This window comes from Verrucomicrobiota bacterium (genome assembly GCA_037139415.1).
Taxonomy (GTDB): Bacteria; Verrucomicrobiota; Verrucomicrobiia; order Limisphaerales; family Fontisphaeraceae; genus JBAXGN01.
The window spans coordinates 1-54,263 of the sequence record JBAXGN010000021.1 but is presented as its reverse complement, the minus strand read 5'-3'; the positions used below and the strand labels follow the sequence as shown (position 1 = coordinate 54,263).

Annotated in this window: 39 protein-coding genes; 20 read left to right on the top strand and 19 right to left on the bottom strand. The window is 57.6% G+C overall.

The features are described 5' to 3' along the window. Positions 1 to 209: 209 nt before the first annotated feature. Positions 210 to 1,613 carry a DUF6055 domain-containing protein gene (locus tag WCO56_05775; protein MEI7729056.1) on the top strand — a complete coding sequence of 468 codons (1,404 nt, stop codon included), beginning with the start codon at positions 210 to 212 and terminating at the stop codon, positions 1,611 to 1,613. 26 nt (positions 1,614 to 1,639) lie between these two features. Beyond that, positions 1,640 to 2,092 carry a pyridoxamine 5'-phosphate oxidase family protein gene (locus WCO56_05770; protein MEI7729055.1) on the top strand — a complete coding sequence of 151 codons (453 nt, stop codon included), beginning with the start codon at positions 1,640 to 1,642 and terminating at the stop codon, positions 2,090 to 2,092. A 141-nt stretch (positions 2,093 to 2,233) separates the two neighbouring features. Here WCO56_05770 and WCO56_05765 read toward each other — a convergent pair whose 3' ends face one another. Beyond that, positions 2,234 to 3,850 carry a PQQ-binding-like beta-propeller repeat protein gene (locus WCO56_05765; GenBank protein MEI7729054.1) on the bottom strand — a complete coding sequence of 539 codons (1,617 nt, stop codon included), beginning with the start codon at positions 3,848 to 3,850 and terminating at the stop codon, positions 2,234 to 2,236. Positions 3,851 to 4,266: 416 nt separating this feature from the next. Here WCO56_05765 and WCO56_05760 point away from each other — a divergent pair, with 416 nt between their 5' ends. After that, entirely contained in the window at positions 4,267 to 5,385 is a 1,119-nt protein-coding gene (locus WCO56_05760; protein MEI7729053.1) for a metallophosphoesterase, read from the top strand. A gap of 118 nt (positions 5,386 to 5,503) precedes the next feature. Then, entirely contained in the window at positions 5,504 to 7,159 is a 1,656-nt protein-coding gene (locus WCO56_05755) for a putative manganese-dependent inorganic diphosphatase (GenBank protein ID MEI7729052.1), read from the top strand. Positions 7,160 to 7,172: 13 nt separating this feature from the next. Here the strand turns inward: WCO56_05755 and WCO56_05750 are convergent, their stop codons facing one another. The 5 genes from WCO56_05750 to WCO56_05730 form a co-directional block, all read right to left on the bottom strand. After that, the gene (locus tag WCO56_05750) at positions 7,173 to 7,628 is read right to left on the bottom strand and encodes a hypothetical protein (GenBank protein ID MEI7729051.1); all 456 of its coding nucleotides are present in this window, start codon (positions 7,626 to 7,628) and stop codon (positions 7,173 to 7,175) included. Between the two features lie 261 nt (positions 7,629 to 7,889). Next, on the bottom strand, positions 7,890 to 8,930 hold the full coding sequence (locus tag WCO56_05745; protein MEI7729050.1) for an Mrp/NBP35 family ATP-binding protein: 1,041 nt from the start codon (positions 8,928 to 8,930) through the stop codon (positions 7,890 to 7,892). A gap of 62 nt (positions 8,931 to 8,992) precedes the next feature. Beyond that, positions 8,993 to 10,261, bottom strand: coding sequence for a cysteine desulfurase family protein (locus WCO56_05740; protein MEI7729049.1), 1,269 nt, complete (start codon positions 10,259 to 10,261; stop codon positions 8,993 to 8,995). 95 nt (positions 10,262 to 10,356) lie between these two features. Then, entirely contained in the window at positions 10,357 to 10,791 is a 435-nt protein-coding gene (gene nifU, locus WCO56_05735; GenBank protein MEI7729048.1) for a Fe-S cluster assembly scaffold protein NifU, read from the bottom strand. 29 nt (positions 10,792 to 10,820) lie between these two features. Continuing rightward, positions 10,821 to 11,282 (bottom strand): Rrf2 family transcriptional regulator, encoded by a 462-nt coding sequence (locus WCO56_05730; GenBank protein MEI7729047.1) that lies wholly within the window; start codon positions 11,280 to 11,282, stop codon positions 10,821 to 10,823. A 185-nt stretch (positions 11,283 to 11,467) separates the two neighbouring features. On the opposite strand from WCO56_05730, the gene WCO56_05725 reads away from it, so the two are divergent. From WCO56_05725 to WCO56_05700, 6 genes are all read left to right on the top strand, one after another. After that, positions 11,468 to 14,071, top strand: a complete 2,604-nt coding sequence (locus tag WCO56_05725) for a DUF1549 domain-containing protein (GenBank protein MEI7729046.1) — start codon at positions 11,468 to 11,470, stop codon at positions 14,069 to 14,071. Positions 14,072 to 14,107: 36 nt separating this feature from the next. After that, positions 14,108 to 15,502: a DUF1501 domain-containing protein gene (locus tag WCO56_05720; protein MEI7729045.1), complete on the top strand. Its 1,395-nt coding sequence runs from the start codon at positions 14,108 to 14,110 to the stop codon at positions 15,500 to 15,502. A gap of 11 nt (positions 15,503 to 15,513) precedes the next feature. Then, the gene (locus tag WCO56_05715; GenBank protein MEI7729044.1) at positions 15,514 to 17,214 is read left to right on the top strand and encodes a hypothetical protein; all 1,701 of its coding nucleotides are present in this window, start codon (positions 15,514 to 15,516) and stop codon (positions 17,212 to 17,214) included. Beyond that, entirely contained in the window at positions 17,211 to 19,517 is a 2,307-nt protein-coding gene (locus tag WCO56_05710) for a PPC domain-containing protein (GenBank protein ID MEI7729043.1), read from the top strand. The genes WCO56_05715 and WCO56_05710 overlap by 4 nt, the downstream gene beginning before the upstream one ends. Positions 19,518 to 19,578: 61 nt before the next feature. Beyond that, positions 19,579 to 22,977 carry a DUF5696 domain-containing protein gene (locus WCO56_05705; GenBank protein MEI7729042.1) on the top strand — a complete coding sequence of 1,133 codons (3,399 nt, stop codon included), beginning with the start codon at positions 19,579 to 19,581 and terminating at the stop codon, positions 22,975 to 22,977. Positions 22,978 to 22,984: 7 nt separating this feature from the next. Next, on the top strand, positions 22,985 to 24,907 hold the full coding sequence (locus WCO56_05700; protein MEI7729041.1) for a hypothetical protein: 1,923 nt from the start codon (positions 22,985 to 22,987) through the stop codon (positions 24,905 to 24,907). Between the two features lie 274 nt (positions 24,908 to 25,181). Here WCO56_05700 and WCO56_05695 read toward each other — a convergent pair whose 3' ends face one another. Both WCO56_05695 and WCO56_05690 read right to left on the bottom strand, forming a co-directional pair. Beyond that, the gene (locus WCO56_05695) at positions 25,182 to 25,844 is read right to left on the bottom strand and encodes a hypothetical protein (protein MEI7729040.1); all 663 of its coding nucleotides are present in this window, start codon (positions 25,842 to 25,844) and stop codon (positions 25,182 to 25,184) included. A gap of 41 nt (positions 25,845 to 25,885) precedes the next feature. Further along, positions 25,886 to 30,481: a PA14 domain-containing protein gene (locus WCO56_05690; GenBank protein ID MEI7729039.1), complete on the bottom strand. Its 4,596-nt coding sequence runs from the start codon at positions 30,479 to 30,481 to the stop codon at positions 25,886 to 25,888. Positions 30,482 to 30,901: 420 nt separating this feature from the next. Between WCO56_05690 and rph the strand changes: the two genes are divergently transcribed. From rph to secA, 6 genes are all read left to right on the top strand, one after another. After that, positions 30,902 to 31,648, top strand: coding sequence for a ribonuclease PH (rph, locus tag WCO56_05685; GenBank protein ID MEI7729038.1), 747 nt, complete (start codon positions 30,902 to 30,904; stop codon positions 31,646 to 31,648). Between the two features lie 18 nt (positions 31,649 to 31,666). After that, a complete protein-coding gene (locus WCO56_05680; GenBank protein MEI7729037.1) occupies positions 31,667 to 32,287 on the top strand; it encodes a histidine phosphatase family protein in 621 nt (206 codons plus the stop codon). A 5-nt stretch (positions 32,288 to 32,292) separates the two neighbouring features. Further along, entirely contained in the window at positions 32,293 to 33,201 is a 909-nt protein-coding gene (locus WCO56_05675) for a 50S ribosomal protein L11 methyltransferase (protein ID MEI7729036.1), read from the top strand. Then, a complete protein-coding gene (locus tag WCO56_05670) occupies positions 33,198 to 34,091 on the top strand; it encodes a diacylglycerol kinase family protein (GenBank protein MEI7729035.1) in 894 nt (297 codons plus the stop codon). The genes WCO56_05675 and WCO56_05670 overlap by 4 nt, the downstream gene beginning before the upstream one ends. Positions 34,092 to 34,163: 72 nt before the next feature. Beyond that, a complete protein-coding gene (locus tag WCO56_05665; protein ID MEI7729034.1) occupies positions 34,164 to 34,886 on the top strand; it encodes a YebC/PmpR family DNA-binding transcriptional regulator in 723 nt (240 codons plus the stop codon). 137 nt (positions 34,887 to 35,023) lie between these two features. Beyond that, positions 35,024 to 38,107 carry a preprotein translocase subunit SecA gene (gene secA / locus WCO56_05660; protein ID MEI7729033.1) on the top strand — a complete coding sequence of 1,028 codons (3,084 nt, stop codon included), beginning with the start codon at positions 35,024 to 35,026 and terminating at the stop codon, positions 38,105 to 38,107. Positions 38,108 to 38,177: 70 nt separating this feature from the next. Here secA and WCO56_05655 read toward each other — a convergent pair whose 3' ends face one another. Next, entirely contained in the window at positions 38,178 to 38,501 is a 324-nt protein-coding gene (locus WCO56_05655; protein ID MEI7729032.1) for a multidrug efflux SMR transporter, read from the bottom strand. A gap of 143 nt (positions 38,502 to 38,644) precedes the next feature. Here WCO56_05655 and WCO56_05650 point away from each other — a divergent pair, with 143 nt between their 5' ends. Then, positions 38,645 to 40,480: an ABC transporter ATP-binding protein gene (locus tag WCO56_05650; protein MEI7729031.1), complete on the top strand. Its 1,836-nt coding sequence runs from the start codon at positions 38,645 to 38,647 to the stop codon at positions 40,478 to 40,480. A gap of 825 nt (positions 40,481 to 41,305) precedes the next feature. Here WCO56_05650 and WCO56_05645 read toward each other — a convergent pair. The 8 genes from WCO56_05645 to WCO56_05610 form a co-directional block, all read right to left on the bottom strand. Beyond that, positions 41,306 to 42,046: a hypothetical protein gene (locus tag WCO56_05645; protein MEI7729030.1), complete on the bottom strand. Its 741-nt coding sequence runs from the start codon at positions 42,044 to 42,046 to the stop codon at positions 41,306 to 41,308. 138 nt (positions 42,047 to 42,184) lie between these two features. After that, complete coding sequence (locus tag WCO56_05640; GenBank protein ID MEI7729029.1) at positions 42,185 to 42,886, bottom strand: ABC transporter ATP-binding protein; 702 nt, start codon at positions 42,884 to 42,886, stop codon at positions 42,185 to 42,187. Next, entirely contained in the window at positions 42,867 to 43,649 is a 783-nt protein-coding gene (locus WCO56_05635) for an ABC transporter ATP-binding protein (protein ID MEI7729028.1), read from the bottom strand. Before WCO56_05635 ends, WCO56_05640 begins: the two co-directional genes overlap by 20 nt. Then, entirely contained in the window at positions 43,636 to 44,727 is a 1,092-nt protein-coding gene (locus WCO56_05630) for a branched-chain amino acid ABC transporter permease (GenBank protein ID MEI7729027.1), read from the bottom strand. Before WCO56_05630 ends, WCO56_05635 begins: the two co-directional genes overlap by 14 nt. Next, positions 44,727 to 45,620, bottom strand: a complete 894-nt coding sequence (locus WCO56_05625) for a branched-chain amino acid ABC transporter permease (GenBank protein MEI7729026.1) — start codon at positions 45,618 to 45,620, stop codon at positions 44,727 to 44,729. The genes WCO56_05630 and WCO56_05625 overlap by 1 nt, the downstream gene beginning before the upstream one ends. A 72-nt stretch (positions 45,621 to 45,692) precedes the next feature. Further along, positions 45,693 to 46,859: an ABC transporter substrate-binding protein gene (locus WCO56_05620; protein MEI7729025.1), complete on the bottom strand. Its 1,167-nt coding sequence runs from the start codon at positions 46,857 to 46,859 to the stop codon at positions 45,693 to 45,695. A 406-nt stretch (positions 46,860 to 47,265) separates the two neighbouring features. Continuing rightward, complete coding sequence (locus WCO56_05615; GenBank protein ID MEI7729024.1) at positions 47,266 to 47,430, bottom strand: hypothetical protein; 165 nt, start codon at positions 47,428 to 47,430, stop codon at positions 47,266 to 47,268. 4 nt (positions 47,431 to 47,434) lie between these two features. Further along, on the bottom strand, positions 47,435 to 47,908 hold the full coding sequence (locus tag WCO56_05610) for a type II toxin-antitoxin system VapC family toxin (protein MEI7729023.1): 474 nt from the start codon (positions 47,906 to 47,908) through the stop codon (positions 47,435 to 47,437). 440 nt (positions 47,909 to 48,348) lie between these two features. Between WCO56_05610 and WCO56_05605 the strand changes: the two genes are divergently transcribed. Beyond that, positions 48,349 to 49,728, top strand: a complete 1,380-nt coding sequence (locus WCO56_05605) for a hypothetical protein (protein ID MEI7729022.1) — start codon at positions 48,349 to 48,351, stop codon at positions 49,726 to 49,728. Between the two features lie 17 nt (positions 49,729 to 49,745). On the opposite strand, the gene WCO56_05600 is transcribed toward WCO56_05605, so the two are convergent. Both WCO56_05600 and WCO56_05595 read right to left on the bottom strand, forming a co-directional pair. Further along, positions 49,746 to 50,195, bottom strand: coding sequence for a CBS domain-containing protein (locus WCO56_05600; GenBank protein ID MEI7729021.1), 450 nt, complete (start codon positions 50,193 to 50,195; stop codon positions 49,746 to 49,748). Positions 50,196 to 50,308: 113 nt separating this feature from the next. Next, on the bottom strand, positions 50,309 to 50,758 hold the full coding sequence (locus WCO56_05595) for a nucleotidyltransferase (GenBank protein MEI7729020.1): 450 nt from the start codon (positions 50,756 to 50,758) through the stop codon (positions 50,309 to 50,311). Positions 50,759 to 51,071: 313 nt separating this feature from the next. Between WCO56_05595 and WCO56_05590 the strand changes: the two genes are divergently transcribed. Together WCO56_05590 and WCO56_05585 are read left to right on the top strand one after the other, a co-directional pair. Continuing rightward, entirely contained in the window at positions 51,072 to 51,767 is a 696-nt protein-coding gene (locus tag WCO56_05590) for a DUF1080 domain-containing protein (GenBank protein MEI7729019.1), read from the top strand. Between the two features lie 42 nt (positions 51,768 to 51,809). Further along, positions 51,810 to 54,134 (top strand): VCBS repeat-containing protein, encoded by a 2,325-nt coding sequence (locus WCO56_05585; GenBank protein ID MEI7729018.1) that lies wholly within the window; start codon positions 51,810 to 51,812, stop codon positions 54,132 to 54,134. Positions 54,135 to 54,263: the final 129 nt, after the last annotated feature.

The window sequence follows — 54,263 nt, the reverse complement described above, 5'->3', positions numbered from 1 at the left end:
TGGGGTTCGAACTCGTTCCAACACCAACGGCTTCATCCGGAGTTTCTTAAGAGGTTTCGCGTAATGTCAAAACACTCTCTTGCAACTTGGGCAGATGACTGAGTGGCTAAAACCGATTCTATCCGTTGGAAATGTGTACTTGCCCCGTATCAACATCAGCGTAAACTCCCGCCCATGCGCACAAACTGTATAATATTTACCAGGAATATATGATGGCGAGCCAAAAGCAATGCTCGCTTACCGCAATTGGAATCACGATTCTCCTGACTGCCTGCTCGCTCGCCTTGCCACAGACTGCTCCCGCATCCACGGCCCCCGCCAAACCGGGAGGTCAGGAACTCCTAATTCCCGCCCGCATTGGCAACGTCCCCGCAGGCAACGACTACACCAATGCCAACAGTGAATTCTGCTTCAAACGCAGCAAAGCCTCCGACCACTTCGTGCTCTTCTGGGCAAAAGAATACGGCGATGACCCCATGACCAACAGCGTCGCCAAACGCCGCTTCAACGTGGAGGAAGTCCTCAAGGAAGCCGATCGTTTCTATAGCTACTACGTGGACACGCTCAAATGGGTGGACAAACAAAAATCCTTCGCCACCAAATACAAATATCTCATTTTCGTCGTCGGCGGCACCGACAACACCGCCTTCGGTGGCAGCACGGATAACAAAATCGGCACCTTCTGGACGCCCGCCACTCGGATCAACCATAGCCCCTATGGCGTGGTCGCCCATGAACTGGGCCACTCCTTCCAGGCCCTCGACCGTGCTGACGGAGCCGCCTCGTTCGTCTCCAGCGGTTCTATTGGCGAAATGACCTCCCAGTTCATGCTCTGGCAGGTCTATCCGGAATGGCAAACCTTCGAAAACTACCACCTGAATGCCTTCATGAAGGCCACCCATCTCGCGTTCCTGCACCGCGACAACCAGTACCACACGTGCTATCCGCTGGAATACTGGTGCTGCAAGCACGGCGTGGAGTTCATCGGGAAAATGTGGCGCGAAGTGCAGCGCGGCGAAGACCCGGTCATGACCTACAAGCGACTCACGAAGATCAACCAGAATCAGTTCAACGACGAAATGTTCGACGCCTGCCGCCGCTTCGTCACCTGGGACCTGCCGCGCATCGAGAAGGTAGCCGCCCGCTACGCCGATCAACACCTCACTTCCATCAACCGCGCCGCAGACAACTGGTATCAGATTGCCGCCGACAAGTGCCCGCAGAACTACGGCTATAATGCCATCAAACTCAAAGTCCCTGCCGCCAATACCAAAGTGACGCTCGCCTTCAAAGGCATCGCCGGTGCGAAGGGTTTCAGCCAGGCCCAACTCGATAAAGCCGGCTGGCGCTACGGGTTCCTCGTCCATAAGGCCGACGGCTCCCGCGTTTACAGCGACACGTTCTCCCAGGCCGACGGCAACACGGAATTCACCGTCCCCGCCAACACCAAATTCCTCTGGCTCGTTGTGATGGGAGCGCCAACTGAACACTGGATCCGCGTGGGTGACCGCCGCAAGCCCGCCGACGCAACTGCTGTCGCCAACGCCAACGAACAATGGCCCTTTAAATTCAGAGTCACCGGCACAGCGCCGGATGATTCCATTATTCATTAACCATCGAAGTCGTTAGGTGAGACACCATGAGACGTAATGACAGAGCAATAGGCATCGAGGAAGCAAGAAGCCTTCTCGAATCAGCCGAATACGGCGTTCTTTCCATGGCAGCCCCAGATGGTGTGCCGCATGGGATTCCCCTGAACTTCTCGCTGGCCGGGGACAGTATTTACTTCCACTGTGCTCCGGAGGGCAAGAAGATCGATATTCTCTCAGCGAACTCGAGAGCCTCGTTTTGCGTGGTCGGCAAAACACAGGTGTTGCCCGAGAAGTTCGGCACCAAGTACGAAAGTGCCATTGCCACAGGCTTCGTCGAGGAACTCTCGGCCGAGGAGAAGCGACAGGGCCTGGTCTTGTTGGTCAGGAAGTACTCGCCCGACTACGTTAAAGAGGGGCTTGAGTACATCGATAAGCTCATCGCTAAGACCAAGGTTTTCAGGATCCGGCTGGAGTCAATCACCGGCAAGGCCCGCACATGATCAGATAACCCAAGCATTGGGGCAAATGAATGGGACTGGAGCTGAATTTTACCAAGATGGTGTTGGATACGATTCGTCCAGAGGGTTCACCGGAGAGCAGCCGTACTCTCCCTACGCCTCATTCGACGATGTGCTATCAGTTCAGTTGCTGCCGGCGGCCATTTTATCCCCTTTGTCGCACACCGCCCATAACCGTTTACCATGGACGGTAAAGAGAACCCCATTGGCCACGCACGGCACGCCGCAATACGTGGGGGTGTCCGCGTCAATGGTGCCGAGCGTTTTCAGCGTCTTGCTCACCGCGAGAACACTCTTGCCGGCAAACAATTTGCCATCCACGGCTAGCAGGGAGGAACTTAACATGCCGTGATCGCTTTTGAGGGCGTAGCTCCAGTATTTCTGCCCGGTGTCTGCATCCAGACAGTGGATGACGCTGGCTTCGTCAATGACAAACACCAACCCGTCGGCGATGGCCACGGTGGTCAGCGTCGCATTCAGGTTGTCACAACTCCAGACTTTGCCGCTCTGGGTGACGTTGCCGGGCTTGGTCGGATCAATACAAACAAGATTACCCCGGCTGTGCTTCAGGCCATGATTCGGGTCCCCGCCGATCGCCACGTAAACCCGGTTGCGGTAGAACACCGGTGTGGAAATGATATCGCACGGATGCTTTTTGCCATCCCCGGTAATCTGATGCGCGTAGAACGGCGCATTCCGGTATTCCGGGGGCAGGCAGTCGAACCACCAGATCTTCTTCAGGATCGGCACGTCCGGCACCTGGGCGGTCGGAATCGTATCAATCGGCGTGTTGGCCGGCACGCCGATCGAATAACGGAATTCCAGCGGCAACGCCGGTTTTTGGGTGGCGGGAAGCACATTAAACTTGCTGGCGTATTCTGCGGGCGTGAGGCCGGTGATGTCTTTTTCTTTATTTTTGATATCAATAAAGTAAGTAATCGGGCCGCGCAGTGTGGACGTGATCCAACGGTCGGGAGTGACCTGCGCCGCTGGATCAACTGGTTCAAACCCATAGCAGAGACCATTCCCGGTGGCAAACAGGATCTGGGCTTTTCCGTTTACCGTGGCCAGCGACGGCGATGACCACTGTCCACGCCATAACTGTTCCCCGATCTGCTCGTCGTCACGCGCGACCAGTTGTCCGGTATGCTTGTTGAATACAATCAGACTGGGAGTCAGTGGATAAAACGGCCGTTTCGAGTTTTGAAAACGTCCATTGCCAGTACAAACATACACAAAATCGCCATGAACCAGAACCGAGCAACTGGCCGCATGATGCTGCTCGACGTGTAATTTCTCCGCCATGTCATACTGCCACACGATAATGTGCCGGTTGGTATCCGCCCCACCGGCAGCGGCAGACGGTTTGAGCCAGGCGGTCAGATCCAAACACACCACCTCCTGATACGGGGTCACCACATAGAGGCGCTCGCCCTCGATGGTCGGCGTCGAGCACACTCCCCAGTTTTCACCTTTGTCTTTCGGACGCGGGCAAATATATCGCCCCAGCTCACGCCCGTTTTTTTCATCGAAGCAAAATAATGTGGCGTTTGAAGTCGCAGCGCCAGTAGTGCCGATAAATACCTTGCCCTGGCTCACAGCCGGGCTGCCGAAGGTCTTGCTGCCGATCTTGGCGAACCATTTGATATTTTTCGTGGTGGCCAGGTCAATTTCGCCACCGCCATTTTCGGTCCCGAGAGAATACCAATCCGGCAGTCCCTTCTCGGTTTCAGAGGCCATATTGCGCGACGGCTTTCCACCCCACGACGGCCAATCTGCGGCACCCGCGGCGCTCGCCGAGAGAATCAGGGACAAGAGAACCCAGCCAGACGACATTGTTGTCACATGAATTTGCTTTTTGGCGACCTTCCAAGTTGTGGTCGCTACACGGGTAAGGGAGAATTGGGCTTTGCTCTCAGTCATTACGGCAGCAGCCTGACAGACTGGGCGAAGGCCGTCAACGGGCAAGTTTACCCCCCAAATCCACGCCTAAGAAAAATAAAATGCGAAAATTCCTCGCCTAAGCCGATCTCCCGCGCGAACCATGAAACACCATTAACTTAACACTTGAAAATCACCCTCCGAAACTCGAAAATCGTACGCGTAGTTATTATGTGTAACCATATCTCGGTACTGTTAGGACGTCTTGAGGGATTATGAATGCCAGCCGGCTTGCCATCTTCCTGGTGATTGTCCTGAGTGTTTGGACCGCCATGCACCTGTACGTTTTCTGGCGGGTCGCCTCGGTACCGTTCATCACCGGCTACATTTCCCGCCGCACCTTGGTCTGGCTGGCCGTCGGCCTGTGGACGATTTATCCCCTGGCCCGCATTCTCGGTGCCCGGCACTGGCACAAAGTGGCGGCGCCGTTGGAGTTCGTGGGTGCCATCTGGATCGGCCTGCTATTTCTGGCGCTTTCGCTGCTGTTAATCGTCGAGGTGGTGACTGCTGGCGGTTTCCTCTGGAGCAACAGTGCGCCGGTGCTGCGTGGTTGGGCGCTGGTGATGGCGGGAGTGTTGGGTGTGATCGCGCTGGCGCAGGGATTGCGGGTGCCCGTCGTTCAAGACTATGAAGTCCGGCTGACCGGGTTGCCAAAGGAGCGGGAGGGCATGGTGCTGATCGCGCTTTCTGATCTGCATCTTGGTACCATGTTGGGCAAGGACTGGCTGGCGAACGTCATCCAACAGGTGGACGCACTGAAGCCGGACGTGGTACTGGTGGTGGGCGATTTGGTGGATGGCAACGTTGGTCATGTGGAACCACTGTTGCCGGTACTCAAAACGTTGCGCGCACCGCATGGTGTCTGGGCGGTCACCGGTAATCATGAATTTTATGCCGGACTTGAACGCAGTGTGCAGTTGATGGAAGCAGCGGGCTTTACCGTGTTACGGGACCGTGCAGTTGAAGTGCTGCCTGGCTTGGTGGTGGCTGGCGTGGACGACTTGCAAACGCCGCGCACCGAGGCAAACCGAAAACCGTTTGAACGCGCATTAAGTGGGCGCCCGCCGGGGGCCACGATGCTGCTCTCGCATTCTCCCTCGCAATTCGAGACGGCGGCAGCAGCCGGTGTGGGACTCATGCTTTCCGGTCACACGCATAATGGCCAGCTCTGGCCATTCAATTACCTGGTGAGACTGGCGCATCCACTGGTGGGCGGGCGCTATAACGTGGAGGGCATGACGGTGATCGTCGGGCGCGGCACTGGCACCTGGGGGCCGCGCATGCGCCTGTGGCAGCCCGGCGAGATCATGCGCATTCGACTGAAGTCTGACTAAACCTTTGAAACTCTGATATAAGTGCCTTGAGAATAATGTCTAGCAATAGTGGTATCTATGCAGATCCAGAACAAATATCATGTGTCCTTGATGCAAGGACACATTAGCGCGCAGAATTATGAATGAAATATTGGTCATCGGACACCGGAATCCGGACACGGACGCCATCTGTTCCGCCATCGCTTACGCGGAATTCAAACGGCGCACCGGCATGCCCAACGCCATCGCCGCACGTTGTGGCGATACGAATGACCGGATTGATTTTGTGCTCAAGACCTTTGGCGTGCCCGCGCCACGCTTCGTAGCCGATGTCTCGCCCAAGGTGCGCGACGTGATGCGCCGGAACGTGGTCAGCGTGCCGCCGGATGCAACGGTCGCCGAGGCGCTCGCCATCATGGACGAGGACAACCTGCGCGCCCTGCCGGTGCTCGATGAGCAACGCCGCTGCCAGGGGCTGGTATCCGTGTTCAAGATGAACCAGTATTATCTACCGGCACCCAACCGGCTGTTTGATTCCCGCCGGGTCCGGGCCTCGCTGAACGCCGTGGCCCGCACCACGCAAGCCCGGCTGGCGCACGTGGTGGAGCCAGATCGCGAGGAGGATTTCACCCTGATGATCGGCGCGATGTCGCTGGACGCCTTCCGGACGCGCCTGGAGAAGTTCCCGCCGGAAAAACTGATCATCGTGGTGGGCGACCGTCTGGATGTGCAGCAACTGGCGGTGCAGTCGCGCGTGCGTGCCATCATGATCACCGGCGGCCTGCAAGTGGACCGCGGCGTGCTGGAGCTGGCGAAGCGCAACGGCGTCAGCCTCCTGCTCTCCATGCATGACTCCGCCACCACCGCCATGCTGTGCCGCGCCGCCATGGCCGTCTGGCATATTGTGGATGAGCAGATGCTCTCCTTTAGCGCGGACGAATTGATTGCCGGTGCGCGCCGGCGGGCAGTGGAGTCTGATCACCCCGCGTTTCCCGTCACGAATGAGCAGGGGGAAATGTTGGGCGTCCTTTCCAAATCGGATTTTCTCAAGAGGGTGGACCGCCAACTGATCCTGGTGGATCACAACGAGCTGTCGCAGGCCGTGCAGGGCGCGGCGGAGGTGGAGATCATCGAGATTATTGACCATCACCGCATCGGCGCGTTGACCACGCATCAGCCGATCCTGTTCCGCAATGAACCGGTGGGCTCCACCAGCACGATTGTCGCGGATTGCTTCCTGCGCCACGGCGTGGAGCTGCCCCGCGAGATTGCCGGGCTGTTGCTGGCCGGCCTGGTCTCCGACACGCTGAACCTCACCTCGCCAACTTCAACGCCCCGGGATGCGGAGATTCTCCGGCAGTTGGAAGCCCGCGCTGGCGTCAATGCCACCGCCTTTACGGAAAGCCTGTTCAGCTCCGGATCGGTGCTCACCTCGCGGCCCCCAGCCCAGGCGGTCGCCACCGACTGCAAGGAATACGTGGAGCGCGGCCGGCGCTTCAGCGTGGCGCAAATCGAGGAGATCGGCTTTGAACAATTCTGGAAACGCAAAACCGAAGTCTTGCAGGCACTGTTGGCATACCGGCAGCAAAAAAATTATACCTTCGCCGCGCTGCTGGTGACGGATGTGACCACACAAGCCTCGCTGCTGCTCATGGCGGGGGAGGCCGAGGTGCTGGAACTGATTGATTATCCGGAATTGGAGCCCGGCATTTACGAACTGTCAGGAGTGGTCTCGCGCAAGAAACAACTGCTGCCGTACCTGGCGCATTGCCTGGCCCGACTGCAAGCAAGTTAATAAGCCATTAACGTCACCACAAGAACGACGTCTGCTCACCTACCATTTGGTCGCCGTTCCACAGCGTCGCGCGCCAGGCCGCCAGTTCGCCAAAAGCCTTGTAATCGTCGCCGCCCAGCGTCAGTTGCGTCCACGTGCTGAGCCAGCTTTGCTTGGTAACGGGGGCTTCCAGGGTGCGCAGGGTGGGTAGCTTCTCTTTCATACCGCGCAATTCCACCCGCAATTTCAGGTTGGTATAACCGCTGGCTTTCCATTGCACGTCGAATCGTAGCGCCGACCGTTGATCGTGCTCCCGGCGCAACTTCGCCTGGTACGCATCCCGGGCGTACAGACTGGGCGAAAGCGATTGCCGTCCTTTCAGGTCCAGGAAATGCGGGAGCACCTTGATGACCATGGCCGAGTCCGCCTGCGCGGAACCCGCCAGCATCAGCCAACCCAGCACCACCCAGCTTAATATGCCACAACGCATGGCCGCAGCATACCTTGCGAAACCTGAAACTCAACCTTCTTTTGCGCCGCTTATGACGAGCGAGGGTTCCCGGAGTCTCGCCAATGGTGACCTGCGGTATTCCTGCGTTCAGCGGAAGGGAAAATCAAAGCGTTGTTTTTGCGTCTATCCAAAGCGGCGTCGCAGCCCCCTACACCCCGCCTTGCCGCACGCACTCCAAAACCGGCGGTTCCCCGCGCGTCCCTTGGGCAAGGGTGAACCACCGTGAGTGGATTGAAGGGCTTACGGCTCGAAACGTTGTCGCAATTGTTTCGCGATGGTGATGAACGCCTGTCCTTGAGCGTCATCGGGATGGGAAACGACGACTGGAGTACCCTGGTCGCCACCAATCCGGATTTCGGTGTAGATGGGCACTTCACCCAGAAAAGGAATTCCCTTGCGGGTGGCCACCGCGCGGCCGCCACCGTGGCCGAAGATTTCAATGCGATCACCGGATGGGGCGATAAAATAGCTCATGTTTTCAATGAGGCCGATGACCGGCACATTGACTTTTTCAAACATGGCGATTCCTTTGCGCACCACTGCCAGTGAGGCCTCCTGCGGGGTGGTCACCACCACGCCCCCATCCAGCGGGACAGTCTGACACAGTGTCAATTGGGCATCTCCCGTGCCTGGCGGCAGATCCACCAGGAGGTAATCCAGATCGCCCCAAGCCACTTGGGTAAGAAATTGTTGGATGGTCTTGACGATCATCGGTCCGCGCCAGATCACCGGTTGGTCGCTGTCCAACAGGAACCCAATGCTCATGAGTTTGACCCCGTGATTGATCGGCGGCATGAGCTTGTCATCCTCGGTGATGTAGGGGCGCTGGTTGATGCCCATCATCAGGGGAATGCTGGGACCGTAAATATCGCAGTCCAGCAAGCCCACCTTCGCCCCCAACAATTTGAGGGCGCAGGCCAGGTTCACCGAACACGTGGATTTACCGACGCCCCCTTTGCCGCTGGCGATGGCGAGGATGTGCTTGATGCCCGGCACCCGCGCCTGTTGGTCAAATGGATTTGAAGTGGCGGCTGCAGCTGGCACCGCGATGTCAACGGAAACGGATTTGACTCCCGGCAGTTGGCTTATCACTTTTTCCACCTCCGCCTTGAGCTGATCGGCCACCGGCTGATTGAGGGAGGTGAGTTGCACGTGTACGCGCACCGCGCCAGCATCGCACGTGACTTCCTTCACCAGTCCGAACGCCACAATATCGCGCGAAAAGCCCGGATATTTCACCGTGCCAAGCGCTGTCATCACCGTCTCTTTATTCAACTTCATAGTGTTCCACACCAAAATGGCCAATCCGATGCCACGCATTACGCATCGCCCCGAGTACGTTGTCAATGGGCGGCTTTGCCCGAAACCGCGGCCGCGTGTTCGGAAAACGATTTGCCGTGGCCGGTCGGGCTGATGACGGAGTCAATGATGCCGCGCTGAAACTCGTCCCACATCGGGGACATGTTGCGCAGTTTTTTCACGACCTTGTCCGCGAAGGTTTCAATGACGTAATCCACATCCGCCTCGGTATTATCTTTGCCAAGGGACATGATCAGGTTGCCTTGCGCCAGGGCGTGGTCAATGCCAATCGCCGCCAGCACATGTGAAATCTTCAGGGATTTGCTCACGCAACTGGAACCGCTGGCGACCGCGATGCCGTTCATATCGCACAGCAATAACTGGCCCTCGCCTTCAATGAATTCGGTGCTCAGGTTGAGGGTCGTGGAAATGCGTCCGGGTCCTGGCTCCGGCCCATTCAGCTTGATGTAAGGCACCTTTGCCTTGAGACTCTCCCACAGCCGTTTTTGCAGACGCGCCGTCAACTCCATGCGCTGCGGCAAGTCGCGCAGCGCAATTTCCGCCGCCACCCCGGCGCCAATGATGGCTGGCACATTTTCCACCCCGGCCCGACGTCCGCCCTCCTGTACCCCGCCATGGATGATGCTGACCAGCCGGGCGCGTTTGTTCCGGTAAAGCACTCCCACGCCTTTGGGCCCGTAAAACTTATGGGGGGAAAAAGACATCAGGTTGGCACCCATGGCCTGCACATCAATCGGCAGCCAGCCAGCACTGGCTTCGGCATCCACATAAAACGGAATGCCTTTTTCCGCGGCAAGCTTACCGATTTCCGCGATGGGTTCGATGCTGCCGATGTCATGGTTGACATGATGGACCGCAATGAGAATGGTCTTATCCGTCAGCGCCGCCCGGACATCCTCGGGCTTGATAAAGCCTTGGGTATCCACCTTTACGCGGGTACAGGTGAACCCTTGTTTTTCCAGAAATTCGATGGAGTTGATGATTGAAGGATGCTCAATCTCGGAAATGACGATATGATTCCCTCGACGCTGATTGGCATAGGCCACACCTTTAATGGCCAGATTGGCGGATTCCGTGCCATCCGAGGTGAAAAAGATATCCTCCGACGACTCGGCATTGATGAGCGCGGCGATCTGTTGGCGGGCCGTCGCCAAGGCATCGCGCACCCGTAATCCATGCTGGTGCAGCGAGGAGGCGTTGCCAAACGCCTCCATGAAAAACGGCTTCATCGCCTCGAACACCTCCGGCAATACAGGGGTGGCGGACGCATGATCGAGATAAACGTGACGCATAAAGATATAATCCCTATCGGTTCAGAAAATGGTCGGTGACGGAACACAGCAATGGCATTGCCTGCCGTCGGTCAAAACCTGCCTGGCACCCTGGCTCAAGCGGGCACGGCTTCGTTTTCCTTCGCCTCAACTTTGGCGGCCAACTCGGGATGCTTCTTTAGATAATCTTCGAGCGCGGCCTTGAGCGCCTCTTCGGCGAGCACCGAGCAGTGGATTTTCACCGGGGGTAACCCGCCGAGCGCGTTTACCACTTCCTGGTTGGAAAAAGTCATGGCTTCCGCGATGGAGCGGCCCTTGATTAACTCGGTGGCCATGCTGGAGCTGGCAATCGCCGAGCCGCAGCCAAAGGTCTTGAACTTGGCATCCTCGATTTTACCATCCTTGATTTTCAGGCTGATCTTCATGATGTCGCCGCAGGCTGCCGCGCCGACTTCCCCGATGCCATCGGCTTCCTTCAGATCGCCCATATTTCGTGGGTTCATGAAGTGATCCATCACCGTTTGATTGTACAGGGTATAGGTGTCGCTCATAATCATTTCCTTTTCATTTCAATTTGAATTCATGCTTCCGCCATCACCGGAATCGCTTTTCCCCGCCGATTTGCCATCGGCATGACCGCCTGTTGCCGGGCCAGCGTGGCCAGGCTGGTAGCCGCAAAGGTTTCTTTCAGGCGATCCTGGGCTACCGCAAAAATCGAGCACAGCGCGCAAGATTCTGTATGGACACAAGACGAATTGACGTCCAAACAGCGCTGCAATGCAATGGGGCCCTCAACGGCCTGGATAACATCCAGGATCGTAATTTCCTCGGGTGTCTTGGTCAGCGCAAAGCCGCCCCCGGTTCCGCGCACAGAACGCACCAAGCCGGCCTTCGCCAGGCTCTGGAAAATTTTGGCGAGGAAACTCTTGGGGATATCCTCCTCGCGGCTGACTTCATCAATCATCACCACTGCGCCGATAGGACGCCGGGCCAGGGCCATGAGCCCCAGTACTCCGTATTCCACTGCGCGCGATATATGCATGTTATATTTAAACAGGACCAATCTGGTCCTGTTTGCAGACTCAATATAGGACGCATCGCCGGGATGTCAAATATGGAGCACGCCGGTGTGAATTTATCGCGCCCCCATGGCGTCCAACCGTATATCTTGAATTGGTGCTCCATAACGTGCTTGACGAGAGTTTTGCCCGACATAACGTTATTTTTATGAACGCGACCCATGGTCCATGTCCAGTCATCACTTCGCGTCGAGTAGCGGTGTCGAAGAACCTTCCGGCTTGCACTCTGCTCACCCTTCTGTTTTGCACGGCTCTGATTGGCCAGAACTCGGTGAATGCTAAAAGCACTGATAAAGAAACCGCGCTAACCGTCTCCAATGTCGTCGCTAAACCAAAACTGGATTCCAAACTCAAACTACAGTCGGTGCAGGTAGCGCCAGCCAGTGTGGTGTTGGAGGGCAAGTGGTCATCACAGAGTTTAACCGCACTGGGAACGTTTGCCGATGATACGACTCGTGATGTGACGGATCGCGCCGAGTTCAGGTCGGCGAATCCCAAGGTGGCAACGGTCAGCAAGGAGGGGGTAATCCAACCCGTGAGTGAAGGGGAAACCACGATTCTGATCAGCGCCAAAGCCGGGGGGAGTGCCAAAGCGGAAGTGCGGGTTGCGGTGAAAGGGATGACGAATGAGACCGTCTTTTTCACGCGGGACGTTACCCCGTTGCTGGGGCGGCTCGGTTGCGCCGCTACCGCTTGCCACGGCGCGCAACGTGGCCGGGCTGGGTTTAAGCTGTCGTTGTTTGGTGGTGAGTTGGGGGAAGATCATCTGGCGCTGACGCACGCTGCAATTGGCCGGCGCATCAATAAAATCGAACCGGCCAAGAGTCTCCTGCTGGGCATGGCGACGGGTGCGCTGCCGCATACCGGGGGCAAGCGGTTGACGCCGGGGTCGGCCGAATACAACCTGCTGGTCGCCTGGATCAATCAGGGCGCGCGGCTGGGTGATGATACCGCGCCCCGGTTTGTCGCCTTGAAGTTATCGGCGGATGAACTGGTGTTCCGGATGGGAGAAACCCGGCGGTTGCTGGTTACGGGTATGCTTAAGGGTGGAGCGCAACGCGACTGCACGCGGTTGGCGACGTATAAATCCACGGATCCGAAGGTGGCCATGGTAGATGCCAATGGCGAGGTGTGGGCGGTGGGGCCGGGCGAATGCACGGTGGTCGCGATGGCCGCGCGTCAGGCGACGGCCGTCCGCGTGCTGGTCCCGCAAATTCTACCCCAACCGTTCCCGGCGGCGGCGGCGAATAACAAGGTGGATGAATTGGTATTGGCCAAATTGAAACGGCTGGGCATCCCGCCCTCGGAGGTCTGTTCCGACCAGGAGTTTTGCCGCCGCATTTATCTCGATATGCTGGGCACCCTGCCAAGTCCGGCGGAAGTGAAGGCGTTCCTGGTGGACAAGGATGCGCAGAAGCGCGGCAAACTGATTGAGGCGCTGTTCCAGCGCGAGGAATTCGCTGATTACTGGGCCATGAAGTGGGGGGACCTGCTGCGCATCAAGAGCGAGTATCCGGTGCGCATCTGGCCAAAGGGAGTGACGACCTATTACCATTGGCTGCGCGAGTCGGTGGCGACCAACCAGCCGTATGATCAGTTTGTGCGCGAACTCCTGACCACCAGCGGCAGCAATTTCCGCCGGGGTCCCGCGAACTTTGTGCGGGCCGTCTCGAACAAGGATCCGCAGACGCTCGCCGAAACCACCGCCATGCTCTTCATGGGCGCCCGGGTGGCCTGCGCCCGCTGTCACGCGCATCCCATCGAAAATTGGTCGGTGAGTGACAATGTGGCGCTGGGCGCGTTTTTCGCGAAGGTTGCCTATAAATCCACGACCGAGTGGAAAGAGGAAATTGTCTATTTCAATCCCAAGGCGTCGCTACGCGATCCTCGCACGCGCGAGATTGCCAAACCTCGGCTGTTGAGCGGGGAAGTCTTTGAACTTGGACCGGATGAAGATCCGCGCTTCAAATTTGCGGACTGGCTGATTTCAACAAATAATCCGTGGTTCAACCAGGCGATTGCCAACCGGGTCTGGTTCTGGATGATGGGACGCGGTATCATTCACGAACCGGATGACATACGTCCGACCAATCTGCCCGAAAATCCCGAACTGTTGACGTATCTCGTGCGGGAATTGGCGACGCACAAATATGACCTTCGCCATTTGTTTCGGCTGATTCTGAATTCCAACACCTATCAGCGCTCCAGTAAGGCCAACGAATTTAATAAGAACGATGTGGCGCACTTCTCGCATTTTCAAATCAAACGGCTCGGCGCCGAGGAGTTGGTGGACGCGTTATGTCAGGTGACCGAGGTGCCAGAGACTTATACCAGTTCTATTCCCGAGCCGTACACCCGGCTGCCGTCGGATTACCGGGCGGTGCAGGTTTTCGATGGGAACATCCAGACCGGGGTGCTGGAACTCTTTGGCCGGCCGCCCCGGGATACCCCGTATGAATGCGAGCGCGACTCCGCGCCGTCGTTGCGCCAAAAACTGTTCATGATCAATTCCGATTTGCTTGAGGGCAAGGTGACCGGCAGCCCGCGCATTCAGCGCCTGATCAAGGAAAAGAAAACGGACGCGGAAATCGTGGATGAATTTTACCTGAGCATTGTGGCACGCCCGCCGACGGACCAGGAGAAGCAAAAAGCCCTGGCGCATCTCGCCAAGGATCCGAAAAATCGCCCGCAGGCGGTGCAAGACTTGGTGTGGGTGTTACTGAATACCCAGGAGTTTATGTTTGTGCGCTAGTGGCCAAAATCAAACCCGCAACCAGAGGAAAAAGTTATGTTAGACATTCAAGGCAGCAAGATAACGCGGACCTGTGAAGGTCTGAGCCGTCGCGACTTCGTTCGGGTTGGCAGCCTGACCATGATGGGTCTGAGCTTGTCCGAATGGTTCGCGCTGAAGGCCGCCGGTGCCATCGCTGAACCGCGCGGCGGGGCCAAGGCCGTCATACAACTCTGGATGGGTGGCGGACCGACGCAGACCGATACCTTTGACCCGAAGCCGGATCAGGGGGTGGAAATCAGCGGACCGCTGCGCAGTCCGATCCAGACCAACGTAAAGGGCATTCGGATTAGCGAACTCCTGCCGCTGTTGGGCAAGCAGGCGGATAAGTATTCCATCCTTCGCAGTATGACCCACATGAACAACGGGCATGAAACCGCCACGTACATGATGATGACCGGCACCCCGGCGGCTTCGGATCCGCCATATCCGGCTTTGGGCGCGGTGGTGGCATACGAGCGTAATCGTGCCGGTTATGCCGGAACCTTGCCGCCCTATATTACTTTGACCAGCGCGTTGGGCCGCTTTTCGGAGGCGGGCTTCCTGGGGAACAATTACCGCACGTTTGCGCCGGGTGGTGACCCCAATAATAAAGATTTTCGGGTGCAGGGACTGGTGCCGCCCCGGAGCATGTCCGATGCGCGTATTCAGGAGCGCCGGTCCCTGTTGCAGGCACTGGATTCAGTCGCCCGGGAAACGGACAAACCTGGCGTGCTCGACGCCATGGATGACTACGAGAAGAAGGCGTACGGCCTGATTTTGGGCGATGCCAAGAAGGCCTTTGATTTATCCGAGGAAAAGGATGCTTTACGCGATAAGTATGGTCGGCACCACTTTGGTCAATCCTGCCTGCTGGCGCGCCGGTTGGTGGAGCGCGGGGTTCCGTTTGTGACCATTAACTATGGCGGCTGGGATACCCATGTTGAAAACCATAAGGCCATGCAGCGGTTGTTGCCGCCGCTGGATTCAGGCTTTGCGACCTTGCTGGAGGATCTGGCTCAGCGCGGTTTGCTGGAGAGCACCATTGTCATCTGGTACGGGGAATTCGGGCGGACGCCACGCATTGCCAATGAAGCGCCTTGGTTTGGCGGACGGCATCACTTTGGCAATGTGTTCTCGGCGGTGGTGGCCGGAGGCGGTTTCAAGGGCGGGCAGGTGATTGGTTCGAGTGATACCCGAGGTGAAAACGTCAAGGATCGGCCCGTGTATCCGTGGGACCTGAGTGCGAGCATGTACCGGTTGCTGGGCATTGACCCGATGGGGCAATTGCCGCACCCGCAAGGTTGCGTGGCGTACATCACCCCGCTGGCGCAAGGCAAGGTTCAAAGTGGCGGTCTGTTGACGGAGATCATGCCTTCTTCGGCTACCGTAACGAAGGCTACCAAAGGATGAGGTGTGTTGGGATGAGTACCTGGAGATTGTTTTTAACAACGACGTTGGTGTGTCTGCTGGCCGTAATGAATAGTTTGGCCGAGAAAAACACACCCTCGTTGACGAATCTAACCCGGCAAACCCTGACGTTGCCAGTGCCGTTCGGGGCGGTTTCCACCGCCAAAGGCACGGTGTCCAATACCTGCCAGGTTGGTTTGGGGACGGTCATTCTGATTCCCGTGATGACGTTCAGCCCGGATGGCAGGCTGCTCGCGGTGGCGGGGTACCAGGAGATTGCGCTTTGGGATTTGGCGAACGCAAAACTTGGCAAGCGTTTGGGGGGCAGCGCGCTCACCGAGGCAGTTCAGGCGCTGGTGTTTACCAGAGATGGCAGGTTCCTGATTGCGGGCGACGGCGCGCCACGGACGTCTGGTGCCGTCAAAATTATTGAGGTGGCCACGGGCAAAGTAGTGACCACTTTCAAAGAGCCGAAGGATGTGGTGTTATCCTTGGCGCTCAGTCCCGATGAGCAGCAGCTCGCGGCTGGTTCGGCGGATGGAGTTGCCTATATCTGGAGCATGACAAGCCGGAAATTGATCACCACGATCAAAGAGCATACCGATTGGGTGCAGGCGGTGGCGTTCAGCGCCGATGGCAAGCTGTTTGCAACGGCCGGTTCCGACCGGCAATTGCTGATATGGGATGCCAAAACCTGGAACTCGCAGGAACGGTTACCGCAGCCAGAGACGATTTTTAGCGCGGCCTTCAGCCTCGATGGCTCGAATGTGCTTTGGACCATTGGCGGCCCGGAGAGTCGTTCTCTGCGTTTGCGGAAGTTGTATGATGATCCGGTGGAAAAACCGGCCGACCCGGCCAAACCCATACCGCTGCCGCCGCCGCGCACCACCCGCACGATTGATCTTGGTCTGGTCACGCCGTTGCGGTTGGCCGTGTCGCCCGATACGAATCGTCTGTTTCTCGCGTGTAGCGATAAGACCATCAAGGTGTGCGATCGGAACGGAAATGTTCAGTCATCCCTGTCTGGACATCAGGATTGGGTATATTCGGTCGCGGTCAGTGCGGATGGCAAAAAACTCGCCTCCGGCAGTGCGGATGGCACGGTGCGCCTGTGGAATGTGACGGATAATCGTTTGTTAGCCACCCTGGTACAGCTCGCTCCGCGGGTGGATGATTGGTTTATCATTACCGCATTCGGTTTCTACGACACCTCAACACCGTCTGCCATCCAGTGGACGCCCGCCGCCACCAACACCACGCCTGAGCAGTTGGTGACGCTTTTCCGTAATGCCGAGACCGTCAGGGAAGCCCTTGCTGGTGGCTCAGGTAAGCCGCCCGACCCCAAGCCAAAGCCGGCGCCACCCAAACCTTCGATCCCGACGCCAGCCCCAGCGAAGGTGCCGCCGCCCATCACTCCTCCGAAGCCAGTCACTGCACCAGCACAATCGCCAGTCAGGGCCCCGGCTTCACCGTCGCCGACAAACTCGGCCCCGGCAAAGTTGCCGATTACTCCAGTTCCGGCCAAAGTACCGGTCGCCCCACCTGCAACGAATGCAGTGCCGTTGAAGTCGTCGTCTGCTCCCATAACCACGCCAGTCTTGGTTCCGGCGAAGGCTCCAGCTTCGCCGTCGGTAACCAATGCAGCACCGCCGAAGGCGCTGCCCGCCCCACCGTCGGTTGCCACCCCAGCCGCCCAACCAAAGGAGAAACAATGAAAACGCAGCTTTTGCGATGGGGAATTTACGCAAGCACCCTGTGGGTGGCAGAGTTTTCTTCGGTTGCGGCTACCAACGCAGTTCTGCAAAAAGCACCACCGCCAGCCTCCAATGCCGCGCCGGTAAAATCCGCGACAGCCACTGTGAGCAATGCGGTACCCCCAGCCAAACCTGCGATCGCCGTAACCAATAGTGTCGCCGTCAAACCGGCTGCCACCAACGCCGTCAAACCTGCGGTCACGACTACAAATGTGCCGACGGTTGCAGCCAAACCGGCTGCCGTCGCGACCAATGCTGCGGCCGCAAAACCCGCCGCTCCAGCGCTCCCCGCGCAGGTGGCCGCTCCCTACATTGCCTCGATCTTCCCAGCGGGCGGGCAGCGTGGCAAAACGGTGATGGTGACGCTCACCGGCAAGAATCTGCTGAACATCACCACGGTGGGCATTACCGGACACGGTGTGACTGCTAAAATAGTGGGGACCAACAAGACCGACAGCGTGCAATTGGCCGTCACCATCGCGCCGGATGCCGATATGAAAGAGCGTGATATTCGCGTGATTACAGCGGGTGGCCCCTCAAACCGGTGGCGGTTCATGATTGGCGATTTGCCTGAGTTGAATGAAATCGAACCGAACAACGATCTCGCCACCGCGACCGGGTTGACGAATCTGCCCGTCCTGGTGAACGGACAGGCCATGATGGGGGATCGCGATTACTTCCGCTTCACCGCCAAGGCCGGCCAAACGATTGTGCTGGCGGCACAGGCGCGCGCCATTTTGACCTATCTGGCGGATGCGGTGCCGGGTTGGTGCGATATTTGTCTGACCTTGTTTGACGATAAGGGTAAAGCCATCCAGTACGTGGATGATTACCGATTCAAGCCCGATCCGATAATGATTTTCAAAGTGCAAAAGGATGGCACCTACTACGTTTGTGTGCATGACATCATGTTCCGTGGCCGTGGCGACTTCGTGTACCGGCTGACGGTGGGAGCGGTGCCCTACATCACGGATATGTTCCCAATGGGCGGGCAAAAGGGCACCACGGTCAAGGTGGCGCTGCGTGGTGTCAATCTGCCGGTGCAGAGCCTGGACTTGGCGATCCCGGCGGATTCGTTGCCAGTGCGGGAGTTTTCCTTGCCGGGACCGCCGCGCTCCAATTTGGTGCCGTATGCTGCTGGTGATGTGAAAGAGGTAATGGAAGTGGAACCGAATGACACGACCAACCAGGCGACGCGGGTGCAGTTGCCGGTGAATATCAATGGACGGATCAACCGGCCAGGAGATCAGGATTACTATGTGTTTCAGGCCGAAGCCGGGCAGCGCCTGGTTTTTGAAGTGTTCGCGCGCCGCCTGGATTCGCCGGTGGATACGATCATGACCCTAATTGACGCGCGTGGCAATGAGTTGGCGGAAAACGATGATGTGGTGGACGACATGGAGGCACTAATCACGCATCATGCTGATTCCAAGCTGACGTACACCTTCCGGCAAAAAGGAGACTATTACGTCCGCATACGGGATACGCAGGGCTACGGCGGTGATGAATATGCCTATCGGCTGTGGATCGGTCCGGAGCGTCCAGGGTTTGCCTTGCGCATCACGCCGGATAATCCGCGTGTCGGCAAAGGGGAAACCGTGCTGTTGAACGTGGATGCCTTACGCAAGGATGGCTTCACCAATGAGATCACCGTATCGGTGAAAGATTTACCCAAAGGGTTCACTGCCAGTCAGGCGGTGATTTCCGGTTCGCGCAGCCAAGTGCCGCTCACCATCACCGCTCCACCCGATGCCGAATTGGGAGTCATCTCCCCAACGGTGGTGGGCACCGCTATGCTGGCTGGTCAGCCAATTGAGCGCAAGGCATTCCCAGCCGAGGCGGTCATGCAGGCGTTTTTCTTCACGTACCAGTTGCCGACCCACGATCTGTTGCTGGCGGTTCTGGAGGCCACTCCGTTCCGCGTGTTCCCACAGCTCAAGGCGGATGAGGAACTGGAATTGAAACCGGGCGGCGAGCTAACCATCCAAGTCAAGGTGGCCCGTTCGGAAAGTGCCAAGACCGGCTTCATCAGTCTCGGGTTGCAACGCCCACCCACGGGCATCACTGCCCAATCTGTGCCCATCCAGCCGGAAGAGAATGAAGGCAAACTGGTCATCACCGCTTCCAAGTCCATCCAGCCAGGCCGTTACAGCATCATCGTCAGCGGCACACTTAGCGGGGTTGCGCGTTACGGATTGGTGCGCATCGCGCCCGCGATCGCAATTCGCGTTGTCCCCGAAGTGAAGCTGGAGACGAAGAAGTAGGGTCACACTTCCACGCTTGTCAAACTGGCGGCACTGGCTAGGCTTTCGGGCTGGGCCAGTCATGAAACATATATTGCAAACTCTGGGCGGGCTATGTGCCTGCCTGATTACGGTGCCGCTGGGCGCCGCCACCAACCAGGCCGTTACCTTGGGCAGTGGCGAAACCCGGTTGTCGGACATTGGTATCTACCGCGTGGGGTACCAGTCGTATGGCAAGGAACCGGTCCTGATGCCGGATTCTTGGGCGGGCCATTTCGATGACGCCACCGGCATATCGTATCAACCCGGCAATCAGACCTCGGGCCGGGATGCGCTGCTCATGCATTCCCCGTGGCGCATTCCGCCGGGGCGGACCTGGGTGGAGTATCGTCTGCAACTTCCCCCCACGAAGCCGATACGCTTGATGTTTGGCATTGCCCTGCCGCCTGACTGCGTTGGCAGCAACAAGAGCGATGGAGTCACCTTTTCCGGTTACCTTTCCGCTGGCGGTGCGGAGAAGGAATTGTTGCGCCGCCATTACCTGGGGGCGGAATGGCAGGATTATTCGTTCGATCTCTCCCCGTACGCCGGTCAGCCCATTACCCTACGGTTGCAGGTGGAGCCTGGTCCTAAAAACAATGCCGCGTTTGATTTGTCCCTGTTCGGGAGCGCCAAGATCGTCGCGGGCGATGCCGGGGATAGCGCGCGCGAATTGGTGACGACCATCACCAGCACCAAAGCCTATCGGGCGGTGGCGCAAACCTCGTTGAAATCCGTCGCCAACCAGACCAATCAAGGCATCATCCCTTCGAACCTCTTGCCGTGTAAAAACCAGCTTATCGCAGGGCCGGGAAACCATCGTTTTATTTATGAGGCGGCGGATGGGCGGCTGGTGTACACGTACACCCCGGCCACTGGCACGCTGGATGATTTCGCGGTGCAATATGAGGACACCGCCGCGTTTCAACCCGCATTCGGCGGCGGCCTGACGGCGATTGTCCCGGATGGCGATGGTCGGAAAACGGTTTTTCTCCGGGGTGGCAAGGCGGAGAAAATCGAGCAGATTAAGGAGACCCTTAAGGTGTGGTGGCGGTACGACTACGGGACGAAAACGTTGCCAGTGCAATGGACGTTTCGCCTGGTCGGCAAGGCGCTGGCGGTCGAGGTCCAATGCGACGAGCCGGTGCTGACACGATGTTCGTTGGGTGACGTCGCCAATGCGCCGCTACGCCGCACCCTGTCCGTGCCGTATTTCGACGGCCACCTGCATTTCCTTGCCGCCCAGAAACTTTTCAATTGCCGTTTTTTCGATTGGACGGTGTCGCACGCCTCGCTGAGTCCGCAGAGCGGGGCGGTCTATGAGCTGAAGACCGATGGGCGTCGCAATCCGCTACGGGAGTCCGGTTATATTGCGGTATCCCCGCACGTGGCTGAAGTGCTGCCCAACCTGCCGGGGCCCGCCTCGCCATATCTCGCGCAACTGGCTCCGCGGATCATGCTCGACATCTGGGGCCACAATCAGGGCACCTATGCGAGCGATGCCGAGAACCTGCGGTTGCTGAAAGACCTGGGGGTGGATCACGTCGCCATCATCCAGCACGACTGGCAGCGTTTCGGGTATGATGTGAAATTGCCCGACCATATCCCGGCCAATCCCCGTTACGGCGGCGACGAGGGCATGAAACAGTTCGGGCGTGCCGCCAATGAATGCGGTTACCTTTGGTCGGTGCATGAGAACTACATTGACCTGTATCCCGATGCTCCCTCCTACGACGCGACGGCGCGGGTGTTGAAGGCGGACAGCACTCCGTCTCCGGCCTGGTATAACCCGGGCACCAGGGTGCAGAGCTACGGGCTCAAGTGCAATCGCGCGTTGGAGTTTGCGCGTCGCAACACGCCGGAGATTCACCAACGCTATGCCACCACCGCCGGTTACCTGGACGTCCATACGTGCGTGCCGCCGTGGCACCAACTGGATCACGACGCCTCGCAGCCGATGGCGGCCATGGCCCTGGGCAAGGTGAAGTTTGATACCGAGTTGTTCCAGTTCATGCGTGACACCCATCGCGGTCCACTGTTTGGCGAGGGGCACAATCAGATGTACTGGGCGGGGCGCTGCGATGGCGTGGAAGCTCAGGTGCAGGGGGGCGAGGATCACCTGACGTTCCTGGATTTCGACCTGCTCAAGCTGCATCCGCAGATGGTCAATCACGGCATGGGCTACTATGAGCGATGGTTTCGCGGCGGCTACAATCATCGGCTGGGTATCGAGACCGGCACGACGGAACAGATTGATAAATACCGTGCGATGGAGGTGGCCTATGGACACGCGGGCTTTGCCGGCTCGCCGCAGGATCACAACTGGCATTGGGTCGTGCGGGAGCATCATCTGGTGCATCCCGTGCAACGGCTTTACGGGGTTTCCACGCCCGCCGAAATCCGTTACGAAGTAAATGGGGAAATGGTTAGCGCCAGTGCCGCCTTGCCCGCCGGTGCCACGTGGCGTCAACGCATCCGCTACCTGAACGGGCTGACCGTGTGGGTGAACTGGCAGTCGGAACGGTGGTCTGTGGAGGGGCGCATCCTACCGCAGTGGGGGTTCCTGGCCTTGGGACCGGGCACGGAGGTCTGCACCGGCTTGCGCGGCGGACGGATCGCCGATTTTGTGGATTGTCCGGAATACCTGTTTGCCGACGCGCGCACCTATGCGTATCAGCCGTATCGTCGCGGGCTGGTCAGAATCGAGCCGCGGCTCAAGGCGTTTGAATACCTGGGTAACCGTAAGGCGCGGGTCACCTATGAGTGGATCGTGGGCGAAACGGTGAAGAAGGACTACCACTGCTTCGTGCATGGCACGGAGGAAAGCCCTGGTAATCCGGAAGGGATTACTTTTCAGCAGGACCACGCGCTGCCCAAACCCACGAGCCAATGGCGCGTCGGCGAGGTGATTCAGGACGGCCCCTATGAGTTCCAGATTCCCGATAACCGCGATGCGTACAATTTGACGGTGGGTCTGTACAAGGATGATCGCCTATCCATGCAGGGGCTGGATGATGGCGGGCAGCGGATTGTGGTGGCGCGTCTGAAATGGGTGCGCAATGGGAGCGGTGCCGCTACGCTGGTGGCTGAGCCGCCGGCCAAGGCTGCGGTCAAGCAAACGAGTGCCGATTTCACTGCTCATCTGAATCCAGCGGGGACCATGATTGACTTCGGTCCGCTGGTCACCGATGGCGCATTGAAAATCCAGCGCGGGGCAGACCAGTTGACGCTGTTTCCCTATCCGCGCGATCAGCAGTTTCGGGTAAGCTTGAATTGGAAGACCTTGGTGCCCGGAGCGACCGCTGCCAAACTTAAGCTGACGGCGCGGTCTGCCCTGGAGCAGAAAGACCTGGGGGCGGTGCCCTTCCGGGTGGAGCAAGATCGCCTGATTTTTGAGGCGGGATTGAAAGGGGCAGGCCGCTACCTGTTGCAATGGAAGTAGATTAACAATGAGACACACATTGATTTATTTGCGCCATCTGGCGCTCACGTTGGCGGTGACCGCTCAACTCACGGACCCGGTGGCGATATCGCGCGCCCAGGAAGAGCCTGACAGTATGACAATGGAGTCGTCGGGCGCTGGCAAGGTTCGCCTGGATGGCAAAACCGCAGCTGAACGTGGTGCCGCGCTGGTCCGTTATGTGGCTACCTGTAAACCCAAGCCCTCGGATGAAACGTATCCCAAGGCCGCCGCTCCCGCTTATGCGGCCCGCCTGATGCTGAATGTGGACACCCGCTATGCGCTCCAAAAACTGGATGCCGCTGCCACCGTTCAACTGGAGAAAGGCAAGCGAAAGGTACCAGGCAATCCGCTGAGTCCGCCGGGGCTTGATCCCTTTGACAAAGTCGCATTGGTCAACACGTACTTTCTTTGCAAAGACAAAATCCCGAAGGCGACGGCGCTGAAGATTCGCGATTATTGCGCGCTCTACGCCCACAAGGTATGGCGCGGATACGGCGCTTGGAATTACCGGCTGATGATGGATGGCGCGGGATTCCTGGCGGCGGAGGAATGGCCGGAGCTTGTGGATACCGAGGGGTTGAATGCCGAGGCCATCAAGGTTGCCACGCGCGAACGGCTCTTCAGCTACTTTGATGAAATTAGCCGTAAAAATTACAGTGAGTACGGCTGCCCGATTTATCTCGCGGTGAATCTTTCCGCGACGCGGATGCTGGCGGAATTCGCCAAGGATGCCGAAATGCGCAAGCGGGCGGAATTCGCGCTGGATGCCATGATGGTGGATATCGCCTGCTCTTGGAACCAGGGCTACAACGTTGGCACCGCCGCCCGCGCCAAGTATTGGGGTTCCACGGATACCAGCCTCGAAGCCATGGGCTCCACCGCTGCCGCCGCCTGGGTGTTCTTTGGCGCGCCGCGCTCCATCTCCGCCGAAGGCATCGGGTGGATTCATTCCTTTTGGATGGCCACACCCGGCAGTTACCACGTGCCCGAGATTATCGTGCAGATTGCCAATGATCGCGCCCAACCGTTTGTGCATCGCGGTTACATTGCCGGCATGGCCAAGCAGGATGTTCATCGGATGACGTACCATTCGTTGAATTACAGCCTGTGCAGCCAGTGGGATCATCCCTCGGGACCGACCGATGGTCTCTATAAAGAGGCGCGGCGCAACATGCTCAAGTGGGTTTCTCCGAAAGGCTCTTGCACGTTTGCCGTCTGCATGGAGAATCCCTATCGCCCCTACAACCTGAAGGAGAACAAAGCCAATGCGCTCGGTTACGGCGAAAACCCCTTCAGCCAATATTTGCAAAGCGAAGCCACCCTGATCGGCGTCGATGCGGTGCCGGAAAATTACCCTTATTACAAACTCTATGCGCCGTTTCCCACCAACGGTTCCATCGTCAAGCGCATTGAGAAAGCGGGCTGGGTGTTTTGCCACAATGGCTCCATGCTCATGGGGTTTCACCCGGTGAAGCCATACACATGGGGCAAGAAACCGTGGAGTGGCAATGACCTGCTCTGGTGCGACGCGCGCAAAAACGGCTGGGTGCTGGAGACATCCGAATTAAAACCGTTCGCCGGGGAAGGAATTGACGCGGAATTGAACCGGTTCGCCGAGGCAGTATTGGCCAAGACCAAGGTGGATGCCACTGGGATGGAGGCGGCCAACCCAACCTTGCGTTATCAATCGCTTGCCGGGCGCTTGTTGGAATTGACCTGGCTGCCGCATAAAACCCCGTATGCGGGCCAATCCAAGGTGGACGGCAAGGCGGTGGATTACAAATCCTGGCCTATTCATGACAATCCCTGGGTACGCCAGGAATTGAACCGCCCAATCCTGCAACTCAAGCACGGCACCCAACGCCTCACCTACGACTTTGCCCGCTGGACCAAAGACGATGCCCCTTGATGGTTCCCCGCTGTTTTCGGCGGATTACTCAGCGGAATCCCGAAGTCCGAATCCCGAATCCCGAAAGAAATCCGAATTCCGAGATCCGAAAACACGCCACCTCCATGAAGGGAGCCACCGACGCCTGTGGCCGTCGCCGGGCTGGAACAACGCCGCGTTTCAACGTGAACAGCGAACCGGCCACCAACCGCGTGCCAGCCATCGGATTCCGGCTTCGGAATTCGGATTTAGCTGGCTCCCATTCCATTCAAAATAGCGAGGAGTCAAGTAAGCCTTACCGCCGCCAGCGTCGCCGAAGCAGCCCGCCGAGAATGGCTAACCCGCCAAACACCGCCACGCCCGGTTCTGGAACGGGGGTGAAGACGAGATTATCCATGGACCAGACTTGCGATGGAATTTGTACGCTAAGGAGATCGGAGGAAAAAGCGGCATTAAAATTATAGTGTTGAAAAGCGGTGGCACTTTTGGCAGTGGTAAAACTGTTGGTAACCGTCATCCCGCTGGTTTTAAGGCCGATAAATTGGATCGTAATGGGAGCTGGAGAAGGCGCGTACATGTCTGCCAAATCTACGGAATTCAACCCAAAAGTCAGACCATTGGTCAGGCTTAACGTAAGGATCATCGGATACATAAACTCTCCTCTGAATTCCATGTGCGGAGTTCCATTGTGCGGAACACTGCCGGTTATCAAACTGCCAATCTGATACAGCCCACTGGAAGTCGAATTTTGCGGCAACCGCGCAATATCAAATTTCATGCCGGCTTCGGTATAGGTCCTGTAGAAGAAATTCATTCCAGAACCTGCCACCCCCTGATCAAACGCGATGATTGCCGAACGCGCACTCAGCAGTGCGGCAAAAAATCCAACGGCTCCAACCCATAACCGCATGGATTGCCAATCGCCGCGCCAAGTCCAACCGAAGTTTGTTGTATTCATAGTATTCTATTCGAGTTTTAAAGATTATTTTTGAATGTCCTTCATTGATAAAAAAACTGCAACCGCCAAGAATTATGCAGCACGCCAATGCCGCCTGTGCGCCGGTCATATATGTAAAGCTTCCAGATGCCGTTGGGGTTGGTGCCGGTCAAATTTTCCAAATTGGTTGAATATGGACCGGCTGGCGCGTTGGTCATTTGCGTCACCGCCCCATAATTGCACGGGCCATAATGTGAGGTTTCGCCAGTGGGAATGTCCGCCTGATACGGTGGCGGATTGTAGCCCAGTGAGGCAGGGTGAAAGACGAGGGTAGCGTTGGTAAGGCGGTTATAACCACCGGCATCAGACAGCAACAGGATGTTCGTGCCAGCGGGGCTCACCAACAAAATGTTCAGTTCCTCGGGGTGATCGTGGCTCAGGCTGTCCAGCGTGATTGCTGCCGAGACCAGATTGGTGGGTTGGCCGAAAACTTCTATCGTAGCTGGATAGCGCGAGGCCGGGCCTGAAGACCCGGAGTTGATGGCGGGAATTGTGATAGCCTGCGGCACCACCCATAATTCCGCCGGTCCGAGCCACAGGGCTTCTCCATAATTATTGGTGACGCAGACGCCAATCAAGGTGCCGTCATCCCAGGAATCCAAGTTGGTCAGCGTCAGTGTGGTGCCATGTGCCCCGTTAAGCGCGACGAATTGACCAGACCAGGGATACTGCGCGTACCACTGGTAGGTATAAGCCTCCGTCCCGGAGATAACCGGTTCAAAGGTTACCTCGCCGCCCTCGGTCATCATCTGGTCGTCTAAATAGCCATCCCCAGTAAAGGTGGAACTACTGGCGTACAACGTGAGATTGGAGAACACGGGAAATGCGTTGGTACTTTCGCGGATTAAAGCCAATCGCAACTCGATGAAACGACCTCTTGTGTTGGGAACCGAAGTGCCATTGGAAGCTGGCACAAACTTTTGCCTGGCTAAGGCCAGCCGGTCATCGTTTGCTCGTACCCACACTTCAATACTGCTGCCCGCAGATACATACGCATCCCACTGTGCTCGCCAATACGCGCCATTGATCCCGCCATCATCCATCACCGTCCAATACGCTTTCAAGGGCAGACGAGCGGGATTCACCACGCGGTTGTTGAATCCCGTCATGTCGCTGTAGTTGTATGGCGAAGCGGCGTTCGTATATTCTCCAGTATGAGTTGTTCCATCGCCCAAATCCACCACCATATCCACGGCACCCACATGATAGGTTTGTCCGTTGGTAACGACTTCCTCCCCTGCATTCGGGTCAATCCGCATGACATTATGTGAATCATGATTACCCGCCCAAATCTTACCTTCGGCGTCCACGGATACTCCCGTCGGGCCAAAACCGTGCTGGACAAAGCGATTGGTCGGATTGGTTTCTTCCGTGGTTCCCGGTTCCACCCAGGATAACCGCAGGCGTGGCTGGCCAACGGCTTGAACATATTCCAAACGCAAATCGGAAGCATTGGAGGCGGTCAATTCAATGGTACTACTCCAAACGGTCTGGGTTGGGTTTGGATAGGTCCAGTTATCCAGGAGCACGCTGCCGTTCAAACTGAGGGTGAAGATGGCGTTGGTGTCCGCAGTCACGATGAAAATATGTTCCCCGGAGTCACGGGGCTCAATTTGGCCAATCCAGCGCGCCGAAAAATTGGTGGCCGGAACTGGCGCTGCCGGCCAGCCATTCGTCCAGGCATAATCCAAGTTACCCGCCAAACCCACCCGAATGGGGATGCCCACCAAATTCGTGGTACCGTAATATTCTGCCCGCAACCCTTCCACCGTCAAGGGCACATTGCCCAGCCAGTTGGCATTGGTATCCAGATGCCCCACCGTTTGGCTTGATTCCTGATAGCCATGGGCGATCCATCCCTCGCCACGGCTATCCACGGCTAGTCCTTGGGAGTAGTCTTCACCATGCCAAAATAAATACTGATCATTTGTATCCATGGACATCGTACCGTTGGTATTCCAGCGAAAGACATACCCGTTCACCGTTTGCCAAATGTAGGGATGTAAGGGATCCACCGCGATCCCGTACGGGTTGGCGCCCGGAGCTAAAACAGTCCAATCCTTGCCAGTGATGGGAAAAATGGACGGCGGCGTCAAATAGAGAACCCGGCCTTGTAAATCGGTGGACCACAAATTCCCGCCCCCATCAATCACACCCCCGTAGCCGCCCGCATTGGGAGCAAAGGTGGAATCCGGCACAATCATGCCGGTGACGCCATTGATTTTGCAGTGGGGCTGAGAAATGCCTGGAATGTTTACATATCCGCCGACCCACACATCATTATGGCGGTCCACCGCAATAGTCCGGGTTCCTGCGGACGGCACACGGATATATGCCGTGATGGCTTCATCTTCGGCGGTCGAGACGCCGCCAAAAGTATCCACCTCAGTACTCGTGCTATTCGTGTTTGACCATGGCAGAATATCGGTTAATCCATAAGAAGTGCGGATAAAGCCATCTCCATCACGATCAATGCAGGTGTTATAGACCGCGCTTGCGATACTCACGTATTGGCCAAACGGATTCTCGATGTAATTGGAATCAACCTTGGTATAACGGGTTCCTCCAATGATTAAACCAATGCGCGTTACTGAACCGTTAATCGTTCCATTGACATGCAAATCATCATCGCGGTTTGCCACCCACACATTACCGTATTGATCTACCGTGGTTCGCGAAGGGCTATGTTTTCTATCAATTGGTGTTGTCCGGTATTCGCCAATCACCATACCGTTTGTGGTATTAATGCGTGCCACCGTTCCACGGAGAGAGCACGCCACTGCAATATAAGGGAATTGCGTCTGTTGCTGCGCGGAGAATTGCAGGGTGTCATTGGTGGTCACCAGGCCGCTCATCACACCCGAGCGGAAATCCGCGTCCAAGGTATAGATATGTTTATAATCGTAATACCCCAGAATTAACGCTGTCGCCTGGGTGGCCGTCTGCCACCGGCCACAGTGAGCGATGATCTGCAAGGTGGCGGTTTGCGTGTCGTCAAAAACGGCATCCGGCAACGGCGTCAAGACGACATCCACACTGGCTTGATTCGCCGGGATGGTCACCGTCAGATTCGTGCCGTTGGTGGTAATCTCAGACAGGGTGTAATCGGTGCCGTAAATTGCCGAACCCGAGGCTTGCACCACCACGGTTAGCGCTTCATTGGTCCAGACGGGATAATTTCCCAGTCGTTTCACTCGGAATGTGGCGGTGTTGTTTGCCGGAGGATTCATGGCCACTCCATCCACAAGTTCTAACCCCACCAGTTGATCATCCGCCGAATTATTCGTTGACGTATGGCTTACGAGGAGTTCAAAGGCGTCGGTAAATCCCCCGCCGTCCGAGTCGTTGGTGGTGCCGAGAATGAAGAAGACCACCGGGCTGGGCGGGTTGGAGAGGGTGAAAAGGTCCGTGATATAGCCGTTGGTTACCCAGGTCCATTGTGAGTTGGTGACGTGGTTCATCACCAGGTTGGTGGTCATGAACAGGTCATAGAGGAAATTGGTCATGCCGTTGCTGATGGTGGTGCTGAGCAGGTTCGAGCCAAAGATGGGAATGGTCAGCATCAAACCATTGGTGGGGCCGGGACCGAAGGATGCCCAACCGCTATTGGTGCCGCCACCGCCACCACCGCCAAACGAGAGCGGCGAAGGAGGGCCGCTGTCGTCCATCGTGTACAGGGTGGTCCGGTTGATCCCCGCCCGGCGGGCCAGGATTCGTTGCCGCCGGGATTGATCTTCCTCAGGCGTGATCGGCCCCAAGTCCATGCGCGGTGATTGCTGGGCGAAATCCCATGCGTAATGCGCCACGGTGCATTGCCCGCTCCACGTCACCAGTTCGTTAAAGCATCCCTCAGCCGTATGCCGCCCTTTGCCGGTCGAGCCAACAAATAAACCCCACCGTTCCATGGGCACCAATTGATCCATCGGCCCCGGCCCCGTGCTTTGGGCGCAGACTTGGCCGTCCACCATCAACCGGAATACGTTGTTACTGGCAGAGGCGACCACCCCCACTTGATGAAACGCCCCGGCTTCCCATTGGATGGGCGCGGACAGGAGTAGCTCGGGATCATCCCCCGCAAAGGCGTGGATTTGCAGGTGGGTGCCTTGGGGATTGATGCTCAGGGTCCATCCGCAGGCGGGCGTTTCCGCCACGTCCGCCACCTCGATTAGCACAGCACGATGGCCGGGACCTTCGCCACTGGACCAGCCGGGCGCGTAGTACCATCGGAATGAGCCTTCGAGGGGGTTGAAGTTGCGCTTGGGGCCGCTCAAGGCCGGAATATAGCAATAAGACGCTGGTGCTTGATCGCCACCGAGGGCTACCGAATACCCCGCCCAGGAATCAAGCCGGGTGACATTGCGCAGGTATAGATTGTGCGTGGTGAACTCCGGGATGAAGAGGGTGCTGGCCCGGTTGGTGGGGAATAATTCAAAACGCTGACGGTAGTTTTCGTGCTCGGGAAGGAAAGGGGTGATGGGACGTGGACGCGCGATTACCGACAAAGCCGAAAGACAAAGCAGTACCGTCAGAGTTGTCGTAACCCTTCCCGATTTGATTCCCTGCCACCAACCATGGTTCGCCGTCGAATTCTTTTTCATAATATGATTAACCTGCCCGTTGTTTGCTACCCTCAGGCTATCAGGCGGAAAGGGCGCGACCCAACGCACCCTGGTCCGAGGCACCGCGAAGCGCCTTGCACAGAAGACACGCCAAGCCGCGCCCAATTGGGCGCGCTCGGTCGATTTCTGTGCAGGGCTTGGAAAATTCGCGGTTTTCGGACCAGCCCGCAGCCGAAGCTACAAAGTTAATATTTAAAGAACAACCCCTAGAAAAAGCTTTGCTTTTTCATAAGAGATGGTTCGCAGACTACGCTAATGTAAGTTTTCGTCAATACCATTTGAAATTATTTTGCATAATGCGGATTTACCAAGGCCATTGCCAAAGATGCAGATGGTTGAATTTTTGCGTTTGCTTTCCTCATTGCTCCCCGGCGTCCGGCCCTTTAACATGGCGGCATGATGAATGAACTGAATTCCACCAGTGCCGCCCGCGCCGATGGGCGGCAGGCCGCCCAACTGCGTCCGTTGCGTTTTAACAATCACATTGCCCCCAATGCCGCCGGCTCAACCCTGATTGAGTGTGGCAATACCCGGGTGATTTGCGGTGTCACAATCGAGGAATCCATACCGCGCTGGATGAAGGAACAGGGGGTAACCGGCGGCTGGATCACGGCCGAATACTCCATGCTCCCCTACTCGACCCTGCAACGCAAACAGCGCGATGCCACCAAGGGAAAAATTGACGGGCGCTCGCAGGAGATTCAGCGCTTGATTGGCCGCTCGATGCGCGCCTGCCTGGATCTGGAAAAACTTGGGCAGCGCACGGTGTGGGTGGATTGCGATGTCCTGCAGGCCGATGGCGGCACTCGGACCGCTGCCATTACCGGCTCCTATGTGGCGCTGTCATTGGCGATTCGCAAATTAATGACCGCCGGGCTGCTGAAGGAAAGCCCGATGCTCGCCGCCGTGGCTGCCGTCAGCGTGGGTATCGTCAAGGGAGCGCCGCTCCTGGACTTGTGTTACGAAGAAGACGTTGCCGCGGCGGTGGATATGAACCTGGTGATGAATGCCAAAGGCGAATTCATTGAAGTGCAAGGCACCGGCGAAGAATCCACATTCACGGAACCGCAGCTCGCCGACCTGCTCGCGGTGGGTAAGGCCGGGATCAAAGAGCTATTGGCCGCCCAACAAGCCGCACTGGCATAAACCACGCCTGATCTGACCATGTCAACGCCCACAAACTTATTTTTAGTGCGTCACGCGGAAGTGGCGGAGGCGTATCATCGTGTTTTCATCGGCGGAATGGATGTGGAGCTTTCCGCGCTCGGCCACCAGCAGGCGCAAGCCTGCGCGCAATACTGCCGGAGCCTGCGCTGGGATGCCGTCTATGCCAGCCCAATGAAACGCGTGCAGCAAACCATGGCGCCGTTTCGCGGGCAATTCACCAGCCAACCGGAAATCCTGAACGATCTGCGCGAAGTGGATGTCGGGGAATGGACCGGGCTGCACTGGGAAGAGGTGGGGACACGTTTCCAGGTGGACTTTTATCAATGGCTGCATCTCATCGAAACCAGCCGGGTGCCCGGCGGCGAAAGCGGACCTGATTTCCGAGAACGGGTGGAGCGAGCGCTGGATCGGATTCGCCAACAGCATCCCGGCCAACAGGTCGCGGTGTTCGCACATGGTGGCGTGATCCGCATGATCCTGGCGGTGCTGCTCGGATTGCCGCTCACCCGCACCGCCATGTTCGCCGTTGAGTACGCCGGTCTGACTGAGGTGGCGTTGCATCCCGGGCGCGAGGCGGAAATTCAGCGCCTCAATTTCACCCCCTGGAAACATTTTTAACTCACATGCGCGCAAAAACCAAAACCCCGCTGTGGCGAATCCTCGCCCGTGTAACCGCCAGCCAAGAGGAAGCCGTCGCCGACCTGTTTGAACTGGAATTTGGCGCTCCCCCCTGCATTTACACGGACGCCGACACCGGCGCGGTAACGATTTTCCATTACTGCGACACCGAACAGACGTTTGTGGCGACCAAAGCGGCGACGCTGGCAGGGCGTTGCCAGACGGCGGGCGTAACGCCCCTGCCGGAAATTTTCCTGGAAACCGTGAAGCGCGAGGACTGGGCGGAATCGTGGAAAAAGCATTTCAAACCCATCCGTATCGGGCACGCCCTGCTCGTGAAACCGGAGTGGAGCACGGCCCAGCCGGTACATGGTCAAGCAGTGATGCTGTTGGACCCCGGCTTGAGCTTTGGCACCGGGCAACACGCCACGACGCGCTTTTGCCTGCAACAACTCGCCGCGAGCCGGCGCAAAGGAACCCGTCAATCCTTCTGGGATGCCGGTACCGGCTCCGGGATTCTTGCCATCGCCGCCGCCAAACTGGGTTACAGCCCCATCACGGCCATTGATTTTGACCCAATGGCTGTGAAATCCGCCCGGGCCAACGCCCGGCGCAACCACGTGACCGGCCAGCTCAAGCTCGCCTGCGCCGATCTCACGAAGATTCCGCTCCACTCCCGTATCCAGTACGACGTGGTGTGCGCCAACCTGATGTATGATTTGTTGCTGGCTGAAAAAGAGCGCATTCTAAACCGGCTAAAGCCCGACGGACACTTGGTATTGGCTGGCATTCTGCACCATCAGTTCCCGGCGGTACAGCAGGCCTACGAGGCGAGCGGCCTGCGGCTCGTGAGCAGTCGTACGGTCAAGGAGTGGCGCTCGGGGATGTTCGTGCGGTTGGCTAAAACGGCATGACGGCGCGAACCTGTATCATTTTCAACCCGATGGCGCGTGGCAACCAGACGCGGCGTTTCCGCCATCATATCCGCACCCTGTCGGCGGAGGTGGAATTACGCGCCACGCTGGGGCCGGGCGGAGCGCGTCCGCTGGCATCGCTGGCGGTTCGGGAAGGGTTTGAAATCATCGTGGGCATCGGTGGCGACGGCACCCTTAATGAAATCATCAATGGCATTGCGGACATTCCCGGGGGCTTGGAACGCACCAAACTGGGCATCATTCCCATGGGCACGGCCAACGTGTTCGCGCGCGAACTGGGCATTCCCTTCGCCCCCAATGAGGCCTGGACCGTAATCCGCCAGGCGCGCCATGCCACGCTGGATTTACTGGTAGCAGAGTACCAAGCGGACGGCCACCCGCAACAGCGGCTGTTTTTCCAGTTAGGCGGCGCGGGGCTGGATGCCCGGGCAGTGGAACTGGTCCACCCACGGCTCAAGAAAACCTTGGGACCGCTGGCGTATGTCGTGGCTGGTTTTCAAGCCTTGTTCGAGCATAAGCCAGCCATCCACGTTTCCGATGGCGCGCGCACAACGACGGCAGAACTGGTATTGCTGGGCAATGGGCGTTTGTACGGCGGCGATTTTGTGTTGTTTCCCGATGCCAGCCTCAAAGACGGATTGGTCAACCTGACCCTATTCCCCAAAGTCAACGTTCCAGCGCTATTGCACTGGTCCTACCACAGCCTGTTGCAACAATGGGAAGGCGCGGGGTACGCGAATTATCGGGAAGCAAAGAAGGTTACCCTGACCAGTCCGGGCCGGGTGCCGTTTGAACTGGAGGGGGAACCGGTCGGGCATCTGCCCCTCACGATTTCCGTCCGCCCAAGGGCCTTGCGGGTGATTTGCTAAATAACCGCATTTTATGGTTTCATCACACCTAGGCTGAGCGTATATTGGCCGCCACAATAAAAATATAATTTTATGGGTGCACAATGGAAACAAGCCGGTCGTGAGGCCAACGCGCAAAAGCGCGGTCAAATGGTCGTCAAACTCGTTCGGGAAATCATGGTGGCCGCCAAGCTCGGCGGCGCTGATCCCGACCTGAACGCGCGTCTGGCTGCCGCGATGGAGAAAGCCCGGAAGGGGTCCGTCACGCGCGACACCATCGAGCGTGCCGTCAAGAAAGGGGCGGGGTTGACGGAGGAAAAAATCACCTTTGAACTGGTGACTTACGAGGGTTTTGCCCCCCATAAAGTACCGGTCGTGGTCGAATGCCTCACGGACAACCGGAACCGCACCGCCCCGGAAATCCGCAATCTGTTCAAAACCGGCGCCTTGGGTCAACCCGGCAGCGTCGCTTTCTTTTTCAACCATGTCGGTGTGGTGGAAGCCACGCACCCCGACGCCAAACGCGATGCCGAAAATGACGCCATTGAGGCGGGCGCGCAAGAGATTGAACCATTGGAGGCCGAGGAAGTGCCCGAAGGCCAGAAAGGCGCGCGCTTCACCGTCGAGAAGAAAGAAGTGGATACCGTCTCCAAAGCGCTCAAGGCGATGGGCTGGAATATCCTCGCGGCGGAAATCCGGTATGTGGCCAAGAATTTGATGGACCTCAGCGGGACGGATCGCAAAGAGGTTACTGAGTTTCTCAACACCTTGGATGACCACGAAGATGTACACCGGGTGTACACGACCTTGAAATAGCGCGACAACTCCGCCATTAAAGTTCCCCCGGCAATTAGAATCGTTGCTCCGGTCAACGCCTTTTAATCTGCCTTTAATGTTTTGACGCCTTGGATGGCTTTCCGTATGGTTGCGCTCCATTTGTTTATAGGTGAAGCATGATTGGCTATATCGTTAAAAAAGTTTTCGGTTCGAAGAACGACCGGGAAGTAAAGAAGCTGCGGCCGATGGTGGCGCAAGTCAACCAGGTCGAGCAGACACTGCACTCCCTGTCCGATGACGCCCTGCGGCAAAAAACCGCCGCGTGGAAAGAGCGGCTGTCCAAAATCGAGGACAAGGCGGAACTGGCGCGCGAACTGGATCTCATCCTGCCCGAGGCATTTGCGGTGGTGAAAAACGCCTGCCGCCGACTCGTCGGCAGGGAAATCACCGTGCGCGGACACACGCTCAAATGGGACATGGTGCCGTTTGACGTGCAGTTGATGGGCGGTTGGTCCTTGCATAGCGGGCGCATCTCCGAAATGGCCACCGGCGAAGGCAAAACCTTGGTCGCCACCCTGCCGGTCTATCTTAATGCGCTTTCCGGACGCGGCGTGCATGTGGTAACGGTGAATGATTACCTGGCCGCCCGCGATAGTGAATGGATGGGCGCGGTTTATACCTTCCTGGGCTTGACGGTGGGGTGCATCCTGCACGACCAAACGCCCGCTGTGCGGCGCGAGCAGTATTACTGCGACGTCACCTACGGCACCAACGCCGAATTCGGCTTCGACTACCTGCGCGACAACGGCATGGCCACCAACAAGGATGACCAGGTGCAGCGCGGCCATTACTTTGCCATTGTGGACGAAGTAGACTCGATTCTCATTGACGAAGCCCGCACGCCGCTGATCATCAGCGGCCCGGCAATCATCAATGCCAGCAATGAGATGTTCAACACCTTCAAGCCGGCGGTGCAAAACCTGGTCGCCGTGCAAGAGAAGCTCTGCAACCGGCTGCTCAAGGAAGCCGAGGACCTGATCAAGAAGTTGCATCCGGCGGACAGTTCCAAGCCGGCAAACCCGGAGGAGCTGGAACGACAAATCGGCCTCCTACTCTACAAGGTGCGCATCGGCAACCCACGCTCCGAAGGGCTGCGGAAAGTTTGCGAAGACCCGGAAAACCTGCGGCTCATCAACCAAGCGGAGCTGGAACTGCTCTCCGACCAGACCAAGAAGCAACTTTACGCCCAAAAGGAAGAGTTATTCTTCGCGATGGATGAGAAGACGCACGAGGCGGACCTGACTGAAAAAGGCCGCAATCATCTCAGTCCGTCGGACCCCGAGGCGTTCATGTTGTCCGACCTGGTTTCGGTCTTCCATGAAATTGACAACGGCCCGGTGGCGGATGTCCATCTGCGGATGCAGAAAAAAGACGAGGTCCAAAAGCAGTTTCAGGAAAAGGCCCAACGGATTCACTGCATCAGCCAGTTGCTCAAGGCCTACTGCATTTACCTGAAGGACGTGCATTATGTGATCCAGGACAACAAGGTCATCATCGTGGATGAAAACACCGGACGCTTGATGACCGGGCGCCGCTGGAGCGACGGTTTGCACGCCGCCGTGGAGGCCAAGGAAGAGGTCGAGGTGGAACGCGAGACCCAAACCTACGCAACCATCACGATCCAAAACTACTTCCGCATGTACACCAAGCTGGCGGGCATGACCGGCACGGCGGAAACGGAAGCGCAGGAGTTTTACGATATTTACAAGCTGGGACTGTTGGTGATTCCCACCAACAAACCCTGCGTGCGCAAGGACAGCAACGACTCGGTCTATAAAACCAAACGCGAAAAATTCGCGGCCGTACTCAAGGAAATCCAGACCATCCATGCCCTGGGACGCCCCATTCTGGTCGGCACGGTATCCGTGGAAACCAGCGAGCATCTATCCCGTTTGTTACAGCAGGCGAGACTGGTCCACTCCGTACTGAACGCCAAATTCCACGAGCAGGAAGCGGAGATTGTGGCGCGGGCCGGTCAACGTGGCTCCATCACCATCGCCACGAACATGGCCGGACGCGGCACCGACATCAAGTTGGGACCAGGCGTGGCGGATGTGGGCGGTTTGCACGTCATGGGCACTGAGCGTCACGAGGCGCGCCGGATTGACCGCCAATTGCGCGGCCGTTGCGCCCGCCAGGGCGATCCCGGATCCTCGCACTTCTTCATCGCTTTGGAAGACGATTTGATGCGTCTGTTCGGTTCCGACCGCATCGTGAAAGTCATGGAACGGATGGGCTACGAAGAGGGCCAGGAACTGGAACATCCCCTGCTCAACCGGTCCATTGAATCCGCGCAGAAACGTGTCGAGCAGCAGAATTTCCAAATCCGTAAACGCGTGCTCGAGTATGACGACGTGATGAACAAGCAGCGCGAGGTCGTTTACGGCTTCCGCAATGAGATCATCCGCGCCGACGACGTGCGCGACCGGCTCATGGACGTGATGGAGGAAGTGGTCATCACCAAGGTCCAGCAAACCACGACGGCAGACGAAGAATATCGCGATTGGGATGTGCGGGCGTTGGCCGACTGGGTCAATTTGAATTTCCCGCTGGGCCTGCCGGAGGCGGAAATCCTCAAGGTGGCCAAGTCGGGGCGTGAAGCGGCGGTGTCTGGTTCCGTGTTTGACGGGTTGACGCCCGCGCAATACGCGCTTTGCCAATTCCTGATCAAGTCTGTGCGCGACGCGTACGACATGAAGGTGAGCTTTGAACAACCCGAGGCACTGGCCTCCGTGGAACGTTACACCATTCTGAGCGCGATTGACCGTTTGTGGCAGGAGCATCTGTATGCCATGGACAGCCTGCGCAATTCCATCGGCCTGCGCGCCTACGGGCAGCGCGACCCGCTGATCGAATACAAGGCCGAGGCCTTCAAGATTTTCGAGGAACTGATGGTCAGCATCAAATCGGAAATCTGTCACAACATTTTCCGCAGCGCTTCCAGCATGCTGGCGTTTGAGAATTTCCTGCGCAACCTGCCGCAGCAAACGAGCCATCCGAGCGTGGGCGCTTACGGTGGCGCGGCCGCCACTGAAACTGCAAGCTCCGGGAAAAAAGCCAGCGCCAGCGATATTGTCTCGGAAGCCGCTGATGCCGTGGCCAAAGCCAAGCCGGTGCGTCTGGGCCCAAAAGTGGGACGCAACGACCCATGCCCCTGCGGCAGCAAGAAAAAGTACAAGCAGTGCTGCGGTAAAATTTAAGTCTGCCGCAAAAACACTACCCGGTTGGTGAGGCGCAAGCTGGGTTTCTGAACCGCTCGGAGAAGAGCGGCTAAGGTGCTTTCGCGGACAAGTTCAAAGCCACGATCCCGCCGAGAATGGCCAGGGTCCCGAATATTTTGAGCGCCGTCACCGGCTCGCGGAAATACAGCACCCCAATGGCCGAGATCAAGGCCATGCCTACGCCGCTCCAAATCGCGTAGGTCACACTGAGATCAATCGTCTTCATGGCGATGGTCAGGCAGTAGAAACAGACACAGTAAAACACGCCCACCAAGATCGAGGGTACGGGCCGGGCAAAGCCTTCGGAAAGCTTCATACAAGTGGTGCCGGCAACTTCAAACACAATGGCTGCAGCGAGGTAAATCCAGTGCATAGGTTTTATGAATGGTTCGTTTCAATCAGCCAAATCATGTGCAATTGAACCATGGCCAACCTAAATCCAGGATGTTCCCCTGTCGAGAATAGAAAAACATGTTCTTGTGTGACCGTTTCTGGTTTAATCGCCGGGTGCGTAGAATGGGTCCAAAATACAGCGGCCCCGGCGATCCCACCTTCGCGGCCAAGCCTCGTTCCTCGTGGGAGATCATCTGCCGGGTCTCCGTCTATTTGCGCCCGTACAAGGCGAAGGCGCTGGCGACGGTGCTCTGTGCGGTGTTGTCGTTGAGCTTTTCGTTTGCCTTTCCCAAGCTGACCCAATTCGTGATTGATGAAATCATCGCGAAAAAACGTTTGGAATTGCTCACGCCGGTCATGCTGGCGCTCCTGATTGCTTTTCTGCTGCGGGATTTGTTCAACAGTCTGCGCATTCGCATCAACAACACCCTGGAACAGAATGTCATCTATGACATGCGCTGCCAGCTCTATGCCCGGCTGCAACGGTTGCCCGTGCATTACTACGATCAGCGCGCCTCCGGGGATTTGATGACGCGCGTAATCGAGGACGTGAACAACGTCGAGCGCCTGCTGATTGACGGTACCGAACAAGGCACCGTGGCCATCCTTAGCGTGCTAGGCGTCGCGGTGATTTTGTTCATGATCAATCCGCTACTGGCGGGGGTGGCGTTGATCCCCTTGCCCTTGCTTGCCGGTGGCGCGCTCTGGTACACGTTGACGGCGCATCATCGCTATCGTGCCCAGCGCGAAGCTTCCAGCGCCCTGAACGCTCTGCTGATGGATAACCTGCAAGGGGTGCGCCAGATCAAAGCCTTTGGCCGCGAGGGGCATGAGGATGAGCGGTTTTCGGACCGCGCCGATAATTTTCGCAGCGGCACCCTGCGGGTGATGCTGGCCTGGGCCAATTACTCACCGGCAATGAGTTTTGCGGCAGCCTTGGGCAGCGGCCTGGTGTTGTGGGTGGGTGGCCGCCAAGTCATCTCCGGCGAAATGACGATCGGCCAGCTCATGGGTTTCATTCTTTACCTGGCGTTGTTTTACGAACCGATCGGGCGGCTGCACGGGTTAAATCAGATGATCCAATCCGCCCGCGCCGCCGGAGAGCGTGTGTTCGACATTCTGGAAGCGCCCCCGGAAGGCGGTGACACCCGTCGGACCCAGACCTTCACCACGGCTGTGCGGGGTGACGTGGTGTTTGAAAACGTCGCCTTCCAGTATCAGGCGGGCGAAGCGGTGTTGCAGGATATTGCATTGCGGGCCAAACCCGGCGAAGTCATTGCACTGGTCGGGCCGACTGGCGCGGGGAAATCCACGCTGGTACATCTGCTGCCGGCCTTTTACGAACCCACCGCCGGGCGCATCACGATTGACGGACAGGATACCGCTGCGGTGGGACTGGAATCGTTGCGCTCCCAGATCAGCATCGTCAGCCAGGAACCGTTTCTGTTCAACGGGACGGTGCGGGAGAATATTCTTTATGGGAAACTCAATGCGACCAACGAGGAACTGGAAGCGGCGGCCCGCGCCGCCAACTGCCACGAATTCATCAGTCGGCTTTCCAATGGCTATGACTCGCGGGTCGGCGAACGCGGGGTCAAACTGAGCGTGGGCGAAAAACAGCGGATCAGCATCGCACGCGCGCTGCTCAAGAATACGCCGCTGCTCATCCTGGATGAAGCCACGGCCAGCGTGGACACCGGCACGGAAAAACTGATCCAGGAAGCCCTGGAGCGGCTGATGGCGAACCGCACCAGCTTCGTGATTGCGCACCGCCTGAGCACCATCCGCAAGGCGGACCAAATCCTGGTACTCAACCACGGACGCATTGTGGAACGGGGCACCCACGATGAACTGCTGGCCAAAGATGGTCTGTACGCCCGACTGGCCCGCATCCAAAATACAACTTTCATCGAAGAGAGCTTTGAGAAATTGGAAAGCATGACGGACGCGGGGACGTGAGGGGCGATACCCCAAGGGAAAACTGCACCAAAACTGGACCGTTTCTATACCGTTTTTGTTTTTTCACGGTGCAGTTTGGAAGTGAGTTTTTCTGTAACATGCTGGATAGTTGCAGGTTGTGACGAATAAGCGGGCTCCTCGCTGTTTTGAATGGAATAGGGGGCCAGCTAAATCCGAAACCCGAAGACAGAATCAACCAGGACATCCTTGAGTGCCGAAGGCCCGACCGGGGATACCCGCTCATCCGGGTAAATCACCCGCCCATTTGGCAAAGTGACCGGCCCGGCGACCTCATTACCCGCCCATCCGGGTAAATTACCCGCTCATTCGGCAAATTTAGGCGCTCGATGGCAGCGTTAGCCGCCCATCCGAGTAAATTACCCAAATGATTGGCTAATCCAGCCGCCCATCCGAGTAAATTTGGCGTTCATTTGGCAAAATTACGCGCCCATCCGGCTAATTTGAAAGCACTTACGCGAAAACCATCCAAAAACGTCAAAAACCGAGGGTTCCCGGCTTTAATGGCGGGCGTTAAAATAATCTCTGGCACCCCTTCAGGGTGCAGTTGGGTTTATTGGGCGACTTTCCGGAGGTCGTGCCCCGCTCCCCTCACGACGGCTCCGGCTACCATCTTTCATCCCGCTCGGGATGACCGAATGTCTGGAAGCCTGTCTTGGCCGAACCCGAAGGGTTCACAGCCAGTAGCCGGTGTCGTCCGGAGGGGGGAGGGGCCGGACCACCGGTAAACCGTTAGAAAAGGAAATGCACCCCGAAGGGTGTGCCAGAGAGGCTGAGGCCATGCCTTTCCAGCCAATTCGTGAGGCGTCAATTGCCTGTTTCATTATCCGCTTTGCCAATTAAGTACTGCGCATACTCAGCGCGGGCGGCTCCGTCTGGAATACGACCCAGCTCGGACGCCCAAGCGAGCAACGCTTTGACATCAATATCCACCTTCTGCACGGTGAAGCCTTGTTTGCTCAAAACACGTAACGTGTTGGATGCACGCCCCAGCCACTCCGTATAGGTGTTTGGAAACACCTCGGGATTGGGTATCAAGCTCAGCATTAAGGTCCACTGCTCCGGTCGATACCACGCTATCCCAACCACCATTCGATTATTTTTACGCATAAAGAGTTCAAGGCAGCTAACGCCTCGGCGCGGGTACACTAGACCGATGGTTTCCGTTTGCCAACCGAGGCGCGATCCTGGCGTTGCCTGCAGACGGTTTGTTGGATGCTTCTCTGCGACTCTTTTCAAGCAGGGCCTTGGAAAGGGCTTCACCGGAAAGCTCCCGAATCGGGTCATCCTCGTTAAACCACATGTGGATTTGATGACCGTCAACTGTTGTGATGTCAAAGCAAACTCCTCCATGGTTACATCGGTGTTGCAACCAAATTTGACAATCGTCACTCCGGGGAGTCTCGCAAGAGAATTGCTGACGGTGTTGAACTGGCCCCAATAGCCCCAAGAGAACCCGTGATTTGTCTCCGAATCCCAACGGCACCATAAGATCGTCACTATGAAGAGCGCGACGATCAAACCAAGAGCTGCAATGGCGCGTTTCATGAGAGTATCATCCAACGTCCTGTTGAACAAACTTCTCGCTCATTGTTTTCGGTGACCAGTCTATTATCATAGTGCCGACACTCCATAAAAAGGCTCTTCCGGTCAATGAGAAAGGGTCGTAACGGAAAATGGATCCTATCACCCTTTCCCCAGATAAGCGCGCTTGACCTCGGGGTTGTGCCGGAGGTCGGCGGCCTGGCCTTCCAGGATGATCTCGCCGGTTTCGAGCACGTAGGCGCGGTCGGCGATTTGCAGGGTGGCCAGGGCGTTTTGTTCCACGATGAGCACGGTGACGCCCAGGTCTTTGAGCCGCTGAATCTCCGCAAAGACCTCCTTGACCATCAGCGGGGCCAGGCCCATCGAGGGTTCGTCCAGCAGCAGCAGTCTTGGCCGGGCCATCAGGGCGCGCCCCAGGGCGAGCATCTGCTGTTCGCCGCCGGAGAGGGTGCCGCCCAATTGGCTGATGCGCTCGCGCAGCCGCGGGAAGCGGTCGAGGATGAGTTCCATCTGCAACGTGCGATCGGGATTATGGTAACCGCCCATGAGCAGGTTTTCATGCACGGTCATGTCGGCAAAGATCATTTTACCCTCGGGCACCAGCACCATGGCGTTGCTGACGCTACGCCAGGGGGGCAGGCCGCGCACGGATCGGCCATCGAGGCGCACGTCGCCATGCGTGGGGGAGAGCAGGCCGACCATCGCCTTGAGCAGCGAGGTCTTGCCCGCGCCGTTGGCGCCCAGCAGCCCCACGATCTCGCCCGCATTCACATGCAGGCTGACGCCGTGAATCACTTCCAGGCTGCCGTAGCCGCAGCGCAGGTTATTTACTTGCAGCAACATGCTCAAAATCTCCGCCCAAATAGACGCTGATCACCTTGGGATCGTTCTGGATCACCGCCGGCGGGCCTTCCGCAATCGGCGTGCCGTGGTGCAATACCACAATGTCATCCGAGAGCGACATCACCATCGTCATGTCATGCTCGACCAGCAAGACGGTGACGCCGAGGTCGCGAATCCGGCGGATGAGCGCGCCCAGGTCTTCCTTTTCCTTGTTGTTCAGGCCGCTGGCCGGTTCATCCAGCAGCAGCAATTCCGGTTCCGTGGCCAGGGCGCGGGCCAGTTCCACCATGCGCCGCTGGCCAAAGGCGAGCGCGCTGGCCGGAGTTTCCGCCAGCCCGGCCAGCCCGAAGAATTCCAGTTGCTTCATCGCCGCCGCGCGGATGTCCCGCTCCTCTTTTGGCTGGCCGGGAAACCGCAGGCAGCAACCCAGGAACTCCCAATGGCTGCGCCGATGGCGTCCCACCATGACGTTCTCCACGACGTTCATCTGGAGGAAGAGGCTGGGGTTCTGGAAGGTGCGCGAGATGCCCAGCCGGGCAATTTGAAACGGCTTGAGCCCGTGGATGGGGCGGCCTTTGAACAGGATTTCCCCTTCGTCCTGCCGCAGCAGGCCGGAGATGATGTTGAACATCGTGGTCTTGCCCGCGCCGTTGGGGCCGATCAGGCCCTTGATCTGGCCGGGCTCAACGCGGAAGCTGACCTGGTTGATCGCCACCAGTCCGCCAAAGCAGCGGCGCACGTTTTTGGTTTCAAGCAGCGCCATGTTCCGCCTTTCCCCGGTTGAAGATGCGTTTGAACATGCGTTGCACCCAGGCCCCAATCGGTTTCAACGGGCCATCCGGCGCCACGGAAATAATGATAATCAGAATCGCGCCAAACACCGCCTGATCGTAGCTGCCAAACCAGCCGCGCAAGGAACAGAAGTTCAGCGAGGTGCTCATGGCGGCCACGCCCCACGGATTGGCCATGCCGCCCACGGCCGCCAGCGCCACGTATCGCACGGATTTCACCGCGCCGGCCTCCGAGGGCGAGATGCCGCCGGTGTAATGGGCAAAGAACACCCCGGCGGCGGCGGCGAGCACGGCACTGAGCACAAAGGTCTTCAGCCGGTACGCAGCGGTGTTGATCCCCATTGCGTTCGCCGCAGTCTCCCGGTCATGAATAGCCTGCAATGCCCGGCCTACCCGCGAATGCACCAGGTTGCGCAGCAGCACCAACAACAGCAGCAGCAGTCCGCCCGCGAGGTAGAAGTTGGGAACGCGCGCCGCCGATTTGCCGGTGACGATCAGGCCGGGCAGGATGTTCCATTCCGGCACGCCATTGATGCCATCGGTGGCCCCCAGCCAGTCGGTGCCGGTGATCATCTTATTGACGATCAGGCCAAAGCCCAGCGTGGCCATGGCCAGGTAATGACCCTTCAACCGCAGCGCCGGGTACCCGATCAGGCCGGCGATCAACCCCGTAAGGACCAGCGCCGCTACGAATGCCGCCCACGGATTCACCACCATAAGCTGGCCGCCGTACAGATCACTCTTCAGAATGAAGCCGTGGCAGTCCTGAAATGCCTTGGCGAGGGCGCAGTCTTTCACGGAAGCAAAGTTATGGGTGGTGAGGAAGGCCGAGGTGTACGCGCCCAGGGCGAAGAACGCGCCGTGCCCCAGCGACACCTGCCCGGCATAACCCATCACCAGGCACAGGCCCAGCACCACGACGGCGTAATAAAGCGACATGGTGAGCTGCGTGAGGCAATACTCCGTCTCCGTGGCGCGCATGATCAGTTGCGTGGCGATCAGCGCCACGGCAAATAACAGAAAGGGGAATGAGGTGCGCAAGAGTTTCATCAATGTTCCCTCACGCTATCGCCCGCCGGCCGGCCCATCAATCCGTGCGGCCGCACGAACAGAACCAACAGCAGGATGACAAAGGCGGATACGTCATTGAACGCCGACGGCAGCCGGCTCACGCTGAACGCTTCCAGGATGCCGACCAGTAACCCGCCCACCACGGCTGCCATGGGGTTGCCCAACCCGCCAAGAATGGCGGCGGCGAATCCCTTGATGGCCAGCGGCCCGCCCATTTCATAATGCGTCATGGTGATGGGTGAGATGACACATCCGGCCAACGCACCCAGCGCGGCACTGAGCCCGAAGGCCAGCGTGCGCATATTGGAAATGTTGATGCCCGCGAGCATCGCCGCCTGCGGGTTGGAGGAACAGGCGCGCATGGCCCGGCCGGTCAGGGTGTACTTCAGAAAGACGTGCAGCCCCGCCACCGACAGTCCCACCGCGCCCAATACCCAGAGCACCTGGGGCGAGATCATCGCGCCAAACAGCGTGATGGAGGAAACCTGGTTGCCGGTGAAGTAGGGCAGGGAACGCACTTTCTCATCCCAGATGTGCAGCGCGACTTCCTGAATCACGATGGACAGGCCGATGGTGATGATGATGAGGTGCAGGATGGAATGCTTGCGCAATCTCCGGAAGAATACCATTTCGAGCAGGCAGCCCAGCAGGGCCACGATCACCACCGCGCCAACCACGGCCACGGGGAGCGGCACGAAGAGGGCCAGCGTCACCGCCACCATGCCCCCGAGCATCACGAATTCGCCCTGGGCAAAATTCAGCACGCCGGTGGCGCTGTAGATCAGGTTGAATCCGATCGCCACGACGGCATAGATGCCGCCCTTGGTGATGCCGGATAGCAGATACTGCAATATGATGGAGCCATTTTCCATGCCGTGGCGGTTTAGAAAAAAGCCCCGGGTTTGATGCCACACCGGGGCTCGAAGTTTCCTGAAACCCCTTCGTTACTTTTTGTAAATGGTGAATTTGCCATCCTTGACCGTCAGCATTTCAAACGCGTCGAGGTCCAGGCCGGTATGATCCTTGGCGGAGAAATTGAAAATGCCCGCCGTGCCCACGAGGCCCTTGAGATTTTCAATCGCGTCGCGCACTTTCTCGCGGTCGGTCGAGCCCGCCTGCTTGATGCCCGCCGTGGCGATCAGCACGCCGTCATAGGCGTGGCCGCCGAAGGTGCTGACGTCTTCCTTGAAGGTGGTCTCATAATCTTTCTTATAGGTGGCCAGGAGCTTCTTTTGCGGATGGCTGTCCGCCAGTTCCTCGACCACCAGCAAACGGCCCGCCGGGAACAGGGTGCCCTCGGCCGCGACGCCCGCCTGCTCCACATATTTTCGGTTGCCAAAGCCATGGCTCTGAAACAGCGGCACATTCAGCCCAAGCTGCTTGAGGTTCTTGCACACAATGGATTGCGCCGGGACGATAGACCAGTTGACGACCGCTTGCACGCCGGCGGTGGATTTCACCTTGGTCAGCACGTCGGTCAGGTCGGTGGCCTGTTTGTCATACACCTCGCTCAGCACAATCTGGATGCCTTCCGCCTTGGCCATTTCTTCAACCTGTTTTTTGCCTGCGTTGCCGAAGCCGTCGTTGCTGCTCAACACGGCGATCTTGCTGATGCCCTTTTCCTTCATCGTCTTGAAGATCCACGTGACCGCCTGGCTGTCTTTCTGCGGCGTCTTGTAGACGTACTTCGCGACGGGGTTGACAATCACTTCTGCGGCGGCGCAGGAAATCAGGATCATCTTGTTTTCCTCGCACAGCGCCTTGATCTGCATCGTTTCACCGCTGGTGGAGGGGCCGATGATGGCCAGCACCTTTTCCTCCTCGATCAATTGGCGGGCGAAGGAGACGGCCTTCTCCGGGCTGCCGCCGGTGTCCTTGATCACCAGTTGCACCTTGCGGCCCAGCAGGCCGCCTTCCGCGTTGATCTTATCCACGAGCATCTGCGCGGTTTTGGATTCCGGTGCCCCCAGGAAGGAGGCGGGACCGGTCACTGAGAACAGTGCGCCAATTTTAATCGGTCCCTCGGCTGCTTGGACCGTTTGCAAACTCGCTGTGCCCGCAAACGCCATGGCCAGCACCAGACTTGCCAATACCTTGAATGTCATTTTCATTAGGCTGATAGATTGTTGCTCTTTCATTTTGCTAATGCCGCGATCATGGCAAAACTCCGCCGGTTCGTCAATCGCGCAAAACACCAGGGCTGCCTCAAGCTCGGTTTGGTTCCATCTGGAAGCGGCTATTCGGGTGTTCCCATGGCAGCCCAACCGCAAACGTAGATGACGAGTCTCAAACAGGACGGCGCGGGAAATTTTGGAGTACGGCGGCAAGGTGGGGTAAAGGGGCCGCGACGCCGTTTTGGATCAGCGCGCCAAGGCCTTGGGGTTTCCCAACCCATTTGCGCCACGGGAGCCTGCGGGTATTGCTATCCAGCAGGTTTCCGCTCATGCATGGGGTTTCATCCAAAGCGGTGTCGTCATCCGCCCCTTTTACCCCCCGGCCTTCCCCATGAAGCGCTTGTCAAATCGCCTTCCTGGGTTTTACAGCGAAGGACACCACTGGATGTCCCGAATCCTTTTGACGTTTGCGGGCGTTTGCCATGATGGCTTTCAACTTATAATTGAATTTGGCCGCGTTCTGTTCGCGTACCTGCCGCACTTGACTGATAATGTCGTCTTTCATCATAAGCCTATATTCCCATCAATTCTTCTGGAGTGCAAATCACCGGACATTGAAATCCTCTCTCCTGGCACACTTTTTGAATGGTGCCGAACATCTCCGCATTGGCAATATGTTTGCAGTTCCAAGTGAGCAGGAAGTGCATTCCATGGACTGCTGCAATGGCGATATGGGCTGCATCGGTGACCGCTTTATGCGGCAGCACAAGGGAGGTTGTCAAAGCCTCAGCCAGTTCAATTACATCATCCGTGAGGTCAAGCAGTGGAAGATTCTGGAGTGCCGAAAGACGCTCATTTGCGGCATCTGCGTCGCCTGCGGTAACCTCATCTAATACAAATTGCGAGATGTAGATGTCGAAACCGTTTCGACGAGTCTGCCACCATTCCTTCGTTATTTGCTGGTGGCCGGCTCGGATCAAATCCCGGCTGGGCCAAGCGGTGAGGTAGCTTGGCACGGTAGTTTCAAGATAGAGCTTCGGTTTCACGTCAAACAGCATTGATTCTAATTAGCCTCAAAAGCAAGACTAGAATCGTATTTACCCGGTCCGTTTCTCATTTACCGCAGCGCGTTAGTTGGCTGCCGTTTTGGATAAGGATGCTCAAACCTTTTGTGTTACATAAAGCTATTCGCGCCACGGGAGCCTGCGGGCATTATAATCCAGCAGGTTTCCGCTCATGCATGGGGTTTCATACAAAGCGGTGTCGTCATCCGCCCCTTTCACCCTCGGATTCTGCCATCGCACCAAAAAATGCGGTTCGCGCGATTCCTTGAGGCAAGGGCCAAAGTGAGGGGGGACGGAACCACAGACCCTACCCACCTCGTAGTATTCGTAACGCCCCAACGCGCTGGCAGCCTTGGCAAAACACGCACGGTTCGTTTTGGCGCTTGTTATTAGGATTGGCAATGTGCATCCTGAACACACTTATGACCGGCATCAATACGACTTGGTTTGGTAAGGTGTTCATCCGGCTGGCGCCGCCGCTCGCCCTTACGTCTCTGTTACTCCTCACCACCGGGTGTCCGCATGAGGAGTACACGGTGGAACTTCAACCGCAGGGAGAACTCATCCAGCGCATGCTGAGCTGCCGCCGAGTGGATAACGATGGGAACGACACCAAAACGGTGGAGTTCCCCGCGGATGAACTGAATCGGTTGAAGGCGATTTTTCCGAATTATCGTTACGACGCCGGCAAGGACTGGCATGTGTTCGACGGGGTGTTTTCCGATCAGTTGCCCAATGATGTGGGAGGCGCGGGCCAATACCGGCATTTCCATACCTCGTTGGGCAGTTTCTCCACGTACCTGGAACGAGTCCGGGGCCTGGACGATTTGCATGGACGTCTTGAGCTGCGCCTGAAAGCCACGGACCAAGTGGCTACCCTGATCACGGAATGGCTCCAGAGTGAACTGGGCCAGGCGAAGGGGTTCCAGGCGCTGAAACAGTTTCTGGATGGTCCTTTTCGCAAAGATTTAAAGAACCTCAACCTATACCTCTTGCAAGTGGCCCTGTCCGGAAAAAAGGAAACCAATGCCTTGGCCACACTGACAGCGCGCAGTGTGCAGTATGCCATCGAACACGGGTATGTGCATGGGGAACAGGCGCCGATGCTGTTGGCCAGCTTGCTGGAGGTGGACGAGGAAGCCTGGATCAAACTGCTCCGGGCGTGCCTGGCGGACAAGCTGGGTGAGCCGGTCAAGCAGGCGTTCCTGAAGGACCAAAAGGCGGCGGTGGAGTCGTGGAAGGCCTTCCTAGCCAAAACAAAATACTATGAGCAATACGCAAAGCGTTGGGAAAAGGAGCATGCGGGGGAAGCCGATGCAAAAACGCCGACGCCGGAGGAGGCGTTCGGTAAACTGGGCGAGGAAGCCATTGATTTTTCCCTGGGCGGTGGCGATGACAAACTAACCGTCAAACTGAGCCTGCCGGTGGAACCACTGCAATCCAACGGCGCATGGGATCCGGACAAAAACCTGGTGAGCTGGGAAGCGGAAATTGAAAGCAAAACGCCGGTGCAACTGCCGGTTATATGTTATGCCGCCTGGGTGCAACCGGATGTCACGGCGCAAAAGGCGCATTTTGGCAAGATGGTGCTGGCGGGCGATGCCTTGGCCAAGTACGCAGTCTGGCGGGCGAACCTGCCCGCCGCCCAAGGAGCGGAATGGGATAAATTTCTGGGCGGACTGGCTCCAGGAAAGAACCTGGAACAGCGTCTGGATGACTTCAAGTTCACCGGCGGCGGGGAGGGGAGCGGTGCGGAGAAGGCTGTGAACCTGATCAAAGCAGGTCTGACCGCGGAACGTTAGCAAGTCGGTCTGCCCGTTTAATAATGACCGCCGATGTATTTCTTAAGCTGATCAATCATGACGCCTTGCGTGGTGATGATCCAGTTGACGAGGTCGCCGATGGAGACCACGCCCAGAACTTTTTGGTTTTCCACGACCGGTAAATGCCGGATGCGGTGCTGGGTCATCAGCCGCAGGCATTCATCCACACTTTGATTAGGGGCCACCGTGGTGAGGTTCGTGGTCAGGATTTCCTGAACGAGGGTGTTTTTTGATTGTTTGCCGCGCAACGCCACTTTGCGGGTGTAATCACGCTCGGTGATCATGCCTACCAGCCGCTCCCCGGACATGACCAGGAGTGCGCCAACGTTGTGATCGGCCATCTTTTGGATGGCCTCATAAACCGTGTTTTCCGGGGTGATGGTACAGATTTCACCGGGTTTGGCCTTCATGGCCAACACTGAACTCACAGCGCCACTGGTATTCATGGTATGTTATTCTACTCAATTACTTTGCATTTCACGGGCTGCGGCTAATGTAGCAGCCTTTTTACGGTTGCCAACTGCGGATTTTTCGGTTTTTTCGGCGATGGTTTCTACGGTTAAGAAGCATCGTCCAACCGTTGGATGTCGGCTAGGTCTTGGGGACGTCCCGAGGCGCGCTTATTTTGAATGAGGCACTGTTTGCCGATAAAGGGCACCGGCAAACCATCCAACGCAGCCTCTTCCCGGCTTGCCCACGCTTCGTCAAACGCCACACCGTCTATGGACGTCAGTATATCAATGCGGTTGGGGGGCCGGCCCAGTTGCAATACCACACCAGGTTCCAGGAAATCCGAAGTTTGAAAGCCCACTGAACCGAACCCGAATTCACGGATTACCTCAGTGATTCGCTCCGCGTTGTCCGGCGAACCGGCGATAAAAAAATCCACATCCCCGGTATAACGCGGAAAACCGTGAAAAGCCACGGCGTGGCCGCCCACCACCAGGTACCTAACTTTCCTTGAGTTTAGTAAGGCGACAAACTCGCGCAGATCGGGGCTCAGTTTCATCAGGTTGGCCTTGTTGTTGCAGCTCAAATACGATGCTCAGACGTTCCGCGGGACTCAAGGAACGGTAATAGTCGCGTTCCGCCTTTTCCGCGGCGGCGAACGAGGTGTATTTGGCGGTTACTTTTTCCACAGGAATAGGTTATCTGAAGTAACCGGCAATACCAAGAATTTTTCCCCGGATTTTTTCTCCCGCTCGGCCACCGGTGCTGGTTGGCATGCAGCGCCAACTTGAAAATTTCATTTCCAAGTTCCGCCCGCTGGGCGTATAAACACCGCACTGATGCATAGTCATAAACCAATTGAAAGTAAAACGATGAATTTGCGTTTCACCGGCATACTCGCCATTTCACTCATTGCGGCACTCGGCCTGGCCGGTTGCCACTGTGGTCCCACCCAAACGGCCAAGGCCAAGCCCGCTGCTCCGGCGGCCACAACGTCAGCCGCTGAACCCGACGTGGATCACCTCTTTGACGGACGGTCGCTGGATGGCTGGCGGGTCACCGATTTTGCCGGCAAAGGCCAGGTGGAGGTGAAGAACGGCGAGTTGATCCTGAACGAAGCCGTCATGACCGGGGTCAACTACACCAACCCGGTGCCCACGGTGAATTTTGAAATCAACCTCGATGCCTGCCGGCGATCCGGCAGCGACTTTTTTTGCGGCCTGACGTTTCCGGTGCAGAAATCCCATTGCACCTTTATCGTGGGCGGCTGGGGGGGCGGCACCGTGGGCATTTCCAGCATTGACAGCATGGATGCCTCGGAAAACGACACCACGGCCTTCCTGAGTTTTGAAAACGGCAAGTGGTACCATATCCGCGTGCGCGTCACCGCGACGAAAATCGAGGCTTGGATTGATGACAAGCAGACCGCCAACGTGGATTACCGGGATAAGGTCATCTCGCTGCGCCCAGGTGAAATTGAAGAATCCAAACCCCTTGGCATCGCGACTTGGGCCACCACGGGCGTGTTGAAAAACATCACGCTGACCCATCTGCCCGCCGCGAAATAGGTTTCTTCACCTGGTTCGTCAGAACGGAATGAAAGAAAGATCATGAATCCAACCTTTTTGCTCCGGAGGCAACGCGGGTGGCTGGCAGGGATCCTGCTGGCCTGCGGTTTGACCGGCTTGGCGCACGCCGAGAGCACCAACGGCACGTTCGGCTTTACCGGGCCGGAACACTTTCCCATTGAGCAGCAGATCAGCAACCTGCGCTGCGCCGACCTGGATGGCGACGGATTGCTGGACGTGATCGTGGTCAATAATGCCCGTTCCAAAATCAACCTGCTTTACAATCAAACCGGCAAAACCAACCGGGCTCCCGCTAGGACGATGAAACGCGAGGCCAATGAGTTGCCGCCAGATTCGCGGTTCCGCATTGAATCCATCGCCTCCGAAAAACGCATTGCCGATCTGGTGGTGGCCGACCTCAATGGCGATGGCCGGCCGGACCTGGCCTATTTTGGCGATCCCAAGGAACTGGTGGTGCTCTACAACCAGGGCTCGAACGGTTGGAGCGCCCCCAAGCGCTGGCAGATCGAGGACGGCCAGTTGATCCCCAACTGCCTGGCCACCGGAGATCTTAATGGCGATGGCCTCACGGACCTGCTGCTGCTCGGGGAAAACCAGATTTATGTGTTCCTGCAAAAGCCCGATCACACTTTGGGGGAACCGGAAAAAATCCCGTTCACCGGCACGCTCAAATCCGTGCAAGTGCTGGACATTGACGGCGACGGGCGTGAGGATTTGTTGTTGTCCAACTGGGATTCGCCCAATCCCCTCCGCGTTCGTTTCCAAGGTGCCGCCGGCCAGTTGGGGCCGGAAATTTATTTCCCCATGGCACCGATTCGATCCTATTGGGCGGACGACCTGGAGCAGGACCATAAAACCGAAATTGTCACCATCGCGTTGAATTCCGGCCGCGCCGCCGTTTCCAAATTCATCCGCAAACCGGCGGAAAAACTCTCCACCCCCTTTCTCGCCGGCCAATTCCAAATCCTGCCCTTGAACAAATCCACCAAAAGCAAACGCGGTATGTTATGGGCCGACGTGAACGCCGACGGGTTGAGCGATTTGCTGGTGGCCGAGCCGGATAGCGGGCAACTTACCATCTATTTGCAGCAGAAGGATGGCACCCTGGCCGCCGGGCGCACCTTTTCCACCCTCACCGGGGTTTCCGATCTCGCTGTGGCAGATTGGGATGGCGATGGGCGTCCCGAAATTTTCCTGTTAAGCGCGGATGAGCGGCAGGTCGGGGTTACTCGATACGATCCCAACGGGCGGGTGGCGTTCCCCACGCTGATCCCGCTTGAAGGGCGTCCGCTGGCCATCACCACGGCGCGGTTGTCCCCCAAGGCCAAACCGCAGCTTGCCGTCATCGTGGAGCAGGATGGCAAACGGTCCTTTGTGCTGCGCGGCGCGGATGGCCATACCCGTTCCCAGAAGCTGGGTGAAAATTTCAAGTCCAACCCCGCCTCGCTCCTGGCGCATGATCTTGACCAGGACGGTTTGATGGATTTTGTCGTCGCCATCCCCTATGAAAAGTTGAAACTGCTGCGGCAGACGGATGGCGGAGACTTCGAGGAAACCGATCTGGCCCCCCCGGGTGGCGCGGCGGAGCAACCCTGGCTGGGCCGCGCCGACGTGGATGGCGACGGGCGGGAAGAGCTGTTGCTGGCGCAGAAAAATTTTCTGCGCGCGGTGGTCTTGAAACGCGATGTCGCCCCGAACAACGGTCCCACCAACTGGAATTTCCAAGTCAAGGAACAGATCAATGGCGCTGCCGTCAATTCGCGGATTGTCGCCGCCACCGCCCTGCCCAAGGCGGGCAGCCCGGTTCCTTCGTTGTTCCTGCTGGATGGCGAGAAAAAGACGCTGACCCTATCCGAACGCGATGCCAGCGGCGCCTGGCAGGTGACGCGCAGTCTGCCCTTGCCCTTTACCGAATTCACCGAGCTTTGCCCCTTGGGTCTGGGCGATGCCAAGCCGAACAGCGTTGGCTTCCTGGGTGGCAGCACCGCCGCCTGGCTGCCGCTTCAGGGTGAGGTGTGGGAACTCAATGAACTGGACGGCTATGAGACCCCCATCAAGGACGGACGCCTGAGCGACGTCGTCACGGGTGACTTGAATCAGGATGGCCGCAAGGACCTGGTTTTCCTGGAAACCGCACGCAACTACATAGATATCGTCATCTACGACCGCAACGGCAAATTGGTGCCTGCCAACCGCTGGCAGGTGTTTGAAGAGCGCACCTTCCGTGGTATGCAAGGCAACTTCCCCGAGCCGCGCGAGGCCATCATTGCCGACTTCACCGGCGACGGCAAAAACGACCTGCTCATCCTGGTCCATAACCGTTTGTTGTTATATCCGCAGGAATAAAAGGGGCAATTAGACAATCTTGACAAAGAGCCACAATGGTTGGATGCTTATTCATCCGATCAAGCATGAAGACAATTAACCGAACTTTCGACACTGGGACGGGTTTTTAATAAAAATCCCTGGCGCAAT

Coding starts and splice junctions, on each gene's coding strand:
- WCO56_05770 (MEI7729055.1), top strand. CDS start 1,640: ATGAGACGTAATGACAGAGCAATAGGCATCGAGGAAGCAAGAAGCCTT.
- WCO56_05635 (MEI7729028.1), bottom strand. CDS start 43,649: ATGGCGCTGCTTGAAACCAAAAACGTGCGCCGCTGCTTTGGCGGACTG.
- WCO56_05640 (MEI7729029.1), bottom strand. CDS start 42,886: ATGTTGCTGCAAGTAAATAACCTGCGCTGCGGCTACGGCAGCCTGGAA.
- WCO56_05755 (MEI7729052.1), top strand. CDS start 5,504: ATGAATGAAATATTGGTCATCGGACACCGGAATCCGGACACGGACGCC.
- WCO56_05590 (MEI7729019.1), top strand. CDS start 51,072: ATGAATTTGCGTTTCACCGGCATACTCGCCATTTCACTCATTGCGGCA.
- WCO56_05670 (MEI7729035.1), top strand. CDS start 33,198: ATGACGGCGCGAACCTGTATCATTTTCAACCCGATGGCGCGTGGCAAC.
- rph (MEI7729038.1), top strand. CDS start 30,902: ATGAATGAACTGAATTCCACCAGTGCCGCCCGCGCCGATGGGCGGCAG.
- WCO56_05715 (MEI7729044.1), top strand. CDS start 15,514: ATGAGTACCTGGAGATTGTTTTTAACAACGACGTTGGTGTGTCTGCTG.
- WCO56_05710 (MEI7729043.1), top strand. CDS start 17,211: ATGAAAACGCAGCTTTTGCGATGGGGAATTTACGCAAGCACCCTGTGG.
- WCO56_05630 (MEI7729027.1), bottom strand. CDS start 44,727: ATGAAACTCTTGCGCACCTCATTCCCCTTTCTGTTATTTGCCGTGGCG.
- WCO56_05585 (MEI7729018.1), top strand. CDS start 51,810: ATGAATCCAACCTTTTTGCTCCGGAGGCAACGCGGGTGGCTGGCAGGG.
- secA (MEI7729033.1), top strand. CDS start 35,024: ATGATTGGCTATATCGTTAAAAAAGTTTTCGGTTCGAAGAACGACCGG.
- WCO56_05700 (MEI7729041.1), top strand. CDS start 22,985: ATGAGACACACATTGATTTATTTGCGCCATCTGGCGCTCACGTTGGCG.
- WCO56_05740 (MEI7729049.1), bottom strand. CDS start 10,261: ATGCGTCACGTTTATCTCGATCATGCGTCCGCCACCCCTGTATTGCCG.
- WCO56_05650 (MEI7729031.1), top strand. CDS start 38,645: ATGGGTCCAAAATACAGCGGCCCCGGCGATCCCACCTTCGCGGCCAAG.
- WCO56_05745 (MEI7729050.1), bottom strand. CDS start 8,930: ATGAAGTTGAATAAAGAGACGGTGATGACAGCGCTTGGCACGGTGAAA.
- WCO56_05680 (MEI7729037.1), top strand. CDS start 31,667: ATGTCAACGCCCACAAACTTATTTTTAGTGCGTCACGCGGAAGTGGCG.
- WCO56_05595 (MEI7729020.1), bottom strand. CDS start 50,758: ATGAAACTGAGCCCCGATCTGCGCGAGTTTGTCGCCTTACTAAACTCA.
- WCO56_05625 (MEI7729026.1), bottom strand. CDS start 45,620: ATGGAAAATGGCTCCATCATATTGCAGTATCTGCTATCCGGCATCACC.
- WCO56_05675 (MEI7729036.1), top strand. CDS start 32,293: ATGCGCGCAAAAACCAAAACCCCGCTGTGGCGAATCCTCGCCCGTGTA.
- WCO56_05760 (MEI7729053.1), top strand. CDS start 4,267: ATGAATGCCAGCCGGCTTGCCATCTTCCTGGTGATTGTCCTGAGTGTT.
- WCO56_05665 (MEI7729034.1), top strand. CDS start 34,164: ATGGGTGCACAATGGAAACAAGCCGGTCGTGAGGCCAACGCGCAAAAG.
- WCO56_05750 (MEI7729051.1), bottom strand. CDS start 7,628: ATGCGTTGTGGCATATTAAGCTGGGTGGTGCTGGGTTGGCTGATGCTG.
- nifU (MEI7729048.1), bottom strand. CDS start 10,791: ATGAGCGACACCTATACCCTGTACAATCAAACGGTGATGGATCACTTC.
- WCO56_05765 (MEI7729054.1), bottom strand. CDS start 3,850: ATGGCCTCTGAAACCGAGAAGGGACTGCCGGATTGGTATTCTCTCGGG.
- WCO56_05690 (MEI7729039.1), bottom strand. CDS start 30,481: ATGAAAAAGAATTCGACGGCGAACCATGGTTGGTGGCAGGGAATCAAA.
- WCO56_05705 (MEI7729042.1), top strand. CDS start 19,579: ATGAAACATATATTGCAAACTCTGGGCGGGCTATGTGCCTGCCTGATT.
- WCO56_05620 (MEI7729025.1), bottom strand. CDS start 46,859: ATGAAAATGACATTCAAGGTATTGGCAAGTCTGGTGCTGGCCATGGCG.
- WCO56_05615 (MEI7729024.1), bottom strand. CDS start 47,430: ATGATGAAAGACGACATTATCAGTCAAGTGCGGCAGGTACGCGAACAG.
- WCO56_05775 (MEI7729056.1), top strand. CDS start 210: ATGATGGCGAGCCAAAAGCAATGCTCGCTTACCGCAATTGGAATCACG.
- WCO56_05730 (MEI7729047.1), bottom strand. CDS start 11,282: ATGCATATATCGCGCGCAGTGGAATACGGAGTACTGGGGCTCATGGCC.
- WCO56_05725 (MEI7729046.1), top strand. CDS start 11,468: ATGAACGCGACCCATGGTCCATGTCCAGTCATCACTTCGCGTCGAGTA.
- WCO56_05600 (MEI7729021.1), bottom strand. CDS start 50,195: ATGAATACCAGTGGCGCTGTGAGTTCAGTGTTGGCCATGAAGGCCAAA.
- WCO56_05645 (MEI7729030.1), bottom strand. CDS start 42,046: ATGAAACGCGCCATTGCAGCTCTTGGTTTGATCGTCGCGCTCTTCATA.
- WCO56_05655 (MEI7729032.1), bottom strand. CDS start 38,501: ATGCACTGGATTTACCTCGCTGCAGCCATTGTGTTTGAAGTTGCCGGC.
- WCO56_05695 (MEI7729040.1), bottom strand. CDS start 25,844: ATGAATACAACAAACTTCGGTTGGACTTGGCGCGGCGATTGGCAATCC.
- WCO56_05720 (MEI7729045.1), top strand. CDS start 14,108: ATGTTAGACATTCAAGGCAGCAAGATAACGCGGACCTGTGAAGGTCTG.
- WCO56_05605 (MEI7729022.1), top strand. CDS start 48,349: ATGACCGGCATCAATACGACTTGGTTTGGTAAGGTGTTCATCCGGCTG.